Origin of the sequence: Pseudoalteromonas sp. PA2MD11 (genome assembly GCF_017808125.1) — a bacterium.
Taxonomy (GTDB): Bacteria; Pseudomonadota; Gammaproteobacteria; order Enterobacterales; family Alteromonadaceae; genus Pseudoalteromonas; species Pseudoalteromonas simplex.
In genome coordinates, this window is sequence record NZ_JADKNF010000012.1 from 1 (window position 1) to 53,820 (window position 53,820).

At 41.1% G+C, this 53,820-nt stretch carries 72 protein-coding genes (1 of these 72 only partly in view); 54 read left to right on the plus strand and 18 right to left on the minus strand.

The window, feature by feature from the left end; translation table 11 throughout:
- Positions 1-222: 222 nt before the first annotated feature.
- The 3 genes from ISP07_RS13270 to ISP07_RS13280 all read right to left on the minus strand — a co-directional run bounded on the left by ISP07_RS13270 (position 223) and on the right by ISP07_RS13280 (position 1,620).
- Entirely contained in the window at positions 223-648 is a 426-nt protein-coding gene (locus ISP07_RS13270; protein ID WP_209327885.1) for a secondary thiamine-phosphate synthase enzyme YjbQ, read from the minus strand.
- The gene (locus ISP07_RS13275) at positions 645-1,112 is read right to left on the minus strand and encodes a chemotaxis protein CheX (protein ID WP_054554140.1); all 468 of its coding nucleotides are present in this window, start codon (positions 1,110-1,112) and stop codon (positions 645-647) included. The genes ISP07_RS13270 and ISP07_RS13275 overlap by 4 nt, the downstream gene beginning before the upstream one ends.
- Positions 1,113-1,185: 73 nt before the next feature.
- On the minus strand, positions 1,186-1,620 hold the full coding sequence (locus tag ISP07_RS13280; RefSeq protein ID WP_054554141.1) for a transcriptional repressor: 435 nt from the start codon (positions 1,618-1,620) through the stop codon (positions 1,186-1,188).
- A 94-nt stretch (positions 1,621-1,714) separates the two neighbouring features.
- On the opposite strand from ISP07_RS13280, the gene ISP07_RS13285 reads away from it, so the two are divergent.
- The 8 genes from ISP07_RS13285 to ISP07_RS13320 all read left to right on the plus strand — a co-directional run bounded on the left by ISP07_RS13285 (position 1,715) and on the right by ISP07_RS13320 (position 7,326).
- Positions 1,715-2,335, plus strand: a complete 621-nt coding sequence (locus ISP07_RS13285) for a MarC family protein (RefSeq protein ID WP_138601917.1) — start codon at positions 1,715-1,717, stop codon at positions 2,333-2,335.
- A gap of 97 nt (positions 2,336-2,432) precedes the next feature.
- Positions 2,433-2,912, plus strand: coding sequence for a hypothetical protein (locus ISP07_RS13290; protein ID WP_138601919.1), 480 nt, complete (start codon positions 2,433-2,435; stop codon positions 2,910-2,912).
- A gap of 458 nt (positions 2,913-3,370) precedes the next feature.
- The gene (locus ISP07_RS13295) at positions 3,371-3,997 is read left to right on the plus strand and encodes a hypothetical protein (protein ID WP_209327886.1); all 627 of its coding nucleotides are present in this window, start codon (positions 3,371-3,373) and stop codon (positions 3,995-3,997) included.
- A gap of 2 nt (positions 3,998-3,999) precedes the next feature.
- Positions 4,000-4,590, plus strand: coding sequence for an ImmA/IrrE family metallo-endopeptidase (locus ISP07_RS13300; protein WP_209327887.1), 591 nt, complete (start codon positions 4,000-4,002; stop codon positions 4,588-4,590).
- Positions 4,591-4,701: 111 nt separating this feature from the next.
- Complete coding sequence (locus tag ISP07_RS13305) at positions 4,702-5,016, plus strand: hypothetical protein (RefSeq protein WP_209327888.1); 315 nt, start codon at positions 4,702-4,704, stop codon at positions 5,014-5,016.
- Between the two features lie 117 nt (positions 5,017-5,133).
- Positions 5,134-5,850, plus strand: a complete 717-nt coding sequence (locus tag ISP07_RS13310; protein ID WP_209327889.1) for a hypothetical protein — start codon at positions 5,134-5,136, stop codon at positions 5,848-5,850.
- 565 nt (positions 5,851-6,415) lie between these two features.
- Positions 6,416-6,964 (plus strand): hypothetical protein, encoded by a 549-nt coding sequence (locus ISP07_RS13315; RefSeq protein ID WP_209327890.1) that lies wholly within the window; start codon positions 6,416-6,418, stop codon positions 6,962-6,964.
- The gene (locus ISP07_RS13320) at positions 6,964-7,326 is read left to right on the plus strand and encodes a hypothetical protein (RefSeq protein WP_209327891.1); all 363 of its coding nucleotides are present in this window, start codon (positions 6,964-6,966) and stop codon (positions 7,324-7,326) included. The genes ISP07_RS13315 and ISP07_RS13320 overlap by 1 nt, the downstream gene beginning before the upstream one ends.
- 16 nt (positions 7,327-7,342) lie before the next feature.
- Here ISP07_RS13320 and ISP07_RS13325 read toward each other — a convergent pair whose 3' ends face one another.
- The 3 genes from ISP07_RS13325 to ISP07_RS13335 form a co-directional block, all read right to left on the minus strand.
- A complete protein-coding gene (locus ISP07_RS13325) occupies positions 7,343-8,155 on the minus strand; it encodes a hypothetical protein (protein WP_209327892.1) in 813 nt (270 codons plus the stop codon).
- 27 nt (positions 8,156-8,182) lie between these two features.
- On the minus strand, positions 8,183-8,380 hold the full coding sequence (locus ISP07_RS13330; RefSeq protein ID WP_209327893.1) for a hypothetical protein: 198 nt from the start codon (positions 8,378-8,380) through the stop codon (positions 8,183-8,185).
- 327 nt (positions 8,381-8,707) lie between these two features.
- Entirely contained in the window at positions 8,708-9,172 is a 465-nt protein-coding gene (locus tag ISP07_RS13335; protein ID WP_209327894.1) for a helix-turn-helix domain-containing protein, read from the minus strand.
- Positions 9,173-9,361: 189 nt separating this feature from the next.
- On the opposite strand from ISP07_RS13335, the gene ISP07_RS13340 reads away from it, so the two are divergent.
- The 13 genes from ISP07_RS13340 to ISP07_RS13400 all read left to right on the plus strand — a co-directional run bounded on the left by ISP07_RS13340 (position 9,362) and on the right by ISP07_RS13400 (position 17,046).
- The gene (locus ISP07_RS13340; RefSeq protein ID WP_209327895.1) at positions 9,362-9,640 is read left to right on the plus strand and encodes a helix-turn-helix transcriptional regulator; all 279 of its coding nucleotides are present in this window, start codon (positions 9,362-9,364) and stop codon (positions 9,638-9,640) included.
- Complete coding sequence (locus tag ISP07_RS13345; RefSeq protein WP_209327896.1) at positions 9,637-9,891, plus strand: pyocin activator PrtN family protein; 255 nt, start codon at positions 9,637-9,639, stop codon at positions 9,889-9,891. The genes ISP07_RS13340 and ISP07_RS13345 overlap by 4 nt, the downstream gene beginning before the upstream one ends.
- A gap of 11 nt (positions 9,892-9,902) precedes the next feature.
- Positions 9,903-10,331, plus strand: coding sequence for a hypothetical protein (locus ISP07_RS13350; RefSeq protein WP_209327897.1), 429 nt, complete (start codon positions 9,903-9,905; stop codon positions 10,329-10,331).
- A 9-nt stretch (positions 10,332-10,340) separates the two neighbouring features.
- Positions 10,341-10,940, plus strand: a complete 600-nt coding sequence (locus tag ISP07_RS13355; RefSeq protein ID WP_209327898.1) for a DNA N-6-adenine-methyltransferase — start codon at positions 10,341-10,343, stop codon at positions 10,938-10,940.
- Between the two features lie 30 nt (positions 10,941-10,970).
- A complete protein-coding gene (locus ISP07_RS13360) occupies positions 10,971-11,258 on the plus strand; it encodes a hypothetical protein (RefSeq protein WP_209327899.1) in 288 nt (95 codons plus the stop codon).
- A 2-nt stretch (positions 11,259-11,260) separates the two neighbouring features.
- Positions 11,261-14,422: a replication endonuclease gene (locus ISP07_RS13365; RefSeq protein WP_209327900.1), complete on the plus strand. Its 3,162-nt coding sequence runs from the start codon at positions 11,261-11,263 to the stop codon at positions 14,420-14,422.
- 13 nt (positions 14,423-14,435) lie between these two features.
- Positions 14,436-14,696 carry a hypothetical protein gene (locus ISP07_RS13370; protein WP_209327901.1) on the plus strand — a complete coding sequence of 87 codons (261 nt, stop codon included), beginning with the start codon at positions 14,436-14,438 and terminating at the stop codon, positions 14,694-14,696.
- 2 nt (positions 14,697-14,698) lie between these two features.
- Entirely contained in the window at positions 14,699-15,007 is a 309-nt protein-coding gene (locus tag ISP07_RS13375) for a hypothetical protein (RefSeq protein ID WP_209327902.1), read from the plus strand.
- A gap of 8 nt (positions 15,008-15,015) precedes the next feature.
- Complete coding sequence (locus ISP07_RS13380) at positions 15,016-15,297, plus strand: hypothetical protein (RefSeq protein ID WP_209327903.1); 282 nt, start codon at positions 15,016-15,018, stop codon at positions 15,295-15,297.
- Positions 15,290-15,514 carry a hypothetical protein gene (locus tag ISP07_RS13385; RefSeq protein WP_209327904.1) on the plus strand — a complete coding sequence of 75 codons (225 nt, stop codon included), beginning with the start codon at positions 15,290-15,292 and terminating at the stop codon, positions 15,512-15,514. The genes ISP07_RS13380 and ISP07_RS13385 overlap by 8 nt, the downstream gene beginning before the upstream one ends.
- 91 nt (positions 15,515-15,605) lie before the next feature.
- A complete protein-coding gene (locus tag ISP07_RS13390; RefSeq protein ID WP_209327905.1) occupies positions 15,606-16,124 on the plus strand; it encodes a DNA adenine methylase in 519 nt (172 codons plus the stop codon).
- Between the two features lie 128 nt (positions 16,125-16,252).
- The gene (locus ISP07_RS13395; RefSeq protein ID WP_209327906.1) at positions 16,253-16,672 is read left to right on the plus strand and encodes a hypothetical protein; all 420 of its coding nucleotides are present in this window, start codon (positions 16,253-16,255) and stop codon (positions 16,670-16,672) included.
- Entirely contained in the window at positions 16,672-17,046 is a 375-nt protein-coding gene (locus tag ISP07_RS13400; RefSeq protein WP_209327907.1) for a hypothetical protein, read from the plus strand. The genes ISP07_RS13395 and ISP07_RS13400 overlap by 1 nt, the downstream gene beginning before the upstream one ends.
- 88 nt (positions 17,047-17,134) lie before the next feature.
- Here ISP07_RS13400 and ISP07_RS13405 read toward each other — a convergent pair whose 3' ends face one another.
- The 3 genes from ISP07_RS13405 to ISP07_RS13415 form a co-directional block, all read right to left on the minus strand.
- A complete protein-coding gene (locus ISP07_RS13405) occupies positions 17,135-17,377 on the minus strand; it encodes an ogr/Delta-like zinc finger family protein (protein WP_065978214.1) in 243 nt (80 codons plus the stop codon).
- 74 nt (positions 17,378-17,451) lie between these two features.
- The gene (locus ISP07_RS13410) at positions 17,452-18,486 is read right to left on the minus strand and encodes a phage portal protein (protein ID WP_209327908.1); all 1,035 of its coding nucleotides are present in this window, start codon (positions 18,484-18,486) and stop codon (positions 17,452-17,454) included.
- The gene (locus ISP07_RS13415) at positions 18,465-20,240 is read right to left on the minus strand and encodes a terminase large subunit domain-containing protein (protein WP_209327909.1); all 1,776 of its coding nucleotides are present in this window, start codon (positions 20,238-20,240) and stop codon (positions 18,465-18,467) included. Before ISP07_RS13415 ends, ISP07_RS13410 begins: the two co-directional genes overlap by 22 nt.
- A gap of 131 nt (positions 20,241-20,371) precedes the next feature.
- On the opposite strand from ISP07_RS13415, the gene ISP07_RS13420 reads away from it, so the two are divergent.
- From ISP07_RS13420 to ISP07_RS13535, 24 genes are all read left to right on the plus strand, one after another.
- Positions 20,372-21,373, plus strand: a complete 1,002-nt coding sequence (locus tag ISP07_RS13420; protein ID WP_228290617.1) for a GPO family capsid scaffolding protein — start codon at positions 20,372-20,374, stop codon at positions 21,371-21,373.
- A gap of 44 nt (positions 21,374-21,417) precedes the next feature.
- Positions 21,418-22,425 (plus strand): phage major capsid protein, P2 family, encoded by a 1,008-nt coding sequence (locus tag ISP07_RS13425; protein WP_209327910.1) that lies wholly within the window; start codon positions 21,418-21,420, stop codon positions 22,423-22,425.
- A gap of 69 nt (positions 22,426-22,494) precedes the next feature.
- Positions 22,495-23,103, plus strand: coding sequence for a hypothetical protein (locus tag ISP07_RS13430; RefSeq protein ID WP_209327911.1), 609 nt, complete (start codon positions 22,495-22,497; stop codon positions 23,101-23,103).
- 2 nt (positions 23,104-23,105) lie between these two features.
- Entirely contained in the window at positions 23,106-23,762 is a 657-nt protein-coding gene (gpM, locus tag ISP07_RS13435) for a phage terminase small subunit (protein ID WP_244886996.1), read from the plus strand.
- Positions 23,763-23,870: 108 nt separating this feature from the next.
- Positions 23,871-24,320, plus strand: coding sequence for a head completion/stabilization protein (locus ISP07_RS13440; protein ID WP_209327912.1), 450 nt, complete (start codon positions 23,871-23,873; stop codon positions 24,318-24,320).
- Positions 24,317-24,799: a phage tail protein gene (locus ISP07_RS13445; protein WP_065978207.1), complete on the plus strand. Its 483-nt coding sequence runs from the start codon at positions 24,317-24,319 to the stop codon at positions 24,797-24,799. The genes ISP07_RS13440 and ISP07_RS13445 overlap by 4 nt, the downstream gene beginning before the upstream one ends.
- A complete protein-coding gene (locus tag ISP07_RS13450; protein ID WP_209327913.1) occupies positions 24,796-25,452 on the plus strand; it encodes a phage virion morphogenesis protein in 657 nt (218 codons plus the stop codon). The genes ISP07_RS13445 and ISP07_RS13450 overlap by 4 nt, the downstream gene beginning before the upstream one ends.
- A 4-nt stretch (positions 25,453-25,456) precedes the next feature.
- Positions 25,457-26,563, plus strand: a complete 1,107-nt coding sequence (locus ISP07_RS13455; protein ID WP_209327914.1) for a DUF2586 domain-containing protein — start codon at positions 25,457-25,459, stop codon at positions 26,561-26,563.
- A gap of 11 nt (positions 26,564-26,574) precedes the next feature.
- Positions 26,575-27,024 carry a phage protein gene (locus tag ISP07_RS13460; RefSeq protein ID WP_065978204.1) on the plus strand — a complete coding sequence of 150 codons (450 nt, stop codon included), beginning with the start codon at positions 26,575-26,577 and terminating at the stop codon, positions 27,022-27,024.
- Between the two features lie 12 nt (positions 27,025-27,036).
- On the plus strand, positions 27,037-27,237 hold the full coding sequence (locus tag ISP07_RS13465) for a TraR/DksA C4-type zinc finger protein (RefSeq protein WP_209327915.1): 201 nt from the start codon (positions 27,037-27,039) through the stop codon (positions 27,235-27,237).
- A gap of 4 nt (positions 27,238-27,241) precedes the next feature.
- Positions 27,242-27,802, plus strand: a complete 561-nt coding sequence (locus ISP07_RS13470) for a pesticin C-terminus-like muramidase (protein ID WP_209327916.1) — start codon at positions 27,242-27,244, stop codon at positions 27,800-27,802.
- A 2-nt stretch (positions 27,803-27,804) separates the two neighbouring features.
- On the plus strand, positions 27,805-28,359 hold the full coding sequence (locus ISP07_RS13475) for a hypothetical protein (RefSeq protein ID WP_209327917.1): 555 nt from the start codon (positions 27,805-27,807) through the stop codon (positions 28,357-28,359).
- On the plus strand, positions 28,359-28,601 hold the full coding sequence (locus ISP07_RS13480; protein WP_130167140.1) for a hypothetical protein: 243 nt from the start codon (positions 28,359-28,361) through the stop codon (positions 28,599-28,601). The genes ISP07_RS13475 and ISP07_RS13480 overlap by 1 nt, the downstream gene beginning before the upstream one ends.
- Positions 28,602-28,651: 50 nt before the next feature.
- Positions 28,652-28,915 (plus strand): putative phage tail assembly chaperone, encoded by a 264-nt coding sequence (locus ISP07_RS13485; protein WP_209327918.1) that lies wholly within the window; start codon positions 28,652-28,654, stop codon positions 28,913-28,915.
- Positions 28,916-28,956: 41 nt separating this feature from the next.
- Positions 28,957-29,100, plus strand: a complete 144-nt coding sequence (locus ISP07_RS13490) for a DUF6890 family protein (RefSeq protein ID WP_209327919.1) — start codon at positions 28,957-28,959, stop codon at positions 29,098-29,100.
- 3 nt (positions 29,101-29,103) lie between these two features.
- Positions 29,104-30,858 carry a phage tail tape measure protein gene (locus ISP07_RS13495; RefSeq protein ID WP_209327920.1) on the plus strand — a complete coding sequence of 585 codons (1,755 nt, stop codon included), beginning with the start codon at positions 29,104-29,106 and terminating at the stop codon, positions 30,856-30,858.
- Complete coding sequence (locus ISP07_RS13500) at positions 30,855-31,187, plus strand: DUF2590 family protein (RefSeq protein ID WP_209327921.1); 333 nt, start codon at positions 30,855-30,857, stop codon at positions 31,185-31,187. Before ISP07_RS13495 ends, ISP07_RS13500 begins: the two co-directional genes overlap by 4 nt.
- Before the next feature lie 2 nt (positions 31,188-31,189).
- Positions 31,190-32,386, plus strand: a complete 1,197-nt coding sequence (locus tag ISP07_RS13505; RefSeq protein ID WP_209327922.1) for a baseplate J/gp47 family protein — start codon at positions 31,190-31,192, stop codon at positions 32,384-32,386.
- On the plus strand, positions 32,383-33,015 hold the full coding sequence (locus ISP07_RS13510) for a hypothetical protein (protein ID WP_209327923.1): 633 nt from the start codon (positions 32,383-32,385) through the stop codon (positions 33,013-33,015). Before ISP07_RS13505 ends, ISP07_RS13510 begins: the two co-directional genes overlap by 4 nt.
- Before the next feature lie 13 nt (positions 33,016-33,028).
- A complete protein-coding gene (locus ISP07_RS13515; RefSeq protein WP_209327924.1) occupies positions 33,029-34,738 on the plus strand; it encodes a glycerophosphodiester phosphodiesterase family protein in 1,710 nt (569 codons plus the stop codon).
- A 1-nt stretch (position 34,739) separates the two neighbouring features.
- Positions 34,740-35,507, plus strand: a complete 768-nt coding sequence (locus tag ISP07_RS13520; RefSeq protein WP_209327925.1) for a hypothetical protein — start codon at positions 34,740-34,742, stop codon at positions 35,505-35,507.
- A gap of 2 nt (positions 35,508-35,509) precedes the next feature.
- The gene (locus tag ISP07_RS13525) at positions 35,510-36,001 is read left to right on the plus strand and encodes an adenine glycosylase (RefSeq protein ID WP_209327926.1); all 492 of its coding nucleotides are present in this window, start codon (positions 35,510-35,512) and stop codon (positions 35,999-36,001) included.
- Positions 36,001-36,690 (plus strand): hypothetical protein, encoded by a 690-nt coding sequence (locus ISP07_RS13530; protein ID WP_209327927.1) that lies wholly within the window; start codon positions 36,001-36,003, stop codon positions 36,688-36,690. Before ISP07_RS13525 ends, ISP07_RS13530 begins: the two co-directional genes overlap by 1 nt.
- Before the next feature lie 2 nt (positions 36,691-36,692).
- Positions 36,693-37,454, plus strand: a complete 762-nt coding sequence (locus ISP07_RS13535) for a hypothetical protein (RefSeq protein ID WP_209327928.1) — start codon at positions 36,693-36,695, stop codon at positions 37,452-37,454.
- A 484-nt stretch (positions 37,455-37,938) separates the two neighbouring features.
- Here ISP07_RS13535 and ISP07_RS13540 read toward each other — a convergent pair whose 3' ends face one another.
- Entirely contained in the window at positions 37,939-39,018 is a 1,080-nt protein-coding gene (locus tag ISP07_RS13540) for a site-specific integrase (protein WP_209327929.1), read from the minus strand.
- A gap of 144 nt (positions 39,019-39,162) precedes the next feature.
- Between ISP07_RS13540 and dusA the strand changes: the two genes are divergently transcribed.
- The 7 genes from dusA to ISP07_RS13575 all read left to right on the plus strand — a co-directional run bounded on the left by dusA (position 39,163) and on the right by ISP07_RS13575 (position 44,013).
- Entirely contained in the window at positions 39,163-40,140 is a 978-nt protein-coding gene (gene dusA, locus ISP07_RS13545; RefSeq protein ID WP_228290620.1) for a tRNA dihydrouridine(20/20a) synthase DusA, read from the plus strand.
- A 291-nt stretch (positions 40,141-40,431) separates the two neighbouring features.
- On the plus strand, positions 40,432-41,106 hold the full coding sequence (locus ISP07_RS13550; protein ID WP_209327931.1) for a PspA/IM30 family protein: 675 nt from the start codon (positions 40,432-40,434) through the stop codon (positions 41,104-41,106).
- A 10-nt stretch (positions 41,107-41,116) separates the two neighbouring features.
- The gene (locus ISP07_RS13555; protein ID WP_054554145.1) at positions 41,117-41,323 is read left to right on the plus strand and encodes a PspC domain-containing protein; all 207 of its coding nucleotides are present in this window, start codon (positions 41,117-41,119) and stop codon (positions 41,321-41,323) included.
- Positions 41,324-41,332: 9 nt separating this feature from the next.
- Positions 41,333-41,659, plus strand: a complete 327-nt coding sequence (locus tag ISP07_RS13560; protein ID WP_054554146.1) for a hypothetical protein — start codon at positions 41,333-41,335, stop codon at positions 41,657-41,659.
- Positions 41,660-41,739: 80 nt separating this feature from the next.
- The gene (locus ISP07_RS13565; protein WP_054554147.1) at positions 41,740-42,246 is read left to right on the plus strand and encodes a copper chaperone PCu(A)C; all 507 of its coding nucleotides are present in this window, start codon (positions 41,740-41,742) and stop codon (positions 42,244-42,246) included.
- Positions 42,247-42,254: 8 nt separating this feature from the next.
- Positions 42,255-43,241: a DUF2333 family protein gene (locus ISP07_RS13570; protein ID WP_054554148.1), complete on the plus strand. Its 987-nt coding sequence runs from the start codon at positions 42,255-42,257 to the stop codon at positions 43,239-43,241.
- A 4-nt stretch (positions 43,242-43,245) separates the two neighbouring features.
- Complete coding sequence (locus ISP07_RS13575) at positions 43,246-44,013, plus strand: TIGR04219 family outer membrane beta-barrel protein (protein WP_138601926.1); 768 nt, start codon at positions 43,246-43,248, stop codon at positions 44,011-44,013.
- A 33-nt stretch (positions 44,014-44,046) separates the two neighbouring features.
- On the opposite strand, the gene ISP07_RS13580 is transcribed toward ISP07_RS13575, so the two are convergent.
- On the minus strand, positions 44,047-44,934 hold the full coding sequence (locus tag ISP07_RS13580) for a TIGR03899 family protein (protein ID WP_209327932.1): 888 nt from the start codon (positions 44,932-44,934) through the stop codon (positions 44,047-44,049).
- Complete coding sequence (locus ISP07_RS13585) at positions 44,903-45,481, minus strand: SRPBCC family protein (RefSeq protein WP_138601925.1); 579 nt, start codon at positions 45,479-45,481, stop codon at positions 44,903-44,905. Before ISP07_RS13585 ends, ISP07_RS13580 begins: the two co-directional genes overlap by 32 nt.
- Before the next feature lie 177 nt (positions 45,482-45,658).
- On the opposite strand from ISP07_RS13585, the gene ISP07_RS13590 reads away from it, so the two are divergent.
- Together ISP07_RS13590 and ISP07_RS13595 are read left to right on the plus strand one after the other, a co-directional pair.
- Entirely contained in the window at positions 45,659-47,854 is a 2,196-nt protein-coding gene (locus ISP07_RS13590; protein ID WP_209327933.1) for an EAL domain-containing protein, read from the plus strand.
- A gap of 121 nt (positions 47,855-47,975) precedes the next feature.
- Positions 47,976-50,153, plus strand: a complete 2,178-nt coding sequence (locus ISP07_RS13595) for a YgiQ family radical SAM protein (RefSeq protein WP_187491003.1) — start codon at positions 47,976-47,978, stop codon at positions 50,151-50,153.
- A 77-nt stretch (positions 50,154-50,230) separates the two neighbouring features.
- On the opposite strand, the gene mgtE is transcribed toward ISP07_RS13595, so the two are convergent.
- The 6 genes from mgtE to ISP07_RS13625 all read right to left on the minus strand — a co-directional run.
- On the minus strand, positions 50,231-51,589 hold the full coding sequence (gene mgtE, locus ISP07_RS13600; RefSeq protein ID WP_138601996.1) for a magnesium transporter: 1,359 nt from the start codon (positions 51,587-51,589) through the stop codon (positions 50,231-50,233).
- A gap of 211 nt (positions 51,590-51,800) precedes the next feature.
- Positions 51,801-52,073: an HPr family phosphocarrier protein gene (locus ISP07_RS13605; protein WP_054554155.1), complete on the minus strand. Its 273-nt coding sequence runs from the start codon at positions 52,071-52,073 to the stop codon at positions 51,801-51,803.
- Between the two features lie 13 nt (positions 52,074-52,086).
- On the minus strand, positions 52,087-52,932 hold the full coding sequence (gene rapZ, locus ISP07_RS13610) for an RNase adapter RapZ (RefSeq protein ID WP_138601999.1): 846 nt from the start codon (positions 52,930-52,932) through the stop codon (positions 52,087-52,089).
- Positions 52,933-53,385: a PTS IIA-like nitrogen regulatory protein PtsN gene (ptsN, locus tag ISP07_RS13615; protein ID WP_054554157.1), complete on the minus strand. Its 453-nt coding sequence runs from the start codon at positions 53,383-53,385 to the stop codon at positions 52,933-52,935.
- 3 nt (positions 53,386-53,388) lie between these two features.
- Positions 53,389-53,676: a ribosome hibernation promoting factor gene (gene hpf, locus ISP07_RS13620; protein WP_036971325.1), complete on the minus strand. Its 288-nt coding sequence runs from the start codon at positions 53,674-53,676 to the stop codon at positions 53,389-53,391.
- Positions 53,677-53,703: 27 nt separating this feature from the next.
- Positions 53,704-53,820: the end of an RNA polymerase factor sigma-54 gene (locus ISP07_RS13625; RefSeq protein ID WP_209327934.1), read on the minus strand. The gene runs 1,380 nt beyond the window's last position; 117 of the gene's 1,497 nt are visible here — the last part of the coding sequence; its start codon lies off the right edge, out of view — the gene reads right to left on this strand; it ends in the stop codon at positions 53,704-53,706.

The window sequence follows — 53,820 nt, forward strand, 5'->3', positions numbered from 1 at the left end:
CGGCACTAGCTCAGTTGGTAGAGCGCAACCTTGCCAAGGTTGAGGTCACGAGTTCGAGCCTCGTGTGCCGCTCCAATCTCTAAAAAATCCCAAAAACACTTTCTTAAATAATTTAGTTAATAGCAAGATTTGCTTACAGCTTACAGCTTACAGCTTACAGCTTACAGCTTACAGCTTACAGCTTACAGCTTACAGCTTACAGCTTACAGCTTAAAGTTAGTTTTAGAGCTGACCTTGGATCGTCGCGACAATGCGTCTTGCACCGCCATGATCTCGGTGTTCACCTAAATAGATACCTTGCCAAGTACCTAGCATTAAACGGCCTTGGTTAATTGGAATAGTGAGTTCAGCACCTAATGTACTGCTTTTTATGTGGGCAGGCATGTCGTCATCGCCTTCATAATCATGGCGGTAATAACTTTGTCGTTCTGGCACAAAATGATTGAAGTGACTTTCCATATCCATTCTTACTGTAGGATCTGCATTTTCGTTAATAGTTAAGCTTGCAGAAGTATGTTGAATGAATAGGTGTAATAAGCCGACTTTGTATTGTGTTATCTCTGGAAGTTGCCGAAGTAGCTCGTCATCAATGATGTGAAAGCCTCGTGAGCGAGGCTTTAATTGAATGGTTTTTTGCTGCCAGCTCATAGTTTATCAAAGCTAACTTCAATATTGGCGTTACCATCAGCTGATGTGAATGGAATTAATACCTTGGCGCCTTCACATTTATGAGCAATTGTATGTCCCTTACCAGACACTACAACTGGCGTTGCCATATCAAACTCATAACCTTTTTCACCGAGTAGGTTTTTAGCGCCACCTGTTACCATGTTAGTAATTTCACCTACCATGTCGGTTACTTCTTCATTTACCGTATCAGGGCGTTCACCTAGCATTCTTTCCATAATGGTCAGAGCTAGATTTTCATCAAAGGTGATTGAAAGTGAACCTTTAGTTTGTGGGCCAACCATACCAATCAAACCTGATACATCGCCACGGGCTAGTTCGTCTTTCTTTAAACTTGGTTTACCCGGCTTTAATTCTGTTTGAGCCATAGTGCTCAATACATTTAATAATGATGATAAAAAAGGGTTGATGAACTCCACATTCATTATTTATTTTCCCTTAGGTTTCGAAATGCCGTTAATCATACTTTAAGTGTAGTGGTTGTTTCAAACACCGCACTTATTCTTTGCATTTTTCGCATTTACCATGCGCTTCGATTGTTTGTCCAGAGACAATAAATCCACTTTCTGCAGCTAAGTTATTAAGTTCATGAGAAATTACTGTTGAATGCAATTCTTTTACATAACCACAGCTATCACAAATTAATAATTGTACAGGGTGGATGTGATCAAAATGATGGCACAACATAAATGAGTTGGTGCTTTCAATTTTATGAATAAAGCCAAGTTCCGATAAGAAATCGAGCGCTCGATAAATAGTGGCTGGTTTTGCGCCTGATTCAGTTAATTTAAGTTGTTCTAATAGGTCATAAGCACCCACACCACCTTGCGCACTAGCTAATAGGCGGAATACTTTTTCACGGATGGGTGTGAAACGAGCACCACGATTATCGCATACTTGTTTTGCTTTACTGACGAGTGATTCTATATTCATCTTCTCTTATCCTTACGCTACCGTGATATACTAACATACTGTATTGTAGTTGCAGTGTTTTTATTCGCTAACACGTTTTTGGGGAGTTTGATTAATGAGTGAATTGCTAGCGGCATTCATTTTCTTTTTTGCGGTAATCGATCCAATAGGCACAGTTCCCGTTTTTATTGCTGTTACGCGCTGGGATGATGCTAAGTTCAAACGTAAAGTTGCTTTAAAGGCGGTTGGCGTTTCGGCGCTGGTTTTATTATTTTTTGTTGTTGCAGGTGAGCTACTCTTAAACGCGATTAACATTCCCCTTTCGGCGTTTCAGATTGCCGGAGGAATTGTACTATTACTTTTTGCACTGTCGATGATATTTGGTGAAAGTAAACCTGAAACCGAGATAAAAAGCGTTCGTGATAGCACTGAAACCGCTATTTTTCCTTTGGCGATTCCTTCTATTGCCAGTCCGGGTGCCATGCTTGGTGCAGTACTAATGACCCGAAATACCGAATACACTTGGTATGAACAGCTTATAACTTCCTCAATCATGCTTTTGGTATTAGTAATTGTGTTGGTTTTACTACTACTTGCTACGCATGTTCATAAGTTAATAGGCGATAGTGGCGCAAGTATCATTAGCCGGGTGATGGGTTTAATTCTATCGTCAGTGGCGGTGACTAATATCTTAGGTGGTATTGCTCACTATTTTGGTTTAAGTGTCGTTGCGTAGTTTAATTTAAAGTGCATTTTCAGTGATTTAAATTTTGAATAATTGCCTTCTTTTATCTAACTTTAAAGAAGGCAATATAAATTTTAAGGAACAAAGAATGCTAATCAAAAACGTTGTTTTATCTGTTTTTCTGATTTTTAGTTTAGGTGCTTGCATGGAGCCGACCTATGATAGTGGTAAGCTAAAAGTCATCGAAGTAACAGACCATGATTTTAAAATTAATGGTGAAAGCGCCGTAACTGTAATTGTTGGTCATGCCAATGTGGCAGAATATAGCTTCTCACTTCGTAAAAGTGATTTAAAGAAAGGCACGCTCCTGCAGTCTGTGTCTGACAGTAATCCAAATGTCCGTGCTGATGGTACCTTCTTTAGCGAGTATTATGTGCAATCAAAAGATCACGACACGCGAGCATCAATTGAAATTGTAGAAATAGACCCCGTAGAGAAAATCGCACGAATTGCTGTTGGTGCTAAGCTAGTTAACCTGAAAAATGAGGATTACAAAGAGCTCGAAATTACTGTTTTAGAGCTTACGGGCCAAAATCTTGAACATCTTCTAAATGAAGTGAAGATGTAACCTTTCCATTTTTGCTTATTCTTCAAAGAAGTGAGATTGCAGTACACTTCTTCGTCTCTTTTCATCATCTGATCTTCGATTAAGCCATGCCGGGAGTTAGCTTCGGTGGTATAATGGCTGCAATTTTTCATTTCGGTGCATGCCTAAAGGTATGTGTCATCGCTATATTAAGCGTTAATCGTATTAGGTAATTTAAGTTGCAAGTAAATGCATTGATCTTTAAAGGGGCCATGTTATGAGCACAACGACATTAAACCGCCGTTTTTCCGTGGCACCCATGTTAGATTGGATAGATATTCAATAAAATAAAGCTCCTCATCGATGTAAGGGTGACTATTGGGAGCCCCTTAATTATTAGGGTGACTGATAATACAATTCCTAAATTGAATTTTAAGTGAAATTAAAGTTAATGTGTGTTAGTTTCCTCCAAATTATTTTTTAGTTAGACATGGTGTGTCGTGAATAAGGTCTGTGATTTTACAGCTCAATCAGGGAATGGTGCCCACAAGGTTACACAGCTAACCTTTGAGAACGAGTGTTTAAGACAAGAGGTTACAGAACTAAAAAATGAGATATCGAGTATATCTGATAAAACTAATAGCCAAAGCGAAAGTATTAGCAGTCTCCAATCTAAAATAGATGAAATTAAAGAAAGCTACTCATTAAATTTAACTGAGCATACTGCAAATGTTACTGAACAAATGCAGCATCAAAAGGAACTTTATAGTTCCTCTGTAGGTCTATATGAAGGCTTGAGTACATTTTTAACTGTGATAATAGCTATTGGCGGTATTATAACTTTCGCATTTGTAGGCTATTATAAAAAACAACAAGTCAAAGATGTTACAGATTCAGCTAAAAGTGAATTATCGAGTCAAATTAACGAAGGTGATTTTTTAATTAGCGCGGTAGTTAATGCATTTGATCACCCAAGCTTACAAGAGAAAATTGATTTAATTAAATCTGAGATTATCGAAAATCAAGAAACAGTAATGCAATCAATGTTTGAAGATAGAATAAATAATGAAGAATCTGCAAGTTTTAGAGATGTTTTTCGCTCAGACGTTACTACAGGGGAGGAGTGATTATGATTACTATGCAACAAATTCAAAAAGTCAGTAATGCTTACGACCTGTTAAAGCTTGTATATAATACAACCGATTTAACTACTATTGAACCGCCCATTAGCGTTGACCAGGTAATGTCTCACATTCAAGGTTTGAGCTTTTCAAATGAACTATCATTTGAAGATTGGGATAAATCAGGATACATAAAAGTAAATAGAGATATTAACAAACAGTTTCAATCAGTTCATTTGTGGGTAAATCCATCAGAAGGTGACCAGCGTCAGCGCTTTACGAAAGCCCATGAGTTAGGCCACTTAGTGCATGATATAGCACCTAAGATTGATAACCTAACTGAGGGAGAGGAGTTTGTTGATAAGCTAAATCGAGATGGTAAAACAAGCTTTGTAGAAAGAAGAGCTAATAAGTTTGCAGCTCAATTATTAATGCCATTAGACTTGGTAAAAAGTGAAGTTAATAAGTTAGTCGAGCAAGTTAAACGTGAAGGCAAAACAGCTACAGTGGATGAAGCAATATCTAAGCTTTCGGTAATCTTTAATGTATCTACCCAAGCAATGGGGTTTAGGCTTAAAGATTTAGGTTATATAAAATAGTAAAATTAAATAAAAAAGCCCGCTAACTAGCGGGTTTTTTTGTAAGTAAAATTTGCTATAACCATTTTCTCAACTAAACTAAATTTTTACTTAAATTTAAAGGGACTATTAATGACAATAAAAAGTGATTTCAGTGGGTTGAAAAAATTATCTAAAAACTTAGAAGACTTAGGCAATAAAAAATCCGTAACACTAAATGAGTTAATGAATGACAGTTTCGTATCTAGCCATTCTAAATATAAAAATTTTGATGAACTATTAAGCAGCAGCCCTTTCACTGTTGAAACAGTAGAAGATTTTAAAGCAATACCAGACGATGAGTGGGACAGCTATATAAGTCAAAATACTGATTATGGTTCTTGGCGAGAGATGCAGGTAAAAGCATTCGAATGTTATGCGAAAGAGCAAATAGAAAAAGATTTATAAACTAAGCCCGCTAAGCAGCGGGTTTTTTTGTGCCTGTATAAATCCCCAGCTTGTTAAAGTCTGAACGCTAACTTAACCTGTAAGCTTGCAAAGTTATGGAAAATATAAGGATTATGCATGGCTAAAGTAATAGGATGGATATTGGGTGTATTGGCAATTATCAGTGTAGGAATGCATTTTGATAATGGTGAGGTGTTTGCAGGTATTATTTGCATTATCGCTATTGGTTTTTCAATGCCGCCAATTCTCAATAAAACAAATGCTAGTAATAAACGAACAGCAGAAGCCAAAGGAAAAGCTTACTCTGAGCTCCCCCAAAAATCTGCAAATATTTTAAGTGTTGTTTTACTAGTAGTTGCAGGGTTCATCGGTAGTGGTAATCATCTGAAAAAAGAAAATACGGTTGAAGAACGACCTTTAAATACAAAGGTTGAATATAAACAGCTGGAAATAAAAGAAGAAATTAAACCTATAGATCTCATTTACCAGCTTAAAACAAAAGTTGATGAACTTGAGTATTGGTTTAGAGGGTCTTACGAACAGCATCACATACGTCAGTTCTATGACGTAAAAAACAATTATGATAAGCAACTTGATGTAATTTGTAATGATTTCGAAAGGCTGGTTCAAAAAACGGGGAACCTTAATAGTGATTACTACGATGAAAGTTTAGCATGCAAGAATTTTAAAATAACTCTTGTACATGTAATGCAAAACTTAAATGGTGGAACTTATTCAGAGATTCCAAGGTTGCGGGAAAAGTTTGAACCAGAATATCAAAACTTAAAAAAGCAAGTCGATGAAGAACTTGAAAGGTTAAATAATAAACAATGAGACCCGCAATAGCGGGTTTTTTATTAACTTAATTCCCGAAAAAGTCTATCGAGTAAATTTTTTTAAAAACTTTTTTAATTTTTTTCGTCATTTTTTATTGGATTTTTCCTGAAATAAAGACCGTGTTAGGAAGAAAAAAAATGAGCGAATCGCGCATTTTTACGTTTGTTGTAAGTTATTGCCGGTATTGTAGTTAGTGGATGAAAGCTAATATTAATGAATAAAAAACCGACGTTAACAAGGTAAAAAAGTGCGCGAACTTCGCACTATTAAATTGTTATATGTCAATCTGTTAGGAAGGTTTTGCTGTACATATAAACAGTGTTTTTGGTTGCTATTATAAATTTAATCATTACAATTAAATTTACATCAAGAAGTGATGTTTAATTAACCAGAAAAGGAACGAGGTATGAGTAATTTATATGCATTGAAAGTTTTAACCAAATTGGACGGTGGTAATGGTGGCGGCGGTGATGGTGTTGAGCCACCGAAAGAAAAGTAACTAAAAATCATAGTTTAACCTAACCAGCCTAAAACGCTGGTTTATTATCACCAAGGAATGCACATGCTCAATTTTTTTACCGCAACAGGCTGGATTATAAAGTCTTTAGAAGTACTCACCGTACTTTTTCTGATTGTAACTTTTAGCAAACACAAGTTTGCACTGTTTTTTGGCGGTAAAAAGAATTTAAATTCGCAAAGCGATCATACACTGCACTCATGTTTTATTGCTGCTCTGGCAGTTATGGTATTTCATTTTGTAAGCTCAGCTTTAGCGCAACATATAATAGCGTTGGAAATGGAAAAAATGATGTTACGTCAGTTTTTTTATTTCACCATGTTTACCTGCTCAATGGCCTTTGCTGTTACTTTGTTTTTATTGCATGTTATGCGTGGTTGCACATTTTCGCTAACAGCTCGTTTATGTATCTATTTATCAATACTGCAAGCAATGTTACAAATGCTGCAATTTATAATGCGTGGCATGCTTGATAACAGCATGTTGTCACCGTTTTATAGCACCACAGTTGTTGTTTTAAATGTTTTATCACTTGCGGTTGTTGCATCGTTTCCTGTTAAACAGTTTTTCCAAAGTAGTAAAGAGGTAGCCTAATGCCATTATTATTCGTCATGGCGATAAGCCTTGCAGTTATGTTAACTATTGCGGGCTATGTAATAGTAAGAGGCCATGCTACTACCAGTTTTGAGCTTACATTTAAACAATTAATAATCACTAAAGTGATTAGTGATTCAGTACAAAGTGAAGACGACAAAGGCATAGCACATAACATTGTGATGGACTTAGGTGAGGCTTTACAAAACAACCGAGAAATTGATGCATACGATAAGTTAAAGGCAATCAACGCACAGGCAATAAGCTATCGAGTAAAGAACCTGCAAGTCCCAGTAGAGCTTAAAATAGAACCTCAAACTAAACCAGAACCACCGCACCCATTTTTAAAAGTAATAAAGTAAAAACTTATAATTTTCTTTAATTCAAAAGCCTAGAAAATAGTGATTTATTTTTATCGTCTTTTCTTGGAACTTCGTGTTCCTTGAAAAGATCTTTATAGCCAAAGTCGTGAAGGCTTGCGTGCACTATTTCTCTAATAGGAATAGAAACTAAAAACTTACCAACATCAAGATCATCACTAGTCATGATGTATTCAAAAATAGGTTCATAGTCTGTAATTAGCTCTAAGCGTAATTCGTCATCACATCTATAACCACTTTTAAAAGGTAATATCATAATGTCATTAAGATGTTTAGCACCATGAACAGCGTAGCCAACATATACTTTTCTATTTGATAAAGTAAAAGCAATTGGAAGTCCTTTCTCATTACTTGTAAAATAAATGGTCGAAAATTCAGGAGTATCATCAGTTTCAGAGATTTTTTTGAAAGCCCCATGCCTTACTTCCATGGGAGTTGACCAAGTAATCAGCATTGCTATTAGAAGAAATAAAAACGGAAGTAGGAATGAAAGAGCTAAAGCAACAATTGAAACTTGAATAAAGTTTAGGAACCAAAGAGGAGTATGAACAGATGGAGCCAAATCTCTAAATATTTCTAACAACTCCATGCTTATGAAGCCAACAAAAAAAGAATCTTCGAGTCTTGGCTGGAAATACCAATATCCAATAAAAGCGATAATAAAAATTCCACTCCCGTAACTGGCTGAGTTTAAAAATGTGTGATAACCATTTGATTTATTAAATTTAGGGGAAGTGAAATAGCAGTTCTTACAGAAGATGAAACCAACAATAGAGATTAGTAGAATAATAAGAATAGTAGGTTTAACCATATAAATCCTTTTATAAAAAAAGAGCCTTTAGGCTCTTTCTTCATTGCGTATACAATTAATTTGTCGTTTGACTTCATCACTATTTCGAAATGATTCCATATCAACCTTAAATGCCCCATTTTTGGTCATTATCATTTTAATTTGATCATTTTTACTTTCTTCTACACCCGGAGCGATAATAGAAGCTAAATAAACTCTTATTTTCTCAAGTATATCTAAAATCATATAGCCTCCCATTCATGTTTTATGTATGTAAATACATAAATAAGTAATTACTTAATTAAGTAAAATATAACTGACGTAGTAGTCATCTACAACAAAATAAACCTGTTTAGGTTGACTTGAATCGCCTTGAATTGCCTTGAATTGCCTTGAATCGCAATAAATACGGCTCATATGATATTTTGTTATATAAAAAGATAAAATTCGTTTATTAAGGTGAAAAAAGCGTTATTAGACAGAAAAATCGTCAGTTAGAGGCAAAAATGAACTATTGGTTAGTAAAACAGTTCATCAATAAGAAAATGTCTGCATTAACAAAAAATGGCTTTACTAAGCCATTTTTTGTGTACTTGATGCGTTATTGGCCCTTGCTTCGATTACAGGGCGTAAATCTTTAAGTAGTATCTTACCGCAGTCGTTAAAGTCAACATTCTTGTCTTTATTTGGTTTAAACCAATCTAAGTGGCAAAACATCATTAAAGAACCTACCGCAACATCAATAAATTGTTCTTCGAATTCTTCTTCAGATAAAGAGCTACTTTCAGGAATTATGTCACCAGGTGCGTATTGCCCAGCTGCCGGATCTGTATCCCCAGTCACTAGCCAAAGTGCATACTTTTTAAATTTAGGGTGATTCGTTACTGCAAGTAAAGATTGCGTACCAACATCATGATTACCTGACTCGTATTTTTTGTAAGAGCTAATACCGATACCGACTAACTCAGAAAACTTAATTTGGTTTAAACCTGTAGTTCCGCGAATCAATTTAAATTTCTCGCCAAGCGACATTGACATGGTTCACCTTTATGATCTACGATTGTCACTAAGGTCACAAATATGACCCGTTTTTTATTTTTGGACTCAATGTTTGTTCTTTCTAACTGATAATGCATATAAAAAGTCCTTTTAACTAACTAGGTTAGCACAAAAAGTACAAAAAATGGAACCATGTAAAGTGCTATTAAATACTACGAGGAAATTAGAATGGATACTGAAAAATATCGCGTCACTATTAAAGGTGAGCCTATTGGTGAGAGTGAGAAGTTTCTAAGAGCAAAAGACATCACAGAAACTTGCTGTATTTCTAGAGCCATGATTTACAAATTAATGGCTGCTAATAAGTTCCCTCCATGCCACAGAATTAGCGGCTTAGTATTTTGGCTTGCAACTGACATAAACATTTGGCGCTCAATGACGCCTGAGCATTTCTACAATGAATATGGCGCACAGCTGAAAGCCAAAGCTGAGGGCGCAGCAGCATGAACATGACCTTTGCACTTTTAGCGATTTATAACACCCCAGCGGTGCCGCTTAAAGATATTTGTGAGGAGTATTTAGGCCTTAAGTTTAAAACAGCCGAACAAAAAGCAAAGGCAGCGCAATTACCTATACCTACTTTTAAAATGCGCGACTCAGAACGAGCCCCGACAATGGTAAACGTTACTGACTTAGGCGCGTATTTACAGGCACGTTACGACGCTGCGCAAAAAGAATGGCAAAGCGTAAATAACTAGGAGCAATGATCATGGCAACCCCCGTACAGAAAATCTTAGATAATCGCATTACCGAAACTGAAAGCAAAACGAATACAACACAGCTTAAAGCTGTTGAAGGTAAGAAAATACCTAAAGGGTTAGCAGATATTAGAGCGCTAAGAAACAATACAAAGCGAACACCTGGTTATATTTTTGATGCCGTTTTAACAGAGCAACAACGTGCAATTGTCTGCTTTTCAGCGGGTTTAAAACCACATTGTTCAAAAAAGAGTTTTTGCCACTTCAATGTTCAAGAGCGTAAAGCTGTACACAGAGCGCTTATCCAATTGCAAGGCTTACTAGCTGCGTTTACTGACGCCAACGTCCTTATGCCTGAAAAGTTTGAACGCACTCAGCCTAAGTTTGAAGTAGTTCCGCACTTGGTTGCAGAGCAACAAACTAACACTCAAACACATTAAGGATTGATCATGACGCCAGATCAGTTAATTAATCAAGATAGCGGCAATGTTGAATATTACACGCCAGATGAAGTGTTAGAGCGTGTTCACTTAATGTTTCCTGTTATTGATTTAGATCCAGCAAGTAATGAAATTGCTAATCAGTCAGTGAAAGCTAAGCGATTTTTTACCAAAGAAGATGACGCTTTAACGTTAGACTGGATTGCTGACACTGTTTGGCTTAACCACCCATTCAATAAAGGTGAACTAGCTTGCAAGCCTAAGTGTGTTAAGAAAATATGCAATGATCCTACTTATCATAAGTACCGAGGTCATTGTATTACCGAAGATATTGCAAGCAATGGTGATTGGGTTGATTACTACTTAAATCAGTTTGCTTTAGGCAACTTTAAAGAGGCGATGAATATCACCTTTGTTAATAGCTCAGAAGCATGGTGCCAAAAGTTATTAAGTGCGGGTGTTAGCTGCTTTATTGATGGCCGAACTCACTTTAAAGACCCGCAAGGCAATGTGAAAAAAGGCGCTACAAAAGGCTGTTTCATTACCTACTTAGGCCACCGAACCGAAGAATTTAAATCCATCTTTTCCACTCTTGGCGTTGTGAAATAACAGCCACTAAATCTCTAAAGGACTAATAAAATGACCTATATCAAAGACCAAGATCTATCTAAAAATCAGCAATTAGTTAAAAACATTGTTGTTCACGTTTTAGACCAAGCCAATTTTACTATTAAAAATTTAGCCAAGCGTCCAACGGTTACCATGCTCATGGAGTGTGAAAACTGCCTTACTGACCTAATGCCAGTAGTGCAATTAATTGCAAATGACCACATTGAATACGCCCCATTTTACGATCGACTAAGCGAAACGCTCGACGCAGTTCAGCGAGGTGCTGATTTTGACTTAATTGAAATCGAGCTTAATTAACAATGAGCTTATGGCCTACTTTAAGCTTCGACGTTATTACAGCGGTTTCAGCCATGGTTGAAACCGTTGATAACGTTGAGCATAAAGAAACCTTACTAAGCGGCCTAAGCCGTTTTACCCCTTATATGCAGTACAAAATGGCTAAGCAATACTTGGCTAAAGTGCAGCCGCATAATGATGTTTGGTACAAAGACGAGCCCATAAACCCAAGCGATGAAGCAAACGCTTGGTTTTATGATGTGCTTAAAAATGCAGAATATCGCATCGATGTTAGCTTTTTTAAACTAAGCAAACCTGCCAAGTCAGCACTTAAAAAAGTGCATAACAATAATCACCATAATTACATTGTGCGTGACCTTATTAGCTCTAATCGCAAAGCGAGTATTCAAGCTAGCTTTGTGCGTAGAACAGCTGAAACACTTAGCTTTACAGAAAAGCAGCGTGAAGTATTAGCACAAAAGAGGTTACAACCAGCTAGTGATGAAACCGCATTTTTACAAAAATTGGTAGGTGGTGAAGTAACAAGTTCTGTGCGCTCGATCATAGATGCAATTGACGATACTGCAGAAAAAAAATTTGTATATAAATGCTTAAGCAAAGTGCCAAAGCCATTACAAATGCGTGTGGCCAAACGTTTCATTGATAAGTACGAACCAAGCATTAAGCGCTACAAGCAAAAGCGCAATGAAACTACAGAGCAATACACCGATAGAATTGCTTCGCAATCCGCTGAGCTATATCAATTTGACGGTACAGCGAAAAAGCAAACCAATACGAATATATTCGATAGCATTCGTGATCACCGCAATGCTAACCAGTGGCTATTACGCACTATTAAAACGCTTAAGCCGCGCCTAACAATACTTAAACAGATCACCGACAGCATGCCTTTACCTTGGCATATTTTAGCGAATGTAGATAAAACCAAAAAACATGCTGAAGTACTGGCCCGAGAAGTAACCGAATTACTCAACGACTTACGCATTGAAAACCCAAGCTGGGGCGCTTTAGATAAGTTTGATGTGATCAGCCAGTATGCTGAAAACTTTGGCGTGACTCTTTTTGCTGCTGAAAAAGGCATTTACTTAACAGAGCCAGATGCCGAAGTTAGTTTGTTAAAAGCGCAATGTTACAAATGGTGGGGTCGTAAATTAAAGAATATTCGCCGCCGTTACCTAGAGCATTTAGAAATAGCAACAGGTGAAGTAGGCAAAGACTTGTTTGCAAAGTACGACAAAAAGAAAGGGACTAAAACAGTTCGAAAAGGCATTAATGCTTATTGCTCATACCAAGCGCTTAATGAATATAAAGCCGATCGTGAACGTGGCAAACGATACCTTGAAAGCCTTGAGTTAGTTAACGAACAAAACGATGTTATTTCGTTAATGAAAGCGGTTGAGGCAGGCATTGCTAACCCTGAAAATATGCGTAACGAGTTAATGCTTCGCATACGTGAAACCGAAGAACTGGCCGACGAAATGGGTTATGTAGGCGGTTTTTACAATATTACGGCGCCTAGTCGTTTTCATGCGAACTCGCCAAAGTGGGACGGTTCAACACCAAAGGATGCAAGCAATTATTTAAACAAGCTGTATTCACAAGCGCGGGCTAAATTAGACCGTCTAGAAATACCGTATTTTGGTGTGCGCGTAGCCGAACCTCATGCAGATGGTTGCACCCACTGGCACATGCTTTTATGGATGCCAGCTAGGTACTACGACAAAGTTAACCACCTTTTACGCCGATATTTTACCCGCGATGACCGTGAGGTATTTTTTCAGCGCTTTAAAAACCGTAAGCATTACCGCAGGAAGTACAAGCACAACCGTAAAATTTGGGGCCTAAATAAATCAAAAGGCATTTACACCAAAGCGCCGGTTAAAAACTATTTCCCAAGCAGCCCACGTTATACCGCCATGAAAATGGAGCCAGCAAAAATTGGCAAAGATGGTAAACGCATTGGTGGTGCAGCTGCCTATATTGCTAAGTACGTCAGTAAGAATATTGACGGCTTTGGTCTTGCCAACGAATACGATGCCGAAACAGGCGAGAAGTTTACCCAATCTGCACTTGTTAACCCGGTTAAAGCTTGGGCCAGTACATGGGGTATTCGCCAGTTTCAATTTCAAAAGTCACCCGCCATTACTATTTGGCGAGAGCTGCGCCGAGTGCGTGAAGAAATACAAGGCAATGAAGAACTAGAGCAAGTTCGCAAAGCGGCCGACCAAGGCGACTTTAAATCCTTTGTAACTTTAATGGGTGGCTTTGGTATTGGCCGCAATGCACGTTTTAAACCTGTTTATGAATATACCGAGTATGGCAATCAATATGCTGAATGCGTTAAGCGCATTAAAGGCATTGAAGACCTACACGAACCATGCACTTTGATTACCCGTGTTCATTCTTGGCAAAAACAAATTATTGGTACTGCCGCAGCTAACGACAACACCGCTGTAAATGGCGGGCAGGATGCTAACAACGTCGGCGCAGCCGACCTATCTTGGTCTAGTGGGAATAACTGTACGCCGTGCACCGTGGGCGATAGAGACGAGTTATTGCTAGATATGATCGGGTTTACCAAAAAACAGATCGAAAAGGTTAAAAAGGATCTGTTAGCAGGTAAAAGGATCAGGCGGAACGGCCAAATTTACCTAATTCGAGACGGTAATTTACTCATATTAGATGAAGAAAAGCAGTTAATTGAACACCGCAAGCAAGCGGTTGACTCAATCGCGCTTACTGAAATGCAAAAACAGCAGAAATTAGCAGGCGATCAACACTCTGAAATTTCAAAAGCCAGCCTATATGACTTTGCCCCCGAGCATGTAAAGCAGCTTAAGAACGGCGGCAATGTGGTTATTGGTAACCGTGTTTACTACATGCAAGGGCATGAGCTGCATAGCTTTGAAAAACTAGATCTTAATAAGCAACGCCCAGCTGGTAATACAACCCCATCAGAAAAGCATTATCAATATGCGCGTGAGCTCTACGACTTAGCGAACTCATACGCAAAATTAGATGGCAGAACTATGCCATCAGATACCCAGTTTAAAAAAGGTCATGCAGATGTAATTGGTGATCTTGATTTAGCTAGGCTCGTTCTAGCAGGTGAAGCAACAGCAGTCAGTGACAATGACTGGTGGGCATTAGATTTAATGGCGTAGGAGAACGTAAGTTATGAACCAAAAGTTAAAAAGACACTTAGAAAAATCGATACATATTTCTCAATGCATGCTTGAGGGACGGCCATTTCACATCAGTGACAGTGAAATAGAGTTTGTACCAGTGCCGGTGATGACAAGAACAACTGCAAAAAAGAGGGGTTTAGTTCTTAAACGTGGTGCCAAACCTGTAGGCCATTGGAGTTGGCAATTACCTGTTGGTGGTCGCGCCCATGGCGATCTGTATTTAGTCGAAAGATTCAAGAAGGCGGAATGAATATGGAACAAATAGAATTTATTTTGCTGGAAACAGAAAAGCAATTAGCTGTGAACAACAAAGCTAGGTTAATACAACCAAAAGCATGCCAAAGCTGCAATAACTTTATAAATCTTGGATGGGAGAAAGATCCACTACATCCATTAAATTCACTGCTTAAAGCAGAGTGCGAAACTATGTTTGGATTATGCGAATTAAAAGATAAAAAGCTATTTGGTGATCAAATATGTGAAAAATTTAAAATTCACAGAATTCTAGATGGAAAAGCAGATCTTCAAAATATAAATAACAGACCACAACGAAAACAGTAGGTGACTCTATGAATACTAATCAAGCAGAAGAAAAAATGCTCGAAACAGGGCTATTCTACAACGACATATTACTAGGGCGTGAGTTTGGTTGCTCAGCAAAACACGGTGCCCGTTGCATTAAAAACATATGCGCCGACCCACGTTACAAAGTGGTGATAGAGCGAAGCCCAATTAAACGGGTAAAAGTAACCGCCATCGATGGCCGAACTATGACTATTGATAAACTACAAAACACGGCGCTGTTATTTAAACGTCCTGCTTTATTAACTGGGGGGAATTGTCATGCATGAGAATAATCAAACCGATATACACCAAAACAAGATTTATTGCGGTACGGAATTTTACCTTGCAATGAGAGCAGAGTGCGGTGTGCTGTATGGCAGTTCGTTTAGGTTTAAACACATAACTTTCGTTCAAGACGAAAATCTACACCCAAGGCAGTTATTAGCACTTGATAGCAAATTAAAACCTTTACTTGATGAACTTAAAAAGGGGTTTGAAGCGTGAAACCAACCGTTAAACGCCGCAACTGGGTATATCACTCAGTTGTTAAACCAAAGATAAATTTAAAATAACTGCAGCAAAGCCATTTTTAGCTATGAAGTACTATCGCTCGAGTACAGACAAATTTAACTATGTGGTACCAGAAAACAAAATTTGTGGTTGTGCTATTGAGTGGCTAGAAAATTTTAAACCATTTTGTAAAACCCAGCTTTATCTTGATCCGCCATACATGCCTGAAACCAGAACAAGCAATGCACGTTATCAGCATGAAATGACAGAAGCCGACCACAAACGTTTGTTACTAGCTGCAAAACAACATATCCCCGAAGACGTTAAAATCATTATTTCTGGCTATGACAACCAGTTATACAACGAAATACTAAAAGATTGGTGGCGTAAAGACTTTCAAGCGATGACCCGTGGCGGCGTTCGTACAGAAACAATCTGGCTTAACTATCAACCAGGTGATGTGCATTACCACACTTTTGCGGGTGAGAACTTTACTGACCGTCAACGTATTAAGAGAAAAGCTGAGCGTTGGGCAAAAAACTTTGAAGCTTTACCGCCAGCTGAAAGACAAACCATAATGGCGGCTTTATTAGCCGTGGAGTAAATTACTATTCCAACATTAAAAAAGTGCAAAAAAAATTAAAATAACACTTGCCATTGTTTCCAATGGAAACTATTATACTTACATAGAGTTTCCAATAGAAACAAATTAAAGTAAGCAAGGACATAGCCATGTTATTAAATAAAACAATTTCTCACATTACTTCTAAAGAGCAGCTTAACGTAGAAACTAAAATTTACAGCAATGGCAACTTGCCAACACTGGCAGCAAAGGTGTTTGATTGCACTCAAACAAGCGAAAACACCCTCGCTAATGATGCTTTAACTAAAACGATTTATGTTTACTGTGATGCAAACGACGAACTTTATATTGAAGATGTTGATTCGAATGAAATGATTTTCTTAAATTCATTCTTCAATAGCTTAGAAGTGTATGAGAAAACAACGGCAAGAGGTGTTTTTGAGGCGCTGCAAACAGCATTTAAAAATCACGTTCTAGATTTAGTGTTTAATGATATTCAACGCGCAAATGCGCCAGCAGTAGAGTTAGACGATGCAGCAAACCAACCATTTGATCCAGATAATTTCTAATGAATAGAGACCAACTTCAAAGCCAGCTCAATGAGCTGGTTGAGCTGGCAGGCTCAGACAGGGCAGCCGTTGACTATATTTTAAAAGTCAAAGGCTGCGCCCCGACGCACAGTGCAATTTATAAAGCGCGCAAAGGGTCTGGTACTGACTACACGGTGGCGTGTTATATCAGTGATATCAAAGAGGGAATGAATATGTTAAAACAAGAGTTAGTCAACGCAGTAAAAGAACAGCACGCTATTGTGACGCAGATTGATCACGATGGCACTGCATTTATCGAGTACAACGGGCAGCAGCGCTTTTTAGAAATGAATGACTTGCAGTTGCAAGATAGAAAAGTGATTAATGACGCATACAAGGCGTATACGAAGTAAATTAAATCAAGGTCGCACAGCGGCCTTTTTTGTTTCCTCGTTCTGACAATATTCCAATATCGCCCCAGTTAGTAAGGGTTTCTCATTTTTATAAACCCATTAATTCTAATTGTTGTTCACGGGGTAAGTTTTTAAGTAACGATGCGGCAAGTTCTGCCGTTGTTTGGCGAGGTGGGTTTAAGTAATGTTTAAATGCTAATGTACTAACAAACGTTGCTCCACAGTTTTTAACATCAGTACACGAAATATAAAGATCAGCTACATGGGTTGATTGATTTTCTCTTGATGAAATAGTCGCTTTACTTCCACAGTTTGGACATGTTACCCGCATAGCATTACCCATATAAATAATTTAGATACACTGTGATTATATACAGTGTATCTATCTATAACAAATAAGGTGTATTAAGCTGCTGGCTCTAAATCAAACTTTAGTTTTAACTTGCTGCCTATTTCAGGATCTTGTTCAACCGCATCGACCAAATTTTTGATTAACGGTTTAGTCTCGTTTTTAAAATACATGGCATCGTATTTTGTAGGGTCACCAAGGCCTGCGTTGTTAGATGGAATAATGCCAGATAAGCCTGGCGGAAAACGGTGAGCGTTCAACACATCTTGTGCTGATACGTTCTTAACGTTCATAAACTCGTCTTTACTTTCAAAGTTACCGACAGGGATTATCTGTAAGCCTTTTTCTTTACCATTGGGAATATTCACGAACAACGAGCGGAAATTTCCCACGCCCTTACTATCTTGAATTTTCTCTTTGATATCGTCTTCAACTTCAGGGTCTAAGTTTGGATCAGTGGCGTACATGATAAACCCCATGTGCGCGCCGTTGATGTAGTATTTACGGCGAAACAGGGTCGCATCTTCATTTAAAAGCGTCGCTTGTAAACCGCCTAAGTAATCAGGGCAACCATATACTTGTTGAACAGGATCATACTGTTTAATCCAAATGATATCGCGGGCTTTGTATTTTCTCACTTGATTGTTACGTTCAAGCACTACGGCACCACCATCACCAGCCGCTCGAGTGCGATAACTTGGCAACGGGAATAATCGCACCGGTTGCTTAAAGCCGTTGCGAATTTTAAGCAATGCCACATCACCAAATTGCACTAGATTTAAAAATGCAGCCTGTACTAGTTGGGCACTCATACCACCTGATATATAACGACCAGCTGCCATATTGGCGCGGCTTACTACAATGCCGCCGTGCTGGGCATTGCGGCGAGTAAGATTTGCTAATAAATGACGGTCTACGGGCGGCTCCCAATAACCGTCCATATCGTTATAAAATAGCGAGTCATAATCGGTTAGCCACATATGTGGCATAACTTGTTCAGGTAAGCTAAACACAACGGGCGCATTTTGTTTACCTTGTTGATCGTCTTGTTGATCGTTTGGCTGGTCAGTTAGTTTTTCTGCATGGTCCATCGTGATTTTCTCTTAAATGCGTGGTTAATCGGTTCGTTGATCACGGCATGACTTATTGCAAAAAATACGTCTGCATGACCTGTGGTGTTATCGCGGCTGGCTTTAAAGGTAATTGCGCCACCTGATTCAGTGCTGGTTTTACGAATGGCTAGGCAGCTCATGGCAATGTCTTTATGTGATGCATCCCATTCAATCCGGTTTGCTTCTACTAAGTCGATCATCTTGAGTACTAAGCGGGTTTTACTGGTTACGCTGTAATGAATAGCTTGGGCTTCGCGCGGGTAGAGGGTTTCTATTGAATCAAATACACCTGCACCAATGCCTGTGGTATCAACACCAATATAAGTGACGCGATACTTTGCATATATCTTTTGAATCTCACTTACATGGTGAGCGAAGTTCATTCCACGCCAATAGTGCTTTTCGAGTACACGGAATTTTTCACCGTCTTTTTTAGGTGGCGCTACCACTACTAATGTTGCGTTATCGCGGGTTCGTGAAGGGTCGTAACCTAGCCATACCTCACGGTTACCAAATGGCTGTGCTGCACTTGGTTTGTGATCTTGCCAACGGGATGCATCGACCATGCATTTTTCAAGGTCGCTGAATTTAAATATACTGTCTGCATCATCAACAAAGATGCACATAAACAGGTTATTAAAGTCATCGGCGTTGTATTCATCGCGCAGTTCGTCAATGTCAAAGAGGTCACAACCCCCGTTTTGCGCATCAACAATGGTAACCACATAGCGCCACTGTTTATCTGGGCAGAGTCTGCCGCCATCGCGTAATTCATCAAAGCTGGGGAATTCAATTTCTTCGCGTTCGGCGCGGCCTTGTCGCCAGTGATCACCCGTCCAAAATGTATAGGCAGGGTGCGCTTTAGTCGACGGCGTTGAAAAGTAAGTTTTACGCCACTTTTTATGGGTTGCCATCGCACTGGCAAGTTTATTGAGCTCGTTAAACTTACCTATCCAAAAATACTCATCTATATAAACATGGCCGTGGTAACTTTGCGCAGTTTTGCTATTGGTACTTAAGAACCGCAGCTCAGCATCACCGTGTTTTGTGTGTAACGTAATTGGGTTACCGGTTAACTCAATCTCAAAGAATTCATGAGCAATAGCCACAATGTAACTGCGGAAAACCTCAGCTTGCGCACGACTGGCTGATAAGAATATTTGCGGATCACCACTTAACACCGCATCTTTAAATGCTTCACCAGCAAAGTAATAGGTCGCACCAATTTGTCGGCTTTTAAGAATATTTCGAATACGTTGATGCAAGTTTGCATGCATCGTTTTTTGGTATTCAAAAAGTGAGTCGTACCAGGTGGCAAAATCTTCTTCGGTTAAATGGCTTACATCATTTTTTCGTTTGCGGCCTTTTGGCTTTGAGTTGCTTTTATCGCTTGGTTGATTTGAGTTGGCCTGACTATTTTGAGGTTGCGGATTTTTTGCAGCTTCTTCTTGCGCACGTTGTTTTTTAAGCTTTACATGCTTTTCAATAAGCATGTCGAGTTCTTTTATTTGATTACCTGTTTTATCGCTAATATCAGTTAAACAAACAATGCGCCTTGCAATGGCTTCGTCGACTTCTTCTTCACGCAGTAAGTCGCGCCAGCTATATTTATCAGCCCAGTAATAAACAACACGATCATTAGGCAAGTCTAATTCGCTACGAATTTCACTTGGTGTGTAGTGTCGTAAATAAAGCCGCTTTGCTGCTTCGCGTATTTCCGGTGAATAAGCCATTTAAGTGCTAATTACTCATGTAAAAATTGATAACTAGCGACAGTGTATTCATTTATAATAAGCTTATAACTGACTAAAAAACCTACCTTTTCCTAGAACATCAATCTAGGAATTTCTAAAAATCAAACCAAATGAAACGCCCATTTTTTAGGGCTATGCTGCGCTTAAATATTGGTTTTAAGCAACACGGCAGCGTAATGAGTAAACAAACAGGTTGGGTAATTGCAGCAACTGAAGGTGCAACGGTTGACGGCCGCGCTATTTCAAAAGAGTGGATCAATGATATGGCCGAGCTTTACTCGGTTGATGAATACACTGCGATGATTTGGCCTGAACATTTTCGCTCATTTTGGGGCCCATCTGAGGGTAAAAACTGGGGCACTGTTGACGAAGTAAAAGCGGCCAAACATAAAGGTAAGCTTCGTCTTTTTGTAAAACTAACAGCAAATCAATACTTATTAGATGCTAACAAAGACGGCCAAAAGCTGTTTATGTCTATTGAGCCAAATCCAGATTACCAGAATCAAGGTCGTTGCTATCTACAAGGCTTAGCTGTTACCGATTCGCCTGCAAGCACTGGCACCACACGCTTAAAGTTCTCAATGGGCGAAACTGAAAAAAGCCATGAATATAGCCAGCTTGAAGAACTTCACATGAGTGACTTTGTGTTCAGCAAAGAAGAGCCAGCTACACCTTTAGCCAAAGACAAGCAATCTAAATTCATGAATTTACTTGCACAAATGGCAAGCCTATTTACTTCTGAACAGCCGAGTGTTGATGAACAACACGATTCCACCGAGGACGAACCTATGAACAAAGAACAGTTTGATGCCGTAATGGGCAAGTTTGAAGGATTAGAAACCAAGGTAACCGACCTTGAAACTAAATTCAGCAAACAACCAACAGGCGAAGAGAAACCACCAAAGGCCGAAGAAACACCGCCAGCCGCAGAGCCTGAAGGTGATAAAGGCGCAGCAGGTGTTACCACTGAGCAATTCAGCCAGTTAATGGATAAGCTAGAAGGTTTTGGCAAAAAAGTGGACGGCATTGAGAAAAAATTTAACGCGCTTAGCCAAGAGCAAGAAGACCAAGAACCTAACCCATTAGGCGGCGATAGCATAGACCTGGTTTAACCCAGCTCTTCTTTTTATTAATGCATAACAGAGCGAGATAAAGCATGCACTTAAATCAAATAGCCGCTGGGTATTTAAAACATTACTCAACGCAACTAGCCAAAGCATTTGGTGTTGAAGACGTAACAAAGCAGTTTGCAGTTACACCACCAATGGAAACAAAGCTCCGCGCGGCGCTTTTAGAGTCTGTCGAGTTCTTAGGCATGATCACCACCATGCCAGTCGATCAGTTAAGTGGTCAAGTTATAAAAGTGGGTAACTACGGTATTGCAACAGGGCGAAAAGCGGGTGGCCGTTTTAGATCTGACCAAGACGTTGATGGTTTCAAATACCAGCTAACAGAAACCGATTCATGCTCAGCAGTTACTTGGGCGCTGTTATCTGCATGGGGTAATGCCGGTAACAAAAATGAGTTCATGCAAAAAATGAAAGACAACGCAACACAACGATTTGCACTCGATATGTTACGCGTTGGTTTCAATGGTACGTCAATCGCCGCTACATCAGACCCAGTTGCTAATCCGCTAGGCCAAGATGTAAACAAAGGCTGGCATCAAATTGTAACTGAGGAAGCGCCTGATCAAATTATGACTGACTCAGTCTATTTTGACCCAGATGGTGCTGGCGATTACAAAACGTTAGACGCTATTGTGACTGAACTTAAAAACACGCTTATTCACCCGTCATTGCGTAATGACCCACGCCTAGTTGTATTGGTAGGTAGCGACCTAACGGCCACAGCTCAAACACACATGATGAACCAAGCTGATAAGCCAAGCGAAAAAGTCGCTGCTCAGCAAATGGATAAAAACATTGGTGGCCTACGTGCTTATACACCGCCGTTCTTCCCGGGCAAACGCATTGTAGTAACCATGCTAAGCAATTTGCATATTTATACGCAGCGAAACACATCACATCGTAAGTCTGAAAACGTTGAAGACCGCAAACAGTACGAAGATAAGTACTGGCGCAATGAAGGCTACGCAATTGAAGAGTTTGAAGCCTACGCCGCGATTGACGAAGCTGCCATGAATATTGGCGCTAAGCCTTAATAAATATTGATTTTTGGCTAGGCAGTGATGCCTAGCTTAATAATTCATTACTAATTAGAGGATCATGCCATGAGTGTCATTGCTGATTTTAAAAAACGTCGTATTGCTGCAAAAGCAAAGCAAAAAGTAGTTTCTGAAACAGGCAAAAAACTAGTTGATACATTGCAAGGTTTGGCTGATGAAGCCAAAGAAAACACCGCGCTTAAATTGCTCGCGCAGTTGCTAGGTTGTGACGAGTCAAAAGCGATTGAAACCGCTCAAGAATATGTTGATCAGAACATCACATTTTTTGACAAAGGCTTTGACCCTGCCAACGGTGAAGAACAAACCTTCTTTGCAGAAGTAACGATTGATGATGAAAACAATGTTGAAATCGTTGAAGTAAAGCACGTTGAAACTCCAACCGATGAGCTTAACACAAGCATAGCGAATGCTGACGATGCTGCAGAGTCATTAGCTGATAGTGCCGAGCAAGCAAGCAGTGCGGCAAGCAACATTGAAAGTGCCGCCGATAAAGCCAGCGATGCAGCAAGCGACCTAGCTTACAGCGCCGATGATATTAACCAAACGAACAGCGAGTTAAAGGAAGCGGTTGACGAGTTAAAAAAGCCGTCGGAGGAGCAAAAATCCTCAAATTCAAAGAGCAAAACGCAGCCAAAAAGCAACTCGAAAAAGTAAGCGTGTCGGGCTGTGGTGAATATGCACCCAGCTTGCACCTACAGCTAATTGAATTAGACGAAGACTTAAAACGACTAAAAGGCTTTGTGCGCCGAGCTGACAAAATAGCTCATAAGCGCGATGTATTACTGCCGAAGTGGTTACCAATTGTTGAAGACTACATAACGAAAGAAGGCAAACAAAATGAAGACAACCCGATTTTCTCGTATTGCACTGTATGGCTGTTTGATGTTGGCAACCTCGCTCGCGGCATCGAGCTTGGACTTCGCGCCATTGAGCTTAACCAGCCCATGGTTAAAAGCATTCGCCGCCAGTGGCCTGGTTTTATTGCCGACACTGTTTTTGATTGGGCGCAAACGCAAGCAGAAAAAGGCCACAGCATTGAGCCTTACTTTGGGCAAGTGTTCAAGCTTGTTGCGGATCATTGGAAATTACCAGAGCAAGTTACGTCTAAATATTACAAATTTGCGGGCCTTGCGTTATTGCGCACGAAAAATGGCGAAGTTACGCCATCGCACGTTGGCGACTTGCAGCGCTTACAGCAAGCCGATGGCTATTTAGCTAAAGCGCAGGAACTGCATAAGCACGCACAAGTTAAAACCGTAAGAAACAAAATAGCGATGAGAATTAGAGCGCTTGCTGAGCTTAACGCACAGTAAGCAAACCGTCTCCAAACCCTCCAGTGCATTAGCTGAGTGTTTTAAAAGGCGACTTTTAAATAATCACTGTAACGCTAACTGCACTGACCCTATGCAAAGGTAAATGGCATGACATTCGGATTTGAACATACAGCAGATGACAGCATTGAAATTGATGCTGATAGCGGCTGGCCTGTGCTTAGCACAGAAGAGTTCCGTAATCATCGCCGCATACCTGAATATTATGAAGAAACGGTAATTGCTGATTCGCTCAACCGCAGTGTGTTAGAGATTCAACAGCAAATTAATAATTATATTGCGAAAGGTAACACGGATGTTTCTTTCACCATCATTGATGGTGTGCCGCAGTTTAGCCAAAGCCAAGAAAGTGTTTACCGTGGCGCCGTGTATGCCCGCTCACACAGTGATCTTATGGGGTACTTTTCGGCAGTTGATCAAAAAGAGGCGGGCAATAACAAAGCTGAAGACGTTGAACAGCAAAATCAAATTCTAGCGCAATCAAACCGCAGTATTCGCTTATTGCTTGGTCTTGGCCGTGCGGGAGTGCATTCGCTATGAGCCAAACTATTAGCCAGTTACAGCAAGTATGCGAATTTTTAGTTGCCAGCTTAAATGGTGCAATTCGTAAGAACAACATTGATGCTTGGCAAGAGCGCGGCAAGTTAATCATTTGCAATTCAGATCAAGGGCAAGACGGTTATTTAGTGGCGAGGTGGAAACACACAGCCATTATTGCAATTGAAAAATTCCCGCATAAAAAGGTTAACCCCTACAACCTGTTTGCCATGGTATGCGCGTTTTTAATTGATAGCGAGTGGCAGCGCGACGAATTCGGTTTAGATGATCCCGAAATAGACATTGATTTAATTAGTGATGACAACGCCACGGTACTGATTGAATTAGAACTGATGGATGACATTGAGCTTATCCCTGATGACAACGGGCCAGTGCAGTTTAATGGTGGTCGTTACTATGTGTCGCTTGCACCAATTAACGTGGCTGAAAATGTCGATGTTGATGTAGTGGGGCGCGCATGAGCATTGTGATCACCCCAAACAAGAGCCAGGCACTCAGTGCTAAGCACCAACTACAGCTTTTAGCCTTACCAGCGAGTAAACGAGTGCGTGTTTTAAAAACACTCGGTCGTCACGAACGGGCGCTTGCTCGTAAGCGAATTCGCACTCAAACCACAGTAGATGGTGAAAAGTTTACGCCGAGCAAAAGCGGTAAAAAAGGCAAGTTACTTAAACGCATGGGCCGAACACTTGAACCGTATGTGAAAAGCAGCAACCGCTTAGAGCTAAAGCACAAAGCGGGTTTCACTGGGCGAATTGCTGCCATGCACCAAGAGGGTGGCACCGAGAGAATGACAGCAAGCAGAATGGCACGTATTCACGGTAAGCCGGATTACAAAGCGCCGTGTACTCGCGGCCAAGCCAAAGCGCTGTCAGCGGAAGGGTTCAAAGTACCAAAGAGCAAGGGCAAAGGTTACCGCCGCGCCAGTGTTAAAGAGATTCAAGCGAGTTTAAATCACGGTAAAGCAACTTTGATGCTAAGCATATTACGTGACGAAAAACAGCGTAAAAGCTGGGATATCCCTGTTGATGCTCGCCCATTTTTAGGTGACACCACTATAAACGTTCAGCGCGAACTCGCGCAGATATTAAACCAACTCAATAAACGAGGATAAGCCAATGCCACTCGGTAAAGTGCAAGTTAACAATTTGAATTTAGGGCAAGGTGACATTGAAGGTGTTGAACGACACTTCTTGTTTGTTGGCCGTGCCGGTTCAGTAGATGAAGAGAGCCAGCTATTTAGTGTTGGTGCACAAACAGATTTAGATGATGCGTTTGCTGATAGTGCTTTACGTACTCAAGTTAAAGCAGCACAGCTTAATGCAGGCCAGAACTGGACCGCAGCGGTTTACCCGCTTGCCGATGGTGAGGATCTATTTGAAGCGATTGACCGCGCAAATGAGGTGCAAAGCTTTGAAATGGTGGTGGTGTGTGACGAGCAGAACACTAGCGCAGGTCTTACCGATATCCATGAGCACCTAACATCACTACAAGCCAAATTAGGTCGCTTTGTTTCTAGCTTAGTTGCGTTACCTGGTATTGATGTAGAAACACAAACATGGGCTGCGTATGAAGCCGCAACCATTGCCATTCAAAATGGTATTGACGCGCATTTAGTGGTGCCAGTGCCACAGCTGCATGGGAATAACGTGGGTGTATTAGCTGGCCGATTATGTGACCGCAGCGTAAGCATTGCAGATAGCCCAATGCGTGTGGCAACAGGCAGTGTGTTAGGGCTAGGCGATGCACCGGTTAATACAAACGGCGAGCCATTATCACTTGCCACATTAGAAACACTGGCCAATAACCGCATGAGTGTGCCGCAGTGGTATAGCGACTTTGAAGGTGTGTATTGGAGTGATGCACAAACGCTCGATGCAACGGGTGGTGACTATCAATACCTTGAACACTTGCGCCCAGTACACAAAGCCAGCCGACAAGTGCGCGTATTAGCGATTCGTCGTGTTGCTAACCGTTCGCTTAATTCAACACCGAACAGCATTGAGTTAAACAAAGCGTATTTTATGAAGCCGCTACGCGAAATGAGTAAAAGCACAACTATTAACGGGACGGCGTTCCCAGGTGAAATCACACCACCTATTGAAGGGGACATCACCATTGAATGGACCAGCAATAAAAGCGTGGTGATTTACCTTATTTTACGCCCATACAACAGCCCGAAAGAAATTACCGTCAACATCATGCTTGATTTAAGCAGCAACTAGGAGCAGCCATCATGCGTTTATCTGGAATGAATTTTAACGTCAACTTAGGTGACATTATGGTGCATGTGGACACGGCCACGTTATCGATCACCGATAACAGTGCGGTATCACAAACTGGGGGTGTGCCTGATGGTGCGGTTGATGGTGATGTATCGGCAAATGGTGAGCTGTCAGTTAATGCGAGTAACTTTGCACTTATCTCAGATGCAGCAAAGAGCGCCGGTTCTTGGCGTGGTATGGAAACGTTCGACATCATGTTTTACGGCAAGACCTCAAAAGATGAAATGAAGGTTGAAGCATTTGGTTGCCGCATCAAGCTCAGTGACATTTTAGACATTGATAAAAAAGGCGGGCAAGCAAGCTTATTTAAGATCCCGTTTGATGTAACGAGCCCTGACTTTGTTCATATCAATGGTGTGCCGTACTTACGCCCAGACGAAATTGAAAACATTGTGCAGTAAAGGTAAGCGTGAATGGATTTTATTGATCGCCTAGTCATTGCACAGGAACGCGCTGAACAACGCTTTGTTGATCAGCGATTAAAAGGACTTAACAACAGCCACAAACTCAGTGCAACGGAATGCATTGAGTGTGGTGGCCCAATACCAAAAGCACGGCAAAAAGCAGTACCAGGTGTGCAGCGCTGTGTTCCGTGCCAAGAGTTGAGCGAGTAGCAATATGAACAATATCAAAGTTAATTACAGCTTCATTTCAGAGCTAGAAGGTGGCGCACAACTAAAAGGCTATGTGCCTGATGCGGCTAATTCTAAGTCGGGTGTAACGATTGCAACGGGCTTTGATATTGGTCAGCGTTCGCGTGAAGACTTAGAGCGTATGTTTTTTATCGCACGGCCTTCATTGATAGATAAGTTATTACCGTATTGCGAGCAACATGGTGAACACGCTCAGATGATGCTGAATTTGATACCGCTGAAAGTGAGTGAAGATGAAGCCACCCTGATAGATAAGTGTGCAAAGTTTGAGTCGATAACTCTATTAGCTGACAAATACAACAAACATTCAGCCATCAAATTTGAGCAACTACCAGAGCCAATGCAGACCGTGATTGCATCGGTTGCGTTTCAATATGGTGATTTATCTAAACGCTGTCCTAAGTTTTGGCGCACGGCCATAACACAAAACACGCAAGCCATGATTGATGAACTTGTTGATTTTGGTGATAGATATTCTACACGCCGTTGGCGTGAAGCCAGGTATTTAGAGCAAGGAGTAAATTGATCATGGAATGGCAAAAAATCGCAAACACTGTTGGTGGTATCGCTGGCGCTGTTGCTCCGTTATTGAGTGGTCCAGTTGGTTTAGCTGTCAGTATTGGTAGCCAAATTGCGGGAGCTTTAGGGACAGACAACACGCCAGAAGCCGTGGCAGCAGAGTTAAAGAATAATCCTGATGCTGCATTGACGTTGCAAGAGTGGGCGCATGCTGAGCGAGAGCAAATTCGCCAAGCGAATATTGAGCTGCAAAAAATTGCATTGGAAGAATACAAAGTCGAATTGCAAGACAGACAAAACGCCCGCACAGAGCATAAAGATCATTGGATGCCAGCAACGCTCACTTTATTACTGTTTGCATTATTTTCAGCCGTGTTAGCAGCGCTGTTCTTTGGCCCTGACATTGAAAAAAACAGAGACCTGATTGTTTACTTAGTTGGTAATTTATTTGCGCTTGTTGCCAGTGGAGTAGCGTTTTGGTTGAGCTCAACTAAAGGTTCAAAAGATAAAGACAAACTCATGACTTTAATGCAAAAAACCGTAGGCCAAGGAGTAGCTAAGTAATGGCAGAAATTAAAACTGAAGGTTGGCATGTAAAAAAAGAAGTGAACATTGCGCATGTATTAACGACCTTGATTGTGATTGTTAGTGGCTTCTGGTTTTTTGCTGATTTAGATAAGCGCATCGATACAAATGCACAAGAAATAAAGCATCAAAAAATGATGCGCGCAGAGTCACAAAAGATGTTTGAAAAGCGCCTAGATAGTATGGATGCCAAGCTAGACAAGTTGCTAGAAAAAATGTGAAGGCATAAACAGTTTAAAGACTATTAATTACCCAATTTGAGGAATAAAGCATGAACCAGGTCATTACCCTAACCATTGGCAGTAACGAATTTAAATTCAATGTAAGCACCAATGATTACAACGGCTATATCAACGACATTATGCCGAATAACAAGGTCGCACCTGCGCACAATCTAGTGATGCGCACAGTCGATGAAAGCAATAAAAAAGAGTTACGAGAGTTAATTGATAAATCACCAGGTGCAGCACTGCAAATTGCAGGTTTATTGCAACAGGAGTTTGCGCCAGCGCTTGAGATCAGCGTAAAAAAATAGACGCGCTGGTTGAAGCCATTAGCAATAACCCGCTTGAGCAAATGTTGACGTTTCGCCGTCATCTTTTACCGCATGAAGATGACAGCGAGCATAACTTAGCAAGGGCGGTATGGCTGATAAAACGCCAGCGTGAAGATTTAGAAGCCATTGTGATTAATGCAGTTAGCAAAGCCTTTGGGGGGTAGTAAATGAGTTTACCGCAGCCACTTATGTTTACAGTGGGGTTGATTGACCAAATCACAAAGCCCATTGCAAAAATAAGCCATAGCTTAAATGGCCTATCAAGTGACTACCAAACGGGCACCATGAAAATGGCGTCTGGTGTGGCAGGCATTGCGGCCAGCGGTTACGCATTACAAAACGCACTTATGCCTGCCATTGAAATGGATCGGGTACTGGGTGAAGTTAAATCTCTCGGTGTGCGTGAGTCTGCATTAAAACAATTAACAGATACCTCTTATCAGTACGCCCTTAAATATGGCAAATCTGCCACTGAGTTCGTGAGCTCAAGCTATGACATTCAAAGTGCGATAGCGGGGCTTAATGATGCTGATTTATCAGCGTTTACGATGTCGAGCAACGTCCTTGCTGCGGCGACTAAATCAGATGCAGCTACCATCACTAATTACATGGGCACCATGTACGGCATTTTTAAAAACCAAGCCGAAACCATGGGTAAAAGTGCATGGGTTGAACAAATAACCGGAATGACTGCGCAATCAGTACAAGCGTTTAAAACCACAGGTAGTGAAATGTCGGCGGCGTTTACTTCTCTTGGCGCTGATGCAAATAGTGCAGGCATTGCTGTGAATGAACAAATGGCAATTCTTGGCACATTACAAGCGACGATGTCGGGCAGTGAAGCGGGAACTAAATATTCCGCGTTTTTAGCGGGGGTAGGTAAAGCACAATCTGCTTTAGGACTGACCTTTACTGACAGCCAAGGGCGCATGTTGCCTATGGTTGATATTTTAACGGAAATTCGCAGCAAATATGGTGATGTGATTGATGTTGCCGAAGGCGATCAACTTGCCAAAGCCTTTGGTTCAAAGAACGCCGTATCAACCATCAAGTTATTACTGACAGACATTAATGGCTTGAATGACTCGATTAATTCACTCGGCCAAGTAAACGGCATGCAAAAAGCCGAAGAAATGGCAATGGCCATGACTGACCAAAGCGAACGACTAGCACAAAGCTGGTATGTGATACGTGCGGCATGGGGCACAGCCATCTTACCCGCCTTTAATGATTTTGTGGGGCTTATAGCTGATATGGGCACCAATGTTGTGTGGTTTACGGAGCAGTTCCCAACCTTAACGCGGTGGATTGGCTATGCAGCGGTTGCAGTATTGGGGCTTGTTGCGGCAGGCGGTTTATTCACGGTGATCATGGGCGCGAGCAAAATGGCTATGGTTGCATGGGGTGTTGCGGCAATGACATGGACAGGGATCAACACCGCATTAAGTGCAGGCCTAAGCACCTTACGCAGTGTGATGTTTGCTTTAAATATTGTGATGTATGCAAACCCGATTGGCTTAATTGTAGCGGCTATTGCTGCGGCCATTGTTGCAGTGGGGGCGTTGATTTATTACTGGGACGACTTAAAAGCTAGCTTTGCGGATATTAGCTGGATCAACGTCTTACTAACTGGTCTTGAATACGCATGGAAGGCGGTTGAAGTGTTATTTGCTCCACTACTGTGGGCGATTGAAGAGTTAGCCGACCTAGCAGGAATTGAGCTTGATACCAGCTTTGAAGGTATGAAAAAAATGATAGGCGTAGAAGCGATTGCCCCCCTTGAAGGTAAAACCGTTAAGGGCGGTATAACCCAACAGATCAGTAATGCTAACCAACAGAAATCAACCTCTGTTGGCACTGTGAATGTATACCCTGCAAAAGGTGATAGCAGTTACATGAACTTTGTGGAGATGCATTCATGAGCCTTTACCGTGATCTTCACATTTTACGTGGTGATGTGGTGTTAGATGCAGGACTAAGCCCACAGTACTTAACTGATCGTGAAGTAATAGCACAAGATATTGTGCATGCGATTTTAGATACAGGCCTTGCCAATTTACTGGTAAGCGATAGGGGAACCAGTGTGACGAATGACACAAAAACCCGTATCAAATTACTGGTTGAAGATGATGAGCGGATCATGCCTGGCACGGTACAAGTGACCGAAAACGAAATTAAAAAAGGGCAATGGTGGGTATATGCAAAAACCATTGAGTTTGGTGATATTTCATCGTTGATCATAGGGGCGTAGTGATGGCTGATGAAACAGCGAACATTGATTTTAAGCGCATTGTAGAAAATGCGGGCATTCCAACCACTGAAGAGGGCTGGAAAGCCTTATTTAAAGAAGACGTTGAAGCCGAGGGCAGCATTATTGCAAATGACTCGCCGTTCTCACCGTTTTGGCGTGTGATCAGCGCCATTGTTGCAAAGCCGGCTAACTGGATAGTTAACAAGGTACTGATTGAAAAGATACTCCCAAACCTGTTTTTAAAAACAGCCACGGATGACAGCTTTATTGATGCAAAGGCATGGGAACATGATTTAACTCGTAAAGATATGGAGCGTGCACAAGGTAAGGTTAAATTTAACCGTGCAGCCCAAGCGGGACCGAGCCTATTAATTAGCGCAGGAACCGTTGTGCAGACTGATGCTATTAACGGCACTGTGTATCGCGTACTGACAATTGACGATGTAATTCTACCGGAAAATCAAGCCAGTGTTTTAGTCCCCGTTATCGCTGAATTTGCAGGGGCGGCCTACAACCTAGGGGCAGGGTATTACCATATATTACCGGAGTCGGTCACCGGAATTGGTAGCGCAATAAATGATGATCAGTGGCTTGATGTTTTGGGGGCTGACGCCGAAACAAACGAAGAATTAAAACTAAGAACCCGCAACGCATTTACTGCTGCTGCACCTTGGCACATCGATGCGGTATACCGTGCGATTTTAACAAAGCGTAGCGGGCTAGATACTGACAATATTTATTTTGAGCATGATGCGCCGCGTGGTCCAGGTACGGCGAATGCGTATATTTTGTTAGATACAGGTGAGCCAAGCCAAGTACTGATTGATGAGTTAAATACTTATGTCATGGACAAAGGTTATCACGGTCACGGTGATGATTTACTCGTGTTAGCAATGCCAGGCGTGACTAGTAATGTCGGTGTGACAGTTTATCCCCATAGTTACTTGCTTGATTCAGAAGTTTTGGCGCTTCTTAGTAACGTTGAAAACTTTATTCGGTGTGCATTTAGAGAAAATGCTAATTACACCGTTACACGAACTTTACCACAAAGCCGATTTAGCTTTAGTCGCCTAAGCCAAGAGTTACACCGTGAATTTGAAGGTATTGAATCGTTAAATTGGCAACAAAGCGATATTACAAGCGCTATGAGTGTTCCGCGTTTAGGTGAGCTCACAGTAACAAATGGTAATGGCCAATGAATATAGATTGGGACGCTATCACCAAAATGCCTTACTGGTTAGCGCGGCCAGCAAGTGAGCTCGATAAGTTACGCAAGGGCGCGGTGCGATTTTGGCAGCGTATTAGTGAAATGCTGGCATGGCCTGCAAAGCAGCTAGACCCGATGACCGCAGAACTGGACCTTGTGCATTTACTTGCATGGGAGCGTGATATTACGCAAATACCAAATGAAACTGAACATACATACCGCATACGCGTTAAATACGCGCTGCAATTTGCTAAAGGCGCAGGTAGTAAAAGCGGTTGGTATTTTATGTTTGAAAAGCTGGGTACACCTTGGATCACCATCGATGAACGCTTTAGCGAAGTAGATTGGGACGTGGTGAGTTTGCAATTGTTGGACTCAGATTTAGCACAGAGAAATAACTTAATTGATAGTCTTTGCCGCCAATATGGCAGGACGACTCGTCGCTATCAATACAACACTATCGCAAGCATTCAGTTGATGTCGCCACCTTCTGATTTTGCACACGATAGTTTAACGGGCTTTGCAGCGCTAAGTGATGACATGAGTCCTAAATTAGGGCTAGCGGTAATGGACAACGAATCACATTTTATTATTGCAACAAATAAGCAGCTTATTAGCTAAAAGAGGAATTAACATGGCTTCAATTATTACAATCGCAGGTGAAAAACTTTTTGCTGCTAAAGCACAAGCTAATGAGCAGTTAGATATAGATACGTTTATTTTTGCAAATGTACCCGGGCAAGATGCAAGCTCATCTATCTACCGTTCAGAAACTATTCCTAGCGAACACATTGTACATCAGCAAAGCGTTCAACAATATGGACGCATCAATGACAATGTTGTGGTTTATTCGACTGTGCTTGATAGTGTGACAGGTCCGTTTAACTTTAACTGGGTAGGCTTGTACTCATCAGTCAACGACACGTTAGTGGCAATCAATCATATTCCTATCACGTCAAAAACCGTGACTGAAAACGGGGTCGCAGGTAATACATTAAATCGTAATTTTGGTATTGAGTTTTCGGGAATTGCAGAGTTAACGGGGATCAACGTAGAGCCTGAAACGTGGCAATTAGACTACACAGCCCGGTTAAATGGAATGGAAGAACTTACCCGCCAACTAGCCGCTGATATGAATGGTAAAAACTGGTTTATTGGCGATGGATTTAAAGTTACCCCGCGTGAAACAACGAATAGTTTTAAAGTGGTGGCGGGCGTTGGTTATGTAGCTGGGTTACGCATAGCGCTTGATGCCGATCATATCTTTGTAATAAGCAACTATCCGCAGTTCGTTTACGTTGATGCTTGGTTTGATGGAAACAGTGAAAGTGTTTGGAAGGGTAAAGCTACCTTTATAATCTCAAGCGATGAACTGGACGATTATATCGATAATACAGGTAAGCAGCACTATGTACTGAAAATTGCGGTGGTGAGCAGTGCTGAAGATGTCGAAGATTTAAGAAATATAAAAGGTCTTGCAGAAAAGCTGGATGATTACTCGTCAGAAATTGAACGCCAAGTATCAGAAAGTACACAAGAGTTATCAGGAAAAGTCCTAAAGAATCAGCAGGACATTGAAGCATTACAGCAAGGGCAACCAACGCCTATTATTACAAGCTTTGATGTTGATAAGCCTGAACTTATCGCACACCGAGGTTTTAGAGGCCAATTTCCTCAAAACACGATGCTAGCAATGTCACGCGCATTAAGTAATGGCGCGGATTCATTAGAATGTGACATTCAAGTCAGTGCCGATGGTGAGTTGTTCTTATTCCATGACGATCAAGTCAACAGCTTAACTAATGGTTCTGGAACGTTCACAGCATTAAATGCATCGTATATTGAATCATTGGTGTTTGATGAGGTGGCGGGTACCTCATTTGCTTCTGAAGGTATTCCGTATTTCAGCGAGTTATTGAAACTGGCAAAAACAAAAGGTGTTTATGTCTATGCCGAAATCAAAGGTTACCGTAATCAGTCGGACATTGATTTAATCATTTCTGCCATTGAAGCTGAAAACATGGAGCAATTCGTTATGCTTCAATCGTTTGATTTTACTGATCTTGAATATGTGAGAACAAAAAACCAAACCATTGGTGTTGGGTACTTGGGATCATTGACAGCAAATTATGAATCGTATGTTGATTCACTGAGTAACATGGGCCACAGCGCTTTACTTTGGATGTACACCGCTATCTTAAACAGTCCCGCAATTGTTCAGTATTGCAAAGGTAAATCGGTTGGTGTCGCAGCATGGACGGTAAATACTGATTATGACGCCCAGCGTCTTAAAAAAATCGGTGTAAATAAAATTATGTCGGATATTTCGTTAGGGGGTGTTTAAGATGAATATTGGTACTGTTTCAATTAAAGATATGCAGCAAGTCAAAGGTGGTTCGGGAGCAATTAATATCACTGGTGAAGTCGCGCGCATGTCGTCTGCTGCGTCACTCGGAGAATTCGCTTATCTTTCCAAGAAAATTCCGGCAAGAGCGGGAGATAAAATCACATTGACGTGTTTAGCAAGGCGTTTAAGTGGTAATGATGGTACAAGCGGTTCGCTTGCGATTGATTATCCTGCTACAGGTGATTTAAAGAACCGAGTAGAAGTGAACTCACCACACTGGCAAGAATACACATGCTCATTTACGGTACCAGAAACTGCAAATGAAAGTGATTATGTGGGCTGTACATTTGGTGTTTATACAAGTGTCGGCGGAGAAATTGAAGTCACAGATATTAAGATTAGTTCAACGAAGGCGGTGAGCCCTGTTGTTTGGTGTGCTGGGTTAATCACACTTACAGCAGGTGCGCCGGTTGTTCATCAAAGCTTTGCTAGTATGGGGATTCAGTCTGTTGAGTACAACTCATCAAATGCTGAGCTCAAAGTTAAAATAAAATCTAGTGTGGCGAGTAATAATCTTGCCCCTATTTTAGACGCGAAATTAACCCATGATGCAGGTCATAAATATGACGCTAGAGCAGGGCAATTTAATCTCGATACAGGGGAATTTACGATTAAATTTATTGATATGTCACTGGCAACCCCTACCGCTGTAGATATTTCGGGTGAAGCTAAACTTCATGTTTGGGTAAATGCACTAGGTGTATAACAATGCTGACCTTAAACTCGTTGCCAATTTTACTTAAATCACTTCGCATCACGGCAAGCCAAGAGCTTGCCAGCGAAGATGCCAGCGGGCAAACATCAAACACTGACAGCGCAGAAACGGGTATTAAAGCGAAAATGCTGACAGTGTCGGGGCTGATCCCTTTTAAAAACGCACAAACACTCACCGATTTATACACTATGGCCGAAGCGACGGAAGCTGGCGCCCGTGTAATTTACAGAATAAATAATATTACTGCTGAAGCAATTGGTGTTAAGCAAGTACGCTTTAGCAGCAAGATTGAAGCAGTTGAGCAAGAAACAACACGTCAATGGATGGTTACGTTTACTCTTGCTGAGTATCGTTCAGTACCGCAAAAAGTCGAAGAGCGAACAGCTGAGCCTACAGCGGTAGAGCAGGGCGGTACTAGCAATATTCGATACGCTAATTTACAGCAGCACCTGCAAGAAAACTTCGCTACTTTGAGGACTGTATAATGGCGGGTCCAAATGCCAGGTTTATTTCACGCGCTTATGTAAACGATCAGAAGGTGGAATTAAAAGACCACTGGATAGTGCTAAATGACTCAGCACCTGGTACGTGCCAGATAAATGTAAGGCAACGTGCAACAAAGCTCGATACTGTAAAAGTCGATCTTGGTTGGGGTGACATGGTCGATCGTGTCTTTAATGGCTATGTTGAGCGTGTTTTACCCAGCGTAAATGGCTGGTTCACGCTATTTTGTCGCGAATGGTCATCAGCGCTCATGTTTAATTTAAGTGTGATGTTACGCCATGCCACAATGCGCCAAGTATTAAACGAGATAAGCAATCAAACGGGTATTGAGTTTGTGATACCCGATAAACCATATTCGGAGTCAGCCGCACCGTGCTTTTATAGCGACGGATCAGGGTTGTCTATGCTCGATAACATTGGTCGAATATATAAAGTCAGTGACTTTATTTGGTATCAGCAGGGTAATGGCAAAGTATTCGTTGGCAGTTATGCCGATTCGTTTTGGTCAGATAAGCCCGTCACAATTGCCACATCTTTAATGACAGAGCATCAAGTGGGTAAGTCGGCCATGATGCCAGCTGCACCCATGGTTCGCCCGCATGTAATGGCGAATAATGAGCGACTGAGCAAAGTTGAATTCAAAGAAACAAACATGACGCTAAGTTGGTAACTATGGAAAAAGTAATTCATCGTATCGTGCGCCGGCTATTTCCAGAACTAACTAATCAGTTGCATTTACCACGCTGGGGTAAGATAGTTGCATTGCCAGAACTACCCACCGAAGACGGGGAAAGAGGGAGTGACCCGTTTTACCCACGTTATGCGGTTGATGTTCAATTATTAGATGAAAACGGAACTAAAACCAAATCAAAAGTTTTACAGGCCGTGCCGCTACCTTTACCAGGCGCAGGAGATAAAGCAGGCCGATTAGAACCACCTGCACCAGGTAGCATAGTCGAAATAGGCTTTGCTTATGGCCGTGCTGATAAACCCTTTATTAGAACAGTTTTACCTTTTGGTTGGGACTTACCCGCAATCAAAGAAGGTGAAGTGAGAACACAAGTTCGTGAGGGTGTGTATCATCATATTGATGATCAAGGTAACTTTGAGAATAAAACAGATAAGTCATTAAAAGACATTATTGGTGAACTAGCGCAGCTTGAGTGCAAGGCTCGGCAAGTAATTGCCACAGAAGAGCAAACACATAAAAGCCCCAAAACATGGATAGGCAGTGAAAGTGAGAATGTACTTAAATTATTGTCAGAATTAATGGCAACCGTTCGGGCGTTAGCAAATACATGTGCAACACATACACATAAGGGGGTTGCCACTGGCACTGGCAAGACAGAAGCACCAGAACAAGCTGGTGAATTTAGTGGTCAAGCATCCGAAGCCGAAGGACAAAAGGGAAGGCTAGACCCAATAACCAAGTAACACCACAGCTCACCAGTTAAGCCCAGTAACCCGCTGGGCTTTTTAGTGCCCACCATTCACTGCAGTAAAGTTATCACCGTCTATGTTGGCCACAAGCATTCTGGTCACGTAATTCAGCATCACACAAAAACTTTCTCACGAAATTCGGACTCTTCCTTACCCTCCTGCGGGCTTTTTGGTGCAGTTTTTTTTCAGTTTTTGAATACTACAGTTCATACCGCCAGCCAGCGCAGCACATAGGGTTTTTAGTGGATCAAAGATCTGAAAAGATCGAAATTAATTTCACTGTTTTTCAGTTTAACTGCATGTAATTAATAAGGAATTTAAAATAATAAGATTGTTAATCAACAACTTAACTAGTTTACGTGAGGTTTTAAGGATCAAAGGGGTTTTTTGAGTGGTAATAAAGTGCATATAAAACAAAAGCTTAATAGAAAACAAAAATGAAATTTAAAAACAGGGATTTTAAGAGAGAAAGTCAGGTTCACTCGTCAGATAAAAACTTATCATGCAATTTATGTGGAAATAATTGCGTATAAACTTGCCATAAAATATTTAAATTACGGTGACCTGTCACCTGAGCCACTTCTTCAATTGAATAGCCTTTTTCAAACAAACGGCTAGCACCTTCACGGCGCAGATCATGATAGCGTAAATCCTCAATACCCAAAGCATTGCGTACACGCTGAAAACCAGCTGAAACAGACTTGGGGTTGTAAGGAAAAATAAATTCATCATCTTTAGGTTGTTTAAGAACTATATCAAAAGAGCCTGCAAGCAACGGAACAACCATGTGATTGCCTTCTTTTTTACGTGGGTCTTTTCTGTCTCGAACTAAAATAGTTTTATGTTCTTCGTTCAGATCATCCCAACGCAACTTACACACTTCGCCAATCCGCATACACGTTAAAATACTAAAATCTAAAATATCTAAAAAAGGTATTCTTACTTTGCCGTTAGGCCTAAAGCTCATACGTTCTTGCAAACCATCGCGCAATTTATCTAGTTCGTTTTCAGTAGGGCGTCTAGTTCTCTTTTGGCTTTTACCAACTAAACCCATTTCAATTAATACCGGAACTGCATCTTCGAATATTTTATAGTTAGCATCGATGTTCCATACTGGCCCCGCTTTTTTCATAACACTGCGTAAATAGGCAATGTCATGATAAATGGTTGCTGGCCCAGCTCCTGCACTTCTGCGGTTTTTACAATGCTCGATTAAATCACTGGTTTTAAGTTCGTTAGATTCTACTTTGGCAATATCACAATCAATCAGCATCTTTATCACAAACTGTTTTGTGCGGCCTGTAGCATTCCAAAGTTCGTGATTTTCGTAATACATCATTAAAAGTGTGCCTAGGGTGACCGCTTCTTTTTTTTCAGTCACCCTAGATTGCTCAATAGCGTTAACTTGTTTCTTGCCCCAACTATCAGCCAACACTCTTTTACTGAATGTTTTGCTTTCATTGTGTATAATCTTGCCCTTAGATTTCTCGCGAACTACGCATTTATAGCGGTATTCGCCTGAAGCAAGACGGCGTTTTTCGACAGTGTAAGAAGCCATTGAGTAACCCTAAGTTATTGAACAGTCCTACCCAGCTGGGGTGACTATAGGGTGACTGTATATCGAAACTCGCGGCAATTCAAGGCAATTCAAGGCAATTCGAGTTATATGAGTAACACACTAAATAAGGGCTCTAGCCCAGTAATGGCAGGTAATACAGAGTTTAGACGGTTTAGCGTGGCACCCATGTTAGATTGGACTGATCGTCACTGTCGAACGTTTCACCGTAAAATGACTAAGCATGCTGTGCTTTACACTGAGATGGTGACAACCGGCGCTATATTATTTGGTAAGGGCGATTACTTACATTTTAATGAGCATGAAGGCCCAGTGGCATTGCAACTTGGTGGCTCAGATCCTGAAGCGTTGGCTAAGTGTGCAAAGTTAGCAGCAGAGCGCGGTTATCATGAAGTAAATTTAAATGTTGGCTGTCCGTCTGACCGTGTGCAAAATGGTCGTTTTGGTGCTTGTTTAATGGCTGAGCCTAAACTGGTTGCTGACTGCGTTGCTGCAATGAAGGCCGAAGTGACTATTCCTGTTACAGTTAAAACGCGCATTGGTATTGATGAGCAAGACTCGTATGAGTTTTTATGTGCTTTAATTGAAGCGAGTCATGATGTTGGTTGTGATGACTTTATTATTCATGCGCGTAAAGCGTGGTTAAATGGCTTAAGCCCAAAAGAGAATCGTGAGATCCCACCTCTGGATTACCCGCGCGTTTATCAGTTGAAGAAAGATTATCCGCAACTGCACTTAAGCTTAAATGGTGGCGTGAAAACAATTGCTGATAGTGTGGCTCACCTTGATTATGTTGATGGCATCATGATTGGTCGTGAGGCGTATAGTAATCCGTTTATTTTGTCTGAGGTCGACGAAAATATTTATGGTGATGAAGCCTTTACGCTAAGTCGTCATCAGGTTGTACGCTCGATGTATGACTATATTGAAGATGAAATGAGCAAAGGCGCTAATTTTTGGCATATTGCTCGCCATATGTTGGGGATTTTCCAAGGCCAACCTGGTGCGCGTGGTTTCAGACGCCACCTTTCAGAAAAAGGCCATGGTAAAGCGGCCGATTTATCTGTTATGGATAAAGCTTTAAGTTTTGTCCCAGAAGCCTAATCACAAAGCCTATTAAAAATAGCCTATTAAAAATAGCCTATTAAAAATAGCCTATTAAAAATAGCCTATTTAAAAGCCACATTTTGTGGCTTTTTTTGATCCTAAAATTTAGTGAAAAAGTTAATTATTTAGTCAAATTAGTTATTTTTCATTCAGTCACTAGTCAGCCTGAATCTAAATTTAATTAATCTAACTCATTGTATATAAATAATAAATTTATTTTATTCGTTAGTTGGCACAAGAATTGGAATCTCCTAGCTGTATTAACCCAATAATCAACAGGAGAGTCACATGGGTGTATTAAATCGCGTAAATGACATTATTCAGGCAAACCTTTCTGCAGCATTAGACAAAGCTGAAGATCCTGAAAAGTTACTTAATCTACTCGTGCAAGAAATGCAGGATGCCCTGACTGAATGCCGTGCAACTGCTGCGACATTTTTAACGCAAGAAAAACAAATGAAACGTGAAATTACAGCGAAACAAGCGAAAGTAGCAGACTGGCAAGCGAAAGCAGAAAAAGCGTTGAGTAAAGATCGTGATGATCTTGCCAAAGCAGCATTAGTTGAAAAGCAGCGTTTAACGACAGAAATCGAAGCACAACAAGCTGAAATGGATAAAGTGGCAGAGTCACTCGCTAAATTGACAGAGGATTGTCAGCGTTTACAAAACAAGCTTGCAGATGCAAAAGCCAAACAGCTGACTTACATGCAAAAAGAACGCGTTGTTACAGCACGCTTAAAAGTAAAAGAGCAGCTGCATAGCAGTAAAGTTGAAGATGCATTAGCACGTTTTGACTACTTAGAGCAGCGCGTTGAAAACATTGAGTCGCAAGTGGAAGCGTATGAACTTACACAAGGTGATGCTGCAAATTCAACAGCAGCACAAATCGCAGCCCTTGAGAAAGATGAGGCTATCGATAAAGAGCTTGCAGATTTAAAAGCAACGATGAAGCAGTCGGCTTAGGAGGTTAATGATGAATACTTATCACACATCGACACGTTGGTACCGTGATCTAAGTAACAAAAAGATCTCGGGTGTGTGTAGCGGACTCGCTGCGCGCTTGGGATTCCCGGTATGGTCAACACGCTTGGTCATGATCATATTACTTATTCAAATGCCGCTGTTAATCGGCGTGGGTTATTTAGTGGCTCATTGCACTTTACCAGTGAAAGGTTACTAGGAGTAGAGCATGAAAACGTTAGCTATCATCATTTTGGCAATGTTATTACTATGCACTGATGCAGTTTCATTTGTATCCTTTGACTCATGGCAATTACCATTGTCAATTGCTGACATGAGTTGGGCTGGGCTTGAAGTCATCGGTGCAATAGTGGCAGTCATTGCCGTTGTTGCAGGTGTGGCGCTATTTACCATTGGCCTACTTGGTGCGGGTGTTGTTGCTCTGATTGGTGTTGTACTTGCGTTTTTGTTTGGCTCAGTAATGATTGCATGGCCACTTTTACTTATCGCGGCATTATGCTGGTTGATTGCCGATAACAAAAAATCGCCAGCTTAAGGTACGAATAAACTGCCTTAATACATAAAATATGCTAAATTTAGCGGGTAAGTTAATGTCTTAACAAGGATTAAAACATAATGAAACTGTGGCCCGCACTCTCTTTTCTTACCGCAAGCTTATTCTTTAGTACTTTTTCATCTGCCCATAGTGGTCATGACCACAGCGATGTTGCCGAAGTTACTGTAAGTAACGCGCAGGTACGTGAATTTTTACCAGCCAGTAAAGCAAGTGTTGCTTATTTGACCATTACTAACCCAAGTGAACACGCAGCAGTGTTAACTAAAGCAGAGCTTGATGGTTTAGGTCGTGTTGAAATTCATCAACATACTCATGTTGATGGCATGATGAAAATGGAACAGGTTTTATCATTAAAAATTGATGGCCACAGCAGTGTTGAATTTAAACCAGGTGGTTATCACTTAATGGTGTTTGAACCTGAAGAACAGCTAAAAGCAGGGCAAGAGCGCAAACTCACGCTATATTTTAATGACGGCAATCGAGTTTTTACTCAAGCTAAAGTTGTGTCTTTACAAGAAATGTCTGAACAGGCATCACAAAAAAGTAAAGGGCACTCACATCACTAGGAGATATTATGTCTGAGCATAAAGGAAAAATAGCCAGTGCATTACTTATTATATTAATTATTTTTTACGCGATTGCTGTTTACTGGAGTAGTGAACCAGCTCGTATGGATGTTGTAAGCAAGGCTAAACAAGAAGCGCAGATGCGTGGTGAAAAGTTTGTAACAGGCTATACAACAACCACAACGTTGATCAATGTAGCAAGTACATTATTAAATAAGCCTGGTGGCTATTTATCTAACGATATGATGCCACCGAGCGTAATGATGGATAACATGCCTGCATGGGAATATGGCGCGCTTGAAATGACCCGCGATTTAGTCTTGTCGATGCGTAAAGATTTCAGCCGTTCGCAGTCTCAATCAACTGAACACGAAGCGTTAAAAAAAGCACAACCGCAATTTAATATTAGCTCGGTAGCATGGGCATGGCCAAGTGCTGAAACTGAGTATCAAAAGGGCATTGATTTACTCGTTGTCTACCGCACTCAAATTGCCGATCAGAACGATCGTGATAGTCAATTTTATGCGCGTGCAGATAACTTACGTGGCTGGCTAAAAGAAGCAGAAAAACGTCTTGGCAGCTTGAGCCAGCGTTTAAGTGCAAGTGTTGGTCAAGATCGTTTGAATACAGATTTAGCAGGTGATACCGCGGCTCATCAAGCAACTTATGCTCCTTTACAGAACCAAGTGAAAACATCTTGGTGGCAAATTGATGATGTGTTTTATGAATCGCGTGGTGCAACGTGGGCATTACTACACTTTTTGCAAGCGGTTGAATATGATTTTGCCGATGTCTTAGAAAAGAAAAACGCTCGTGTTAGTCTGCAACAAATTATTCGTGAATTAGAGGCCACGCAAGAAACAGTGTGGAGCCCAATGATCTTAAATGGCAGTGGCTTTGGTTTTGTAGCTAACCACTCACTGGTCATGGCGAATTATATTTCTCGAGCCAATGCGGCTCTAATTGAACTTAGCGAACTTTTAGCGCAAGGATAAAATGATGAAAAAGTACTGTTTAGCAGCTGCCCTTTCAATGGCCTGTTTAGCTCCAACAGCACAAGCTGATACATTATTAGGTTTATACCTAGGTGTTGATGGTTGGCAATCAGATAACAGTGGTAGTTTTGCTCAAGATGGAAATCTACAAAGCTTTAAATTTGATGATGAAACGTTCACGAGCTACTACGCAGCACTTGAGCACCCAGTGCCGTTAATACCAAACATTAAACTAAAATACACTGAACTTGAGTTAAATGGTGATACAACACTTGATGAAACGTTTAGTTTTGGTGGTTCTGATTACGTTGTAGGCACACAAGTAGGCACTGTGAGTGATTTATCGCATGTCGACTACATTCTATACTACGAAATCTTTGATAATGATTTGGTTTCAATTGATTTAGGTGTAAATGCTAAACAATTTGATGGTGAAATTGTTGTGACTGGTACATCTCAAGAAGGTGGCCAAAACACGACTGAGCGTGTTGATTTTTCTGGTTTCGTACCTTTAGTGTATGGCCGTGCTGAAGTTGGTTTACCATTAACGGGTTTAAGCGTTTTCTTTGAAGGTAGCCTACTGGCTATCGACGATAGTAAAGTCCAAGATTACCAAGCGGGTATTGCATACGCTTTACTTGATAACTTAGCAATCGATATGGATATTAAAGCGGGTTACCGCTCAATGACGTTAGAGCTTGATGATATTGATGATATCTACACAGATTTAGATGCATCGGGCCCGTTTGCAGGTATTCAAGTTCATTTCTAATCGAATTTTTCGATTTATTTTTAGCTGGCGGCTTTACTTTAAAGCTTGCCAGCTAACTTCAAATTCATCTTCTAATGATGTTGCCAGTATTTGCTTATAAGCTTTGTTTATTGGTGATGCGATTAGCTTTCTTAACTCGTCACCAGTCTGGGTAAATTTATAGTAACTGAGTACTAAGTCATTACTTTTTGCTTTTAAAACCAAGCGTTGATTCATAAAGCTCAGTATTAGTTCTTGACCAGCTTTTAAAACCGCCGATTCGATTTCTTTTCGATACAGTAAGTTAATATCCATTAGGGTCAGAATGTCAGGAAAGCTAACAGGGGTTTTCCCTAAGTTAAATGACACCTTATTACCTTTTCTAAGTAAATCAAACAGCGAGGGTTTCTTGTAAAAGCCGAGTAAAATTAAGTGGCTGTTGTCTTTTTCGTTGAATCCACACAATGATGTACAGCGCTGAAGGGCATCTGCTTCACGTTGAGTCATGTGTTTAAGGGTTTGTAGGCTTTTAATCGAAAAGGTGCCTGGCGATACTGTTTCACCTGCTAAAATTTTTGCCCACAGCTTTTGCATTGAGGAATTAGCTGTGTCTTCACATAAACTTATAAATCGCTCTATCCAATCAAAATCGGGCTGTTGGTGACCCGTGACATCCGGGCAAAACGCCATAGCCATCGCCATGATGGTTTCAATATTTTCTTGGCGTTTAATAAATTGAATTTCTTGGCGAGTGTGAGCGCGCTCCAATAAGCTTGCTTGCGCTTTAATCTGATAGGCTAATTGCTGCTGACCTTGTGCTGAGTAGCTATCATCGCTCGCATGGTTAATCCTAGCCGATGATGCCTTATGAATCGGGTAGCCAAGTTGATTTTCTATAATATTAGCAAGATTAACTCTCGCTTGAGCCGCTTTCACTGTCATTGGGAGCAATAGCCTTGTTTGTTGTTGCTAACTGCGCATGGGTTTTGATGTTATTGAGCGCCAGTTTAACTGTGTTGTTGAGAATATACTGGCTTAATAATGCAAGGTAGCCACCAATGATAGGAGTATTTACTTCACCTTGTAACGAGCACTCAATATTTATTTCATTACCAGCACCTGTAAATTGGATCGTTCCTTGGGCTATATGCTCTTTATTAAATAAAATATTAAAAGTAAGTTGTTCATTATTCTGTTGTGTTATTGTCATTTCGCCATCGCCGAAACGGCTTTGCCAAAATTGGTGTGCCCCAACGCCTTGGCTTGGCTCTAAAACCGTAAACTTGATGCTGGGATCTACGCTTTTCCATGGTTGCCATTTATGCCATTGATTAAAGTCACCGACTAGTTTCGCTATTTCTGAGCTGCTAGCAGTGACCTGTATTGATTTATGAACCGTATAGCGTTGAGAAAGTAATAGCCCAACGACAAGCATAACTAGCGCACTGAGAAATAGGGCTTTTAGAGTTAAAACAAAAAATTTTATCATTTTACCTCGGGCAATAGTTTTATATCTTTCATAACATTATACGTAACCTAGGCTATAATTTATCTGATATGACTATATATGTTCTGATAAATGTATCATAGTTAAGTGACTGAGAGAATTTTATGCATCACTGTAAAATGTTGGTATTTTTACTAGGGTTGCTCTAAGGAATTATTAATGGCATCAGAAAGTAACGACTTTTTGTTTAGTGACCAAGATGAGGAGCAGCTTGTTGAAGAGACTGTCTCTGAGTTTTGGGACGTATTAATAGTCGACGACGATCCTGAGATACATTCAGTGACTAAGTTAGCGCTTTCTGGCGTTGAGTTCTGGGATAAAGGCTTACGATTCCACCACGCCTATTCAGGTTCAGAAGCGCTCGAATTACTTAAAAGTAACCATTCCATTTCGGTAATTTTACTTGATGTGGTTATGGAATCAGATGATGCTGGCCTGCAAGTTGTAAAGCAGGTACGAGAGTGCCTCAATAATCACAATGTGCGGATTATTTTACGTACCGGTCAACCAGGCTATGCACCTGAAGAAAAAGTGATCCGTGAATACGATATCAACGACTACAAAACAAAAACAGAACTAACACGTAGTAAACTTATCACAGCCCTAGTAACAGCAATTCGCTCTTATGAACAAGTTTGTCAGCTCGAATTTCAAAGCCGTGCTTTAAATAATATTTTGTATGCATCTAAGGCAATTCTTGGTTTTACTGATATTAAAGCGTTTTCGATGGCGGTTATTAAACAGCTTTCGATTATTTTAGATTGCGAACCACAAGGGCTATTGTGCGGCTCAATTGAAGATGACAATCAGGTTTATGTGCTAGGTGGCTGCGCTGAATACAATGAGTTTATAGGTCAAGGCATTGAACAACTTGATGATGGCCGTATTATCATGCAAGTCAATAACTGCCTAGCCCAAGGTGAACATCAGCATACAGATGTAGACAGTACGTATTTATTAAAAAGCAAAAACCGCCAAGCAGCTATTTACCTTGAAACTGAGCACACGCCAAGTCCTTCACAACTGCAATTTGCAGAGATATTCTTAACGAACGTCAGTGTAGGTCTTGATAATGTTCGATTATTCAACCGTTTACGTGATGCAGCTTATAAAGATGTATTAACTGGTTTATCGAATCGTAACGATTTCATGAATAAGGTGGAGCGCTACTACCAGCCGGGCAAAAATGACTTTGTCTTTTTACTAATTGATGTTTCGCAATTCTCTGATATCAACAATGGCTTAGGGCAAGAAATCGGTAATTTATTACTAAATGCAATTGTTGATAGGCTACAACAAGAATACCCTAATGCAGAGCTTATCTCGCGCATTGGTGCAGATGTTTTCGGTTTGTTGTTGGCTGCTGATAAATGCGATATTGAGTTACTTCGTGAGCATTTAAGTTTACCATTTAATGCTGGCGAGCATATTTTGCCAATCAACTTTAACATTGGCTTATGTTATCAAGGTGACTTTCAGCAAGCAGGGATCGAGACTTTAAAACTAGGTTACATTGCCTTAAACCAAGCTAAAAAACAATCTGCTGAAACGGTGGTGACTTATACCCCAGACATGGAAGAGAAAATGGCTTGGCGTTTAGGGATCATTAGACAGCTTCGTCAAGACTTCGAACAACGTAAATTAGAGGTTTGGTTTCAGCCGCAACTTGATTTAAATAATCTAGAAATCATAGGTTGTGAAGCGCTACTGCGTTGGCCATCAGGTAATGGTCAGTATATTTCACCAGCGATTTTCGTTCCGATGGCTGAAGATGCCGGTTTAATTGTTGATATAGGGCAATGGGTGTTAGAACAAGCATGTATGCAGCAAAAGCGCCTTGAAGCAATGGGCTTTGCAATCAGTATTGCCGTAAATGTTTCAGTACCGCAGTTTAAAGTTAAAGGCTATGCTCAGCAAGTAAAAGACACGCTTATTAAATACGATGTAAAACCGCAGTTTATTGAACTCGAAGTGACCGAAAGCGTGGTTATGGATGAGCTAGCTAATGTGATCACCACATTAAAAGAACTTAAAGAGTTTGGTATTGAGATTGCAATTGATGACTTTGGTACTGGCTTCTCGTCGTTAAGCTATTTGCAAAAACTACCATTAGACAGACTAAAAATTGATCGCGACTTTATCAAAGATTTACCTGGTCAAGATTGTCAGGCGATTGCTGCGTTAATTATTTCTCTTGGCGCAAGGTTAGGCTTAAAAACCATTGCAGAAGGGGTTGAAACACAAGCGCAAGCAGATTATTTAGCTCAGCTTGGCTGTGATGAAGTGCAAGGCTTCATGTACGCTAAGCCTATGCCAGAAAAAGAGTTAATTACTTACCTGCAAGCTAAGCAATAGCCAGTTCCTGTCAGTGCATACAAATTAAACAGCGCCCTCCCATGTGAAGGGCGTTTTGTTTTCTATAATAATCTATAAGACTGGGGTATAATTCGCCCCTTTTGTTAGCAGAGTACACTTTATGAGCGCATTAAAAGCCGAGCGAGGCCTGTTTTCTTACCCTAAGTATTGGGCTGAATGCTATGGCACGGCGCCATTTTTACCAACCACTCGTGCAGAAATGGACGCGTTAGGCTGGGATAGCTGTGACGTGATCATTGTCAGTGGTGATGCGTATGTAGATCACCCAAGCTTCGGTATGGCTGTGATTGGGCGTATGCTTGAGTCACAGGGTTTTCGTGTGGGTATTATTGCGCAGCCTGACTGGAACTCAAAAGATGCCTTTATGGCGTTAGGTAAGCCTAACTTATTCTTTGGTGTTACAGCGGGTAATATGGACTCGATGATCAACCGTTATACTGCTGAAAAGCGTATGCGTCATGATGACGCTTATACTCCGGGTAACATAGGCGGTAAACGTCCTGACCGTGCGGTAGTTGTATACAGCCAACGCTGTCGCGAAGCTTATAAAGATGTGCCACTGATCATTGGTGGTATTGAGGCGAGTTTACGCCGTATTGCTCATTATGATTATTGGCAAGAAAAAGTACGCCGTAGTGTATTGTTTGATGCTAAAGCTGACATTTTAATTTACGGTAACGCTGAGCGCCCACTTGTTGAAGTTGCCCACCGTATTGCTGCGGGTGAGTCGGTTGAGACAATTCAAGATATTCGTGGTACTGCGGTTATTCGTAAAGAACCATTACCGGGTTGGCGCGGTAGTGACTCAACTGCAATTGATAAAATCGGTAAGATTGATCCAATTCCAAACCCGTATGGCGCAGATGATGTGGGTTGTAGTAAGTCTGAATTTAAGCAAGCGGGGATCGATTTAAGTGCCGAGGCGGCTAAACCAATCACGATTCAGCCTGCTCGTCCTAAGCCTTGGGAAAAGACCTACGTTAAGCTACCAGCGTATGAGCAAGTAAGCGTAAATAAACCGCTTTATGCCCATGCCTCGCGTATTTTGCACCAAGAAACAAACCCAGGTTGTGCACGTGCGTTATTTCAACGCCATGGCGACCGCTCTATTTGGGTTAACCCGCCTGCATTTCCGCTTGAAACTGAAGAAATGGATGGCGTATTTGGTTTGCCTTATCAGCGTATTCCGCACCCAAGCTACGGCGATGAAAAAATCCCAGCTTATGAAATGATTAAAACCTCGGTGAACATCATGCGTGGTTGCTTTGGTGGTTGTTCTTTCTGTTCGATTACAGAGCACGAAGGACGTATTATTCAAAGCCGTTCTGAGCAATCAATTATTGATGAAATTGAGCAAATTCGTGACAGAGTACCGGGCTTCACTGGGGTTATTTCTGACTTAGGCGGACCGACCGCGAATATGTATAAGTTGCGCTGTAAGAGTAAAAAAGCAGAGAGTACGTGCCGACGTTTATCATGTGTTTATCCTGATATCTGTAAGCACATGGACACGGATCACACCCCAACGATTGAGCTTTATAAAAAAGCTCGAGATGTAAAAGGTGTGAAGAAAATCTTGATCGCGTCTGGCGTACGTTATGACTTAGCCGTAGAAGACCCTCGCTACGTAAAAGAGTTGGTTACCCATCACGTAGGCGGGTACTTAAAAATTGCGCCTGAGCACACTGAAGATGGTCCATTATCTAAGATGATGAAGCCGGGCATGGGTGCTTACGATAAGTTTAAAGAGCTATTTGATAAATACTCAAAAGAAGCGGGTAAAAAGCAGTATTTGATCCCGTATTTTATTTCTGCTCACCCAGGAACGAAAGACGAAGACATGGTGAATATGGCGCTATGGTTGAAGGCTCATGACTTTAAGCTTGATCAAGTACAAAACTTTTATCCATCGCCGATGGCCAATGCAACCACAATTTATCACACTGAGATGAACTCTCTGCGCAATATTAAGAACAATACTGAGCAAGTGCCTGTTCCAAAAGGCGCACGCCAGCGTCGCTTACACAAAGCGATTTTACGATACCACGATCCTGCTGGTTGGCCGATGATCCGTGAAGCACTAAGAAAAATGGGCAAAGCGAATTTAATTGGTAAAGGGCCGAATTGTTTGGTACCTGAAGAAGGTCGAAACGAGAAAACTGCTAAAGGTAAGGGCGGTAAAGGCCGTGCAGCACTGACTCGTCATACCGGTTTTAGCCAGTTTAAAAAGGCCAATACTAAACCTAGAGTAGGTAAAAATAAGCAGCGTGCAAAGTAAAAGATATAAATACGGCTCTTAAAGGGCCGTTTTTAGTTATACCAATTCGCTTAATTAAGTATTATTGTGAATTGGTATCAGATTAATAGCCAGGTTGCGGTGCCTAAAAAGGCAAAGATACCGACAATGTCCGTCACTGTTGTCAGTACCACACTGCCGGCGAGGGCAGGGTCAATTTTCATTTTCTTAAGAATTAATGGAATGCTTGCACCTGCAATACCTGCGGCAACAAGGTTCATAAACATTGCAAAGGCCAGCACTGCGCCGAGCTTAAAGTCCCATTGCCATAGGGCAACCACTCCAGCAATTAATATCGACCAAATAATACCATTCAGTGCGCCAATCGCCAGCTCTTTGAGTAATAAGAAGCGTTGGTTGGTTTGGTTGATATGGCCAACCGCTATACCACGAATAACCAGGGTTAAGGTTTGGCTACCTGCAACGCCACCCATTGAAGGTACGATACCATTGAGTACCGCTAAAATAGGTAAGATTGCTAAGGTGTTTTCGAAAAAGCTTGCCACAATTGCTGCTAGCAATGCGGTTAATAAGTTAACCCCAAGCCAAATAGAGCGACGCTGCGAACTTTTTAGCACTGGCGCAAAGGTATCTTCTTCGTCGTCAAGACCAGCGAGGCTTAGCATGCTGTGCTCTGCATCTTCACGGATTACGTCAACGATATCATCGATGGTAATACGGCCAAGCAAGTGAGCGTTATCATCTACAACAGGAGCTGAAATCCAGTTGTGACGCTCAAATAGCTGCGCCACATCGCTTTCATCCATAGAGATTAGGATTGACTCACAGTCTTCATCCATTAAATCACGAACAACTTTATCAGAAGGACTTGTCAGTAGCGTGGTTAACGAAAGCGCCCCTAAAAAGCAGTTATGTTTATCAACTACATATAAATCATCGGTACCCTCTGGTAACTCACCTCGTAAGCGTAAATAGCGTAAAACTACATCTAGGGTAACATCTGGACGAATGGTTACCGTATCGCTGTTCATCAGGGCTCCGGCTGAGCGCTCTTGATAAGAAAGCGCTTGAGTTGCCCTTTCTCTATCTTGCGAGTCCATCGCGCTAACAACGTCTTGATATACGGTATCAGGAAGACTACGTAAAACCTCACCTAAGTCATCGTCGTCCATATCTTCTGTAGCAGCAGCAATGTGCTCAGGCTCCATCTGGGCAATAATGCCAAGACGTACATCTTCAGAGAGTTCCTCTAGAACATCACCACGGACATCTGGGTCAACCAGCTGCCAAAGCATACGACGAATTTTATGGGGAGAAGACTCAAGTAAAAGGGCTGTATCACAAGGTGCCGTTTTGGCTAACATGCCGCGCACTTGAACAAATTGACCACTATTGAGTGACTTGGTCACTTGTTTGAGTTGTTGTAGTGGGTAATCTTGTTCAAAGGCTTCTGGCATTGGCGTCCTTACAACTGAAAAAAGTTTAAATAGGCTATGCAAATACAGCATAGTTGCTTTGTAGTGTATTTGCAGAGATATCGTCGCACTGCGATAAATTTATTAAGAGTTTTGTAATTTAGAAAAGCGAGCGATATAAAAGTAGGATATTTAAAGGGAATTTTAAATATCCGAAGTAAGTTTACCGTAAACCTTGAAGTCTTAGCAAATGCTATTCTTGCTCGTGAAAGCGTTGCGCAATTAATTCGCCGATTGCCGTTAATGCAGCGTCAGCGTCAGGACCTTCGCATACAACACGAACCTCTTTTCCTTGACTACTTTCAAGGAGCATTAACGCTAACACGCTGTCGCCTTCAGCTTCTTTCTCATCTTGAAAAAGTGTAATTTTGGCATCAAATTGCAGTGCTAGTTGCGCTAAAACAGTCGCAGCGCGAGCATGTAAGCCAAGTTTGTTTTGAATTAAAAAGGTATCTTCAGCGTGCATTGTTGGTGCCTAGTTAGATATCTTGTTCGCGGTGGCGAATTTTTACATTAGCATGAGTTTTAGAAAAGCTTTCACCAATTGTTTGCGCTAAGTAAACAGAACGGTGTTGGCCTCCTGTACAACCAATTGCAATGGTTAGGTAACTGCGGTTGTTGCGCTCTAGATGTGGCAACCAAGTCTGTACAAAGGTTTGAATCTGCCAAGTGAACTTTTGCACTATGCTGTGGCTAGCTAAATAATCCCTGACAGGCTGATCGAGGCCGGTTAGTGGCTTTAAATCAGGCTCCCAGTGTGGGTTCGGTAAAAAGCGTGCATCAAAAACGTAGTCAGCTTCTTTTGGAATGCCATGCTTAAAACCAAACGACATAAACGTAATAATCAGTTTTTTATCTTTCTTACCTAAAATCTTTTCACGAATTGATTCTGCTAACTGATGAACACTCAAATCAGTGGTATCAATCATAAAGTCAGCGCGGGTGATCAGCACATCAAGCAGGATTTTTTCTTGTTTAATGGCAAGATCAAGCGGTAAAGAATCAATCGATAATGGATGCAAACGGCGAGTTTCAGAAAAACGCTTGATTAGGGTTTGATCATCACTATCTAGGTAGAATAGTGTTGGGTTAGCAAAACCTGGCAGGTACTCAAGAATATCATTAAACTCTTGCTGCTCTTTCGGTAAGTTACGTACGTCGATACTGACGGCAATTTTGTCATAATTATCAGAAACACTTCGCACGAGCGAAGGCAGTAGGTTGACAGGAATATTATCAACACAGTAGTAGCCTAAGTCTTCAAGAACTCGTAAAGCGACCGATTTGCCCGAGCCTGAGCGACCGCTGATAATTATTAATTCCATTTATGCCTCTGATGCAATTACTTGAAATAGTTGCTGATCGCTTGTAGCACTTCGCAACTGTTTACAAAAATCTTTATCTTTAAGTCTATCAGCAATTGTTGACAAGGTCTTCAAGTGCAACTGGCAATCGCCATCTGGTACGATGAGTGCCACAAAAATATCAACGGGACGATTGTCTATCGCATCAAAATTGATGGGAGATTCACTGACAATAATAAATGCATGAGGTTCATCAGCACCACTCATTCGACCGTGGGGAATAGCTATTCCTCGGCCGATACCTGTACTACCTAACTTTTCCCTGTTCAGAAAAGCATCTAGGATATCTTGTTGAGATAAATGAGGAAACTGCTGGTGAGCTAACTCGCTAATATACTCAAGAATTCTTTTTTTGCTATTAAAAAGGACCGCAGCTTTGCTGCAGTCCTGATTAGTAAGTGAACTAAGTTTCATAATTTAATGTCGAGCTAATTTCTCTTTATGCTTAATGACTTGGCGATCAAGTTTATCGATCAATGAGTCAATTGCTGCGTACATATCTTGATGTTCTGTAGAAGCGAACAACTCGCCTCCGTTTACATGTAAAGTTGCTTCTGCTTTTTGGCTTAATTTTTCTACATCTAAAATGACATGAACATTATTAATATGATCAAAATGCCTTTCTAGTTTTGCGAACTTAGTGTTTACATAGTCTCTTAATGAATCAGTGATTTCTACATGACGACCAGTTAAATTTAGTTGCATAAGCATTTTTCCTTCTATGTAAAACGTCTAAATCAGACTCTTACGCTGATTAGACGGAGGTATTGCTAGAGACTCACGATATTTTGCAATTGTACGTCTAGCTACTTTAATTCCTTGCTCAGCCAATATATCTGCAATTTTGCT

What these genes read in the sequence shown, in the direction of transcription:
- ISP07_RS13270 (WP_209327885.1), bottom strand. Translation starts at nt 648, where the DNA reads ATGAGCTGGCAGCAAAAAACCATTCAATTAAAGCCTCGCTCACGAGGC.
- ISP07_RS13275 (WP_054554140.1), bottom strand. Translation starts at nt 1,112, where the DNA reads ATGAATGTGGAGTTCATCAACCCTTTTTTATCATCATTATTAAATGTA.
- ISP07_RS13280 (WP_054554141.1), bottom strand. Translation starts at nt 1,620, where the DNA reads ATGAATATAGAATCACTCGTCAGTAAAGCAAAACAAGTATGCGATAAT.
- ISP07_RS13285 (WP_138601917.1), top strand. Translation starts at nt 1,715, where the DNA reads ATGAGTGAATTGCTAGCGGCATTCATTTTCTTTTTTGCGGTAATCGAT.
- ISP07_RS13290 (WP_138601919.1), top strand. Translation starts at nt 2,433, where the DNA reads ATGCTAATCAAAAACGTTGTTTTATCTGTTTTTCTGATTTTTAGTTTA.
- ISP07_RS13300 (WP_209327887.1), top strand. Translation starts at nt 4,000, where the DNA reads ATGATTACTATGCAACAAATTCAAAAAGTCAGTAATGCTTACGACCTG.
- ISP07_RS13305 (WP_209327888.1), top strand. Translation starts at nt 4,702, where the DNA reads ATGACAATAAAAAGTGATTTCAGTGGGTTGAAAAAATTATCTAAAAAC.
- ISP07_RS13310 (WP_209327889.1), top strand. Translation starts at nt 5,134, where the DNA reads ATGGCTAAAGTAATAGGATGGATATTGGGTGTATTGGCAATTATCAGT.
- ISP07_RS13315 (WP_209327890.1), top strand. Translation starts at nt 6,416, where the DNA reads ATGCTCAATTTTTTTACCGCAACAGGCTGGATTATAAAGTCTTTAGAA.
- ISP07_RS13320 (WP_209327891.1), top strand. Translation starts at nt 6,964, where the DNA reads ATGCCATTATTATTCGTCATGGCGATAAGCCTTGCAGTTATGTTAACT.
- ISP07_RS13325 (WP_209327892.1), bottom strand. Translation starts at nt 8,155, where the DNA reads ATGGTTAAACCTACTATTCTTATTATTCTACTAATCTCTATTGTTGGT.
- ISP07_RS13330 (WP_209327893.1), bottom strand. Translation starts at nt 8,380, where the DNA reads ATGATTTTAGATATACTTGAGAAAATAAGAGTTTATTTAGCTTCTATT.
- ISP07_RS13335 (WP_209327894.1), bottom strand. Translation starts at nt 9,172, where the DNA reads ATGTCAATGTCGCTTGGCGAGAAATTTAAATTGATTCGCGGAACTACA.
- ISP07_RS13340 (WP_209327895.1), top strand. Translation starts at nt 9,362, where the DNA reads ATGGATACTGAAAAATATCGCGTCACTATTAAAGGTGAGCCTATTGGT.
- ISP07_RS13345 (WP_209327896.1), top strand. Translation starts at nt 9,637, where the DNA reads ATGAACATGACCTTTGCACTTTTAGCGATTTATAACACCCCAGCGGTG.
- ISP07_RS13350 (WP_209327897.1), top strand. Translation starts at nt 9,903, where the DNA reads ATGGCAACCCCCGTACAGAAAATCTTAGATAATCGCATTACCGAAACT.
- ISP07_RS13355 (WP_209327898.1), top strand. Translation starts at nt 10,341, where the DNA reads ATGACGCCAGATCAGTTAATTAATCAAGATAGCGGCAATGTTGAATAT.
- ISP07_RS13360 (WP_209327899.1), top strand. Translation starts at nt 10,971, where the DNA reads ATGACCTATATCAAAGACCAAGATCTATCTAAAAATCAGCAATTAGTT.
- ISP07_RS13365 (WP_209327900.1), top strand. Translation starts at nt 11,261, where the DNA reads ATGAGCTTATGGCCTACTTTAAGCTTCGACGTTATTACAGCGGTTTCA.
- ISP07_RS13370 (WP_209327901.1), top strand. Translation starts at nt 14,436, where the DNA reads ATGAACCAAAAGTTAAAAAGACACTTAGAAAAATCGATACATATTTCT.
- ISP07_RS13375 (WP_209327902.1), top strand. Translation starts at nt 14,699, where the DNA reads ATGGAACAAATAGAATTTATTTTGCTGGAAACAGAAAAGCAATTAGCT.
- ISP07_RS13380 (WP_209327903.1), top strand. Translation starts at nt 15,016, where the DNA reads ATGAATACTAATCAAGCAGAAGAAAAAATGCTCGAAACAGGGCTATTC.
- ISP07_RS13385 (WP_209327904.1), top strand. Translation starts at nt 15,290, where the DNA reads ATGCATGAGAATAATCAAACCGATATACACCAAAACAAGATTTATTGC.
- ISP07_RS13390 (WP_209327905.1), top strand. Translation starts at nt 15,606, where the DNA reads ATGAAGTACTATCGCTCGAGTACAGACAAATTTAACTATGTGGTACCA.
- ISP07_RS13395 (WP_209327906.1), top strand. Translation starts at nt 16,253, where the DNA reads ATGTTATTAAATAAAACAATTTCTCACATTACTTCTAAAGAGCAGCTT.
- ISP07_RS13400 (WP_209327907.1), top strand. Translation starts at nt 16,672, where the DNA reads ATGAATAGAGACCAACTTCAAAGCCAGCTCAATGAGCTGGTTGAGCTG.
- ISP07_RS13405 (WP_065978214.1), bottom strand. Translation starts at nt 17,377, where the DNA reads ATGCGGGTAACATGTCCAAACTGTGGAAGTAAAGCGACTATTTCATCA.
- ISP07_RS13410 (WP_209327908.1), bottom strand. Translation starts at nt 18,486, where the DNA reads ATGGACCATGCAGAAAAACTAACTGACCAGCCAAACGATCAACAAGAC.
- ISP07_RS13415 (WP_209327909.1), bottom strand. Translation starts at nt 20,240, where the DNA reads ATGGCTTATTCACCGGAAATACGCGAAGCAGCAAAGCGGCTTTATTTA.
- ISP07_RS13420 (WP_228290617.1), top strand. Translation starts at nt 20,372, where the DNA reads ATGAAACGCCCATTTTTTAGGGCTATGCTGCGCTTAAATATTGGTTTT.
- ISP07_RS13425 (WP_209327910.1), top strand. Translation starts at nt 21,418, where the DNA reads ATGCACTTAAATCAAATAGCCGCTGGGTATTTAAAACATTACTCAACG.
- ISP07_RS13430 (WP_209327911.1), top strand. Translation starts at nt 22,495, where the DNA reads ATGAGTGTCATTGCTGATTTTAAAAAACGTCGTATTGCTGCAAAAGCA.
- ISP07_RS13440 (WP_209327912.1), top strand. Translation starts at nt 23,871, where the DNA reads ATGACATTCGGATTTGAACATACAGCAGATGACAGCATTGAAATTGAT.
- ISP07_RS13445 (WP_065978207.1), top strand. Translation starts at nt 24,317, where the DNA reads ATGAGCCAAACTATTAGCCAGTTACAGCAAGTATGCGAATTTTTAGTT.
- ISP07_RS13450 (WP_209327913.1), top strand. Translation starts at nt 24,796, where the DNA reads ATGAGCATTGTGATCACCCCAAACAAGAGCCAGGCACTCAGTGCTAAG.
- ISP07_RS13455 (WP_209327914.1), top strand. Translation starts at nt 25,457, where the DNA reads ATGCCACTCGGTAAAGTGCAAGTTAACAATTTGAATTTAGGGCAAGGT.
- ISP07_RS13460 (WP_065978204.1), top strand. Translation starts at nt 26,575, where the DNA reads ATGCGTTTATCTGGAATGAATTTTAACGTCAACTTAGGTGACATTATG.
- ISP07_RS13465 (WP_209327915.1), top strand. Translation starts at nt 27,037, where the DNA reads ATGGATTTTATTGATCGCCTAGTCATTGCACAGGAACGCGCTGAACAA.
- ISP07_RS13470 (WP_209327916.1), top strand. Translation starts at nt 27,242, where the DNA reads ATGAACAATATCAAAGTTAATTACAGCTTCATTTCAGAGCTAGAAGGT.
- ISP07_RS13475 (WP_209327917.1), top strand. Translation starts at nt 27,805, where the DNA reads ATGGAATGGCAAAAAATCGCAAACACTGTTGGTGGTATCGCTGGCGCT.
- ISP07_RS13480 (WP_130167140.1), top strand. Translation starts at nt 28,359, where the DNA reads ATGGCAGAAATTAAAACTGAAGGTTGGCATGTAAAAAAAGAAGTGAAC.
- ISP07_RS13485 (WP_209327918.1), top strand. Translation starts at nt 28,652, where the DNA reads ATGAACCAGGTCATTACCCTAACCATTGGCAGTAACGAATTTAAATTC.
- ISP07_RS13490 (WP_209327919.1), top strand. Translation starts at nt 28,957, where the DNA reads ATGTTGACGTTTCGCCGTCATCTTTTACCGCATGAAGATGACAGCGAG.
- ISP07_RS13495 (WP_209327920.1), top strand. Translation starts at nt 29,104, where the DNA reads ATGAGTTTACCGCAGCCACTTATGTTTACAGTGGGGTTGATTGACCAA.
- ISP07_RS13500 (WP_209327921.1), top strand. Translation starts at nt 30,855, where the DNA reads ATGAGCCTTTACCGTGATCTTCACATTTTACGTGGTGATGTGGTGTTA.
- ISP07_RS13505 (WP_209327922.1), top strand. Translation starts at nt 31,190, where the DNA reads ATGGCTGATGAAACAGCGAACATTGATTTTAAGCGCATTGTAGAAAAT.
- ISP07_RS13510 (WP_209327923.1), top strand. Translation starts at nt 32,383, where the DNA reads ATGAATATAGATTGGGACGCTATCACCAAAATGCCTTACTGGTTAGCG.
- ISP07_RS13515 (WP_209327924.1), top strand. Translation starts at nt 33,029, where the DNA reads ATGGCTTCAATTATTACAATCGCAGGTGAAAAACTTTTTGCTGCTAAA.
- ISP07_RS13520 (WP_209327925.1), top strand. Translation starts at nt 34,740, where the DNA reads ATGAATATTGGTACTGTTTCAATTAAAGATATGCAGCAAGTCAAAGGT.
- ISP07_RS13525 (WP_209327926.1), top strand. Translation starts at nt 35,510, where the DNA reads ATGCTGACCTTAAACTCGTTGCCAATTTTACTTAAATCACTTCGCATC.
- ISP07_RS13530 (WP_209327927.1), top strand. Translation starts at nt 36,001, where the DNA reads ATGGCGGGTCCAAATGCCAGGTTTATTTCACGCGCTTATGTAAACGAT.
- ISP07_RS13535 (WP_209327928.1), top strand. Translation starts at nt 36,693, where the DNA reads ATGGAAAAAGTAATTCATCGTATCGTGCGCCGGCTATTTCCAGAACTA.
- ISP07_RS13540 (WP_209327929.1), bottom strand. Translation starts at nt 39,018, where the DNA reads ATGGCTTCTTACACTGTCGAAAAACGCCGTCTTGCTTCAGGCGAATAC.
- dusA (WP_228290620.1), top strand. Translation starts at nt 39,163, where the DNA reads ATGGCAGGTAATACAGAGTTTAGACGGTTTAGCGTGGCACCCATGTTA.
- ISP07_RS13550 (WP_209327931.1), top strand. Translation starts at nt 40,432, where the DNA reads ATGGGTGTATTAAATCGCGTAAATGACATTATTCAGGCAAACCTTTCT.
- ISP07_RS13555 (WP_054554145.1), top strand. Translation starts at nt 41,117, where the DNA reads ATGAATACTTATCACACATCGACACGTTGGTACCGTGATCTAAGTAAC.
- ISP07_RS13560 (WP_054554146.1), top strand. Translation starts at nt 41,333, where the DNA reads ATGAAAACGTTAGCTATCATCATTTTGGCAATGTTATTACTATGCACT.
- ISP07_RS13565 (WP_054554147.1), top strand. Translation starts at nt 41,740, where the DNA reads ATGAAACTGTGGCCCGCACTCTCTTTTCTTACCGCAAGCTTATTCTTT.
- ISP07_RS13570 (WP_054554148.1), top strand. Translation starts at nt 42,255, where the DNA reads ATGTCTGAGCATAAAGGAAAAATAGCCAGTGCATTACTTATTATATTA.
- ISP07_RS13575 (WP_138601926.1), top strand. Translation starts at nt 43,246, where the DNA reads ATGAAAAAGTACTGTTTAGCAGCTGCCCTTTCAATGGCCTGTTTAGCT.
- ISP07_RS13580 (WP_209327932.1), bottom strand. Translation starts at nt 44,934, where the DNA reads ATGACAGTGAAAGCGGCTCAAGCGAGAGTTAATCTTGCTAATATTATA.
- ISP07_RS13585 (WP_138601925.1), bottom strand. Translation starts at nt 45,481, where the DNA reads ATGATAAAATTTTTTGTTTTAACTCTAAAAGCCCTATTTCTCAGTGCG.
- ISP07_RS13590 (WP_209327933.1), top strand. Translation starts at nt 45,659, where the DNA reads ATGGCATCAGAAAGTAACGACTTTTTGTTTAGTGACCAAGATGAGGAG.
- ISP07_RS13595 (WP_187491003.1), top strand. Translation starts at nt 47,976, where the DNA reads ATGAGCGCATTAAAAGCCGAGCGAGGCCTGTTTTCTTACCCTAAGTAT.
- mgtE (WP_138601996.1), bottom strand. Translation starts at nt 51,589, where the DNA reads ATGCCAGAAGCCTTTGAACAAGATTACCCACTACAACAACTCAAACAA.
- ISP07_RS13605 (WP_054554155.1), bottom strand. Translation starts at nt 52,073, where the DNA reads ATGCACGCTGAAGATACCTTTTTAATTCAAAACAAACTTGGCTTACAT.
- rapZ (WP_138601999.1), bottom strand. Translation starts at nt 52,932, where the DNA reads ATGGAATTAATAATTATCAGCGGTCGCTCAGGCTCGGGCAAATCGGTC.
- ptsN (WP_054554157.1), bottom strand. Translation starts at nt 53,385, where the DNA reads ATGAAACTTAGTTCACTTACTAATCAGGACTGCAGCAAAGCTGCGGTC.
- hpf (WP_036971325.1), bottom strand. Translation starts at nt 53,676, where the DNA reads ATGCAACTAAATTTAACTGGTCGTCATGTAGAAATCACTGATTCATTA.